60 protein-coding genes and 1 pseudogene (2 of these 61 running past the window's edge) are annotated in these 57,671 nt (G+C 42.2%); 44 read left to right on the top strand and 17 right to left on the bottom strand.

Annotation, left to right across the window (positions count from 1 at the left end; translation table 11 throughout):
• From ACP69X_RS03275 to ACP69X_RS03255, 5 genes are all read right to left on the bottom strand, one after another.
• On the bottom strand, positions 1-1,008 hold the 5' portion of the coding sequence (locus ACP69X_RS03275) for an ATP-grasp domain-containing protein (protein WP_058838506.1). Its footprint begins 414 nt before the window's first position; 1,008 of the gene's 1,422 nt are visible here — the first part of the coding sequence; the start codon lies at positions 1,006-1,008; its stop codon lies beyond the left edge, outside the window.
• 15 nt (positions 1,009-1,023) lie between these two features.
• The gene (locus ACP69X_RS03270) at positions 1,024-1,785 is read right to left on the bottom strand and encodes a glucose 1-dehydrogenase (RefSeq protein ID WP_058838507.1); all 762 of its coding nucleotides are present in this window, start codon (positions 1,783-1,785) and stop codon (positions 1,024-1,026) included.
• Complete coding sequence (locus tag ACP69X_RS03265) at positions 1,782-2,489, bottom strand: cupin domain-containing protein (RefSeq protein WP_039182276.1); 708 nt, start codon at positions 2,487-2,489, stop codon at positions 1,782-1,784. The genes ACP69X_RS03270 and ACP69X_RS03265 overlap by 4 nt, the downstream gene beginning before the upstream one ends.
• Before the next feature lie 2 nt (positions 2,490-2,491).
• Complete coding sequence (locus ACP69X_RS03260; RefSeq protein WP_024423797.1) at positions 2,492-3,094, bottom strand: bacilysin biosynthesis protein BacA; 603 nt, start codon at positions 3,092-3,094, stop codon at positions 2,492-2,494.
• Positions 3,095-3,244: 150 nt separating this feature from the next.
• Entirely contained in the window at positions 3,245-4,477 is a 1,233-nt protein-coding gene (locus ACP69X_RS03255) for an MFS transporter (RefSeq protein WP_426052416.1), read from the bottom strand.
• Positions 4,478-4,622: 145 nt separating this feature from the next.
• On the opposite strand from ACP69X_RS03255, the gene ACP69X_RS03250 reads away from it, so the two are divergent.
• Positions 4,623-5,102: an Lrp/AsnC family transcriptional regulator gene (locus ACP69X_RS03250; RefSeq protein WP_041087746.1), complete on the top strand. Its 480-nt coding sequence runs from the start codon at positions 4,623-4,625 to the stop codon at positions 5,100-5,102.
• A 14-nt stretch (positions 5,103-5,116) separates the two neighbouring features.
• On the opposite strand, the gene ACP69X_RS03245 is transcribed toward ACP69X_RS03250, so the two are convergent.
• Positions 5,117-6,277: an MFS transporter gene (locus tag ACP69X_RS03245; RefSeq protein ID WP_073978839.1), complete on the bottom strand. Its 1,161-nt coding sequence runs from the start codon at positions 6,275-6,277 to the stop codon at positions 5,117-5,119.
• Positions 6,278-6,344: 67 nt separating this feature from the next.
• Positions 6,345-7,115 (bottom strand): hydrogen peroxide-dependent heme synthase, encoded by a 771-nt coding sequence (hemQ, locus tag ACP69X_RS03240; protein WP_426052415.1) that lies wholly within the window; start codon positions 7,113-7,115, stop codon positions 6,345-6,347.
• Between the two features lie 240 nt (positions 7,116-7,355).
• Between hemQ and pta the strand changes: the two genes are divergently transcribed.
• The 13 genes from pta (at position 7,356) to ACP69X_RS03175 (ending at position 17,823) form a co-directional block, all read left to right on the top strand.
• Positions 7,356-8,327, top strand: a complete 972-nt coding sequence (gene pta / locus ACP69X_RS03235) for a phosphate acetyltransferase (protein ID WP_024423792.1) — start codon at positions 7,356-7,358, stop codon at positions 8,325-8,327.
• A gap of 129 nt (positions 8,328-8,456) precedes the next feature.
• The gene (locus ACP69X_RS03230) at positions 8,457-9,308 is read left to right on the top strand and encodes a MurR/RpiR family transcriptional regulator (RefSeq protein ID WP_338527943.1); all 852 of its coding nucleotides are present in this window, start codon (positions 8,457-8,459) and stop codon (positions 9,306-9,308) included.
• 150 nt (positions 9,309-9,458) lie between these two features.
• On the top strand, positions 9,459-10,130 hold the full coding sequence (locus tag ACP69X_RS03225) for an RraA family protein (RefSeq protein ID WP_305960526.1): 672 nt from the start codon (positions 9,459-9,461) through the stop codon (positions 10,128-10,130).
• 13 nt (positions 10,131-10,143) lie between these two features.
• Positions 10,144-11,019: an NAD(P)-dependent oxidoreductase gene (locus ACP69X_RS03220; protein ID WP_041087755.1), complete on the top strand. Its 876-nt coding sequence runs from the start codon at positions 10,144-10,146 to the stop codon at positions 11,017-11,019.
• A 46-nt stretch (positions 11,020-11,065) separates the two neighbouring features.
• A complete protein-coding gene (locus ACP69X_RS03215) occupies positions 11,066-12,400 on the top strand; it encodes a TRAP transporter large permease subunit (protein WP_039182254.1) in 1,335 nt (444 codons plus the stop codon).
• A gap of 13 nt (positions 12,401-12,413) precedes the next feature.
• Positions 12,414-12,680 (top strand): hypothetical protein, encoded by a 267-nt coding sequence (locus ACP69X_RS03210; RefSeq protein ID WP_041087759.1) that lies wholly within the window; start codon positions 12,414-12,416, stop codon positions 12,678-12,680.
• A gap of 175 nt (positions 12,681-12,855) precedes the next feature.
• Entirely contained in the window at positions 12,856-13,254 is a 399-nt protein-coding gene (locus ACP69X_RS03205) for a YwqH-like family protein (RefSeq protein WP_041088604.1), read from the top strand.
• A 4-nt stretch (positions 13,255-13,258) separates the two neighbouring features.
• Complete coding sequence (locus ACP69X_RS03200; RefSeq protein ID WP_426052414.1) at positions 13,259-13,537, top strand: YwqI/YxiC family protein; 279 nt, start codon at positions 13,259-13,261, stop codon at positions 13,535-13,537.
• 11 nt (positions 13,538-13,548) lie between these two features.
• Complete coding sequence (locus tag ACP69X_RS03195; RefSeq protein WP_426052413.1) at positions 13,549-15,249, top strand: T7SS effector LXG polymorphic toxin; 1,701 nt, start codon at positions 13,549-13,551, stop codon at positions 15,247-15,249.
• 16 nt (positions 15,250-15,265) lie between these two features.
• Positions 15,266-15,607, top strand: coding sequence for a hypothetical protein (locus tag ACP69X_RS03190; RefSeq protein ID WP_073978847.1), 342 nt, complete (start codon positions 15,266-15,268; stop codon positions 15,605-15,607).
• Positions 15,608-15,722: 115 nt separating this feature from the next.
• The gene (locus ACP69X_RS03185) at positions 15,723-15,992 is read left to right on the top strand and encodes a hypothetical protein (protein WP_411264125.1); all 270 of its coding nucleotides are present in this window, start codon (positions 15,723-15,725) and stop codon (positions 15,990-15,992) included.
• A 354-nt stretch (positions 15,993-16,346) separates the two neighbouring features.
• On the top strand, positions 16,347-16,742 hold the full coding sequence (locus ACP69X_RS03180; protein ID WP_041087768.1) for an SMI1/KNR4 family protein: 396 nt from the start codon (positions 16,347-16,349) through the stop codon (positions 16,740-16,742).
• A 235-nt stretch (positions 16,743-16,977) separates the two neighbouring features.
• A complete protein-coding gene (locus tag ACP69X_RS03175) occupies positions 16,978-17,823 on the top strand; it encodes a lipoate--protein ligase family protein (RefSeq protein ID WP_426052412.1) in 846 nt (281 codons plus the stop codon).
• A gap of 71 nt (positions 17,824-17,894) precedes the next feature.
• Here the strand turns inward: ACP69X_RS03175 and ACP69X_RS03170 are convergent, their stop codons facing one another.
• Entirely contained in the window at positions 17,895-18,740 is an 846-nt protein-coding gene (locus ACP69X_RS03170; RefSeq protein ID WP_073978849.1) for a hypothetical protein, read from the bottom strand.
• A 470-nt stretch (positions 18,741-19,210) separates the two neighbouring features.
• Between ACP69X_RS03170 and ACP69X_RS03165 the strand changes: the two are divergent.
• From ACP69X_RS03165 to ACP69X_RS03155, 3 genes and pseudogenes are all read left to right on the top strand, one after another.
• Positions 19,211-19,492 (top strand): annotated as a pseudogene (locus tag ACP69X_RS03165) (tetratricopeptide repeat protein); the annotation flags it as partial.
• Between the two features lie 103 nt (positions 19,493-19,595).
• Complete coding sequence (locus ACP69X_RS03160) at positions 19,596-21,872, top strand: glycosyltransferase (RefSeq protein ID WP_305960523.1); 2,277 nt, start codon at positions 19,596-19,598, stop codon at positions 21,870-21,872.
• Positions 21,869-22,102: a DUF5970 family protein gene (locus ACP69X_RS03155; RefSeq protein ID WP_041087773.1), complete on the top strand. Its 234-nt coding sequence runs from the start codon at positions 21,869-21,871 to the stop codon at positions 22,100-22,102. Before ACP69X_RS03160 ends, ACP69X_RS03155 begins: the two co-directional genes overlap by 4 nt.
• 32 nt (positions 22,103-22,134) lie before the next feature.
• On the opposite strand, the gene ACP69X_RS03150 is transcribed toward ACP69X_RS03155, so the two are convergent.
• Positions 22,135-22,944, bottom strand: coding sequence for an RsfA family transcriptional regulator (locus tag ACP69X_RS03150; RefSeq protein ID WP_034281253.1), 810 nt, complete (start codon positions 22,942-22,944; stop codon positions 22,135-22,137).
• Positions 22,945-23,186: 242 nt separating this feature from the next.
• On the opposite strand from ACP69X_RS03150, the gene ACP69X_RS03145 reads away from it, so the two are divergent.
• The 4 genes from ACP69X_RS03145 (at position 23,187) to ACP69X_RS03130 (ending at position 26,448) form a co-directional block, all read left to right on the top strand.
• A complete protein-coding gene (locus ACP69X_RS03145; RefSeq protein WP_003215259.1) occupies positions 23,187-23,408 on the top strand; it encodes a DUF1450 domain-containing protein in 222 nt (73 codons plus the stop codon).
• Positions 23,409-23,578: 170 nt separating this feature from the next.
• Positions 23,579-24,880: an HD domain-containing protein gene (locus ACP69X_RS03140; protein WP_007497716.1), complete on the top strand. Its 1,302-nt coding sequence runs from the start codon at positions 23,579-23,581 to the stop codon at positions 24,878-24,880.
• Between the two features lie 30 nt (positions 24,881-24,910).
• Entirely contained in the window at positions 24,911-25,411 is a 501-nt protein-coding gene (locus ACP69X_RS03135; protein ID WP_041087778.1) for a YwgA family protein, read from the top strand.
• 224 nt (positions 25,412-25,635) lie between these two features.
• Positions 25,636-26,448, top strand: coding sequence for a zinc-dependent metalloprotease (locus tag ACP69X_RS03130; RefSeq protein ID WP_073978853.1), 813 nt, complete (start codon positions 25,636-25,638; stop codon positions 26,446-26,448).
• A 51-nt stretch (positions 26,449-26,499) separates the two neighbouring features.
• Here ACP69X_RS03130 and ACP69X_RS03125 read toward each other — a convergent pair whose 3' ends face one another.
• Entirely contained in the window at positions 26,500-26,685 is a 186-nt protein-coding gene (locus ACP69X_RS03125; protein WP_003214939.1) for a 2-hydroxymuconate tautomerase, read from the bottom strand.
• Positions 26,686-26,798: 113 nt separating this feature from the next.
• Between ACP69X_RS03125 and ACP69X_RS03120 the strand changes: the two genes are divergently transcribed.
• Together ACP69X_RS03120 and ACP69X_RS03115 are read left to right on the top strand one after the other, a co-directional pair.
• On the top strand, positions 26,799-27,455 hold the full coding sequence (locus tag ACP69X_RS03120; protein ID WP_241768934.1) for a site-2 protease family protein: 657 nt from the start codon (positions 26,799-26,801) through the stop codon (positions 27,453-27,455).
• Between the two features lie 12 nt (positions 27,456-27,467).
• Positions 27,468-27,986, top strand: a complete 519-nt coding sequence (locus tag ACP69X_RS03115) for a YwhD family protein (protein WP_039182196.1) — start codon at positions 27,468-27,470, stop codon at positions 27,984-27,986.
• 125 nt (positions 27,987-28,111) lie between these two features.
• On the opposite strand, the gene ACP69X_RS03110 is transcribed toward ACP69X_RS03115, so the two are convergent.
• The gene (locus ACP69X_RS03110; protein WP_041087785.1) at positions 28,112-30,181 is read right to left on the bottom strand and encodes a transglycosylase domain-containing protein; all 2,070 of its coding nucleotides are present in this window, start codon (positions 30,179-30,181) and stop codon (positions 28,112-28,114) included.
• Positions 30,182-30,405: 224 nt separating this feature from the next.
• Here ACP69X_RS03110 and speE point away from each other — a divergent pair, with 224 nt between their 5' ends.
• From speE to argS, 5 genes are all read left to right on the top strand, one after another.
• Entirely contained in the window at positions 30,406-31,236 is an 831-nt protein-coding gene (speE, locus tag ACP69X_RS03105) for a spermidine synthase (protein WP_003214614.1), read from the top strand.
• Between the two features lie 69 nt (positions 31,237-31,305).
• The gene (gene speB, locus ACP69X_RS03100; protein ID WP_039182190.1) at positions 31,306-32,178 is read left to right on the top strand and encodes an agmatinase; all 873 of its coding nucleotides are present in this window, start codon (positions 31,306-31,308) and stop codon (positions 32,176-32,178) included.
• A gap of 78 nt (positions 32,179-32,256) precedes the next feature.
• Entirely contained in the window at positions 32,257-32,604 is a 348-nt protein-coding gene (locus ACP69X_RS03095; RefSeq protein ID WP_426052411.1) for a hypothetical protein, read from the top strand.
• 124 nt (positions 32,605-32,728) lie between these two features.
• Complete coding sequence (locus ACP69X_RS03090; RefSeq protein ID WP_003215400.1) at positions 32,729-33,151, top strand: DUF1934 domain-containing protein; 423 nt, start codon at positions 32,729-32,731, stop codon at positions 33,149-33,151.
• Positions 33,148-34,821: an arginine--tRNA ligase gene (gene argS / locus ACP69X_RS03085; RefSeq protein ID WP_073978857.1), complete on the top strand. Its 1,674-nt coding sequence runs from the start codon at positions 33,148-33,150 to the stop codon at positions 34,819-34,821. Before ACP69X_RS03090 ends, argS begins: the two co-directional genes overlap by 4 nt.
• Positions 34,822-34,861: 40 nt before the next feature.
• On the opposite strand, the gene ACP69X_RS03080 is transcribed toward argS, so the two are convergent.
• Together ACP69X_RS03080 and ACP69X_RS03075 are read right to left on the bottom strand one after the other, a co-directional pair.
• Positions 34,862-35,179, bottom strand: coding sequence for a hypothetical protein (locus ACP69X_RS03080; RefSeq protein WP_041087791.1), 318 nt, complete (start codon positions 35,177-35,179; stop codon positions 34,862-34,864).
• A gap of 508 nt (positions 35,180-35,687) precedes the next feature.
• The gene (locus tag ACP69X_RS03075) at positions 35,688-36,659 is read right to left on the bottom strand and encodes a S66 family peptidase (protein WP_426052410.1); all 972 of its coding nucleotides are present in this window, start codon (positions 36,657-36,659) and stop codon (positions 35,688-35,690) included.
• Positions 36,660-36,796: 137 nt separating this feature from the next.
• Here ACP69X_RS03075 and cls (ACP69X_RS03070) point away from each other — a divergent pair, with 137 nt between their 5' ends.
• From cls (ACP69X_RS03070) to ACP69X_RS03055, 4 genes are all read left to right on the top strand, one after another.
• A complete protein-coding gene (gene cls, locus ACP69X_RS03070; RefSeq protein WP_370333265.1) occupies positions 36,797-38,314 on the top strand; it encodes a cardiolipin synthase in 1,518 nt (505 codons plus the stop codon).
• Positions 38,315-38,419: 105 nt separating this feature from the next.
• A complete protein-coding gene (locus ACP69X_RS03065) occupies positions 38,420-40,135 on the top strand; it encodes an ABC transporter ATP-binding protein (protein ID WP_047202612.1) in 1,716 nt (571 codons plus the stop codon).
• A gap of 152 nt (positions 40,136-40,287) precedes the next feature.
• Entirely contained in the window at positions 40,288-40,530 is a 243-nt protein-coding gene (locus tag ACP69X_RS03060) for a hypothetical protein (protein ID WP_039182177.1), read from the top strand.
• A gap of 87 nt (positions 40,531-40,617) precedes the next feature.
• A complete protein-coding gene (locus ACP69X_RS03055) occupies positions 40,618-41,616 on the top strand; it encodes a S66 family peptidase (RefSeq protein WP_426052409.1) in 999 nt (332 codons plus the stop codon).
• A gap of 26 nt (positions 41,617-41,642) precedes the next feature.
• Here ACP69X_RS03055 and ACP69X_RS03050 read toward each other — a convergent pair whose 3' ends face one another.
• From ACP69X_RS03050 to cls (ACP69X_RS03040), 3 genes are all read right to left on the bottom strand, one after another.
• Positions 41,643-41,897 (bottom strand): hypothetical protein, encoded by a 255-nt coding sequence (locus ACP69X_RS03050; RefSeq protein ID WP_039182170.1) that lies wholly within the window; start codon positions 41,895-41,897, stop codon positions 41,643-41,645.
• 73 nt (positions 41,898-41,970) lie between these two features.
• Positions 41,971-42,933 (bottom strand): UV DNA damage repair endonuclease UvsE, encoded by a 963-nt coding sequence (gene uvsE, locus ACP69X_RS03045; protein WP_426052408.1) that lies wholly within the window; start codon positions 42,931-42,933, stop codon positions 41,971-41,973.
• 12 nt (positions 42,934-42,945) lie between these two features.
• Positions 42,946-44,142, bottom strand: a complete 1,197-nt coding sequence (gene cls / locus ACP69X_RS03040; RefSeq protein WP_041087801.1) for a cardiolipin synthase — start codon at positions 44,140-44,142, stop codon at positions 42,946-42,948.
• A gap of 143 nt (positions 44,143-44,285) precedes the next feature.
• Here cls (ACP69X_RS03040) and ACP69X_RS03035 point away from each other — a divergent pair, with 143 nt between their 5' ends.
• From ACP69X_RS03035 to pyrG, 8 genes are all read left to right on the top strand, one after another.
• Positions 44,286-46,397: a (Fe-S)-binding protein gene (locus tag ACP69X_RS03035; protein WP_426052407.1), complete on the top strand. Its 2,112-nt coding sequence runs from the start codon at positions 44,286-44,288 to the stop codon at positions 46,395-46,397.
• Positions 46,398-46,500: 103 nt separating this feature from the next.
• The gene (locus ACP69X_RS03030) at positions 46,501-47,694 is read left to right on the top strand and encodes an acetyl-CoA C-acetyltransferase (RefSeq protein WP_426052406.1); all 1,194 of its coding nucleotides are present in this window, start codon (positions 46,501-46,503) and stop codon (positions 47,692-47,694) included.
• Positions 47,694-48,557 carry a 3-hydroxybutyryl-CoA dehydrogenase gene (locus ACP69X_RS03025; RefSeq protein ID WP_075612071.1) on the top strand — a complete coding sequence of 288 codons (864 nt, stop codon included), beginning with the start codon at positions 47,694-47,696 and terminating at the stop codon, positions 48,555-48,557. Before ACP69X_RS03030 ends, ACP69X_RS03025 begins: the two co-directional genes overlap by 1 nt.
• Before the next feature lie 11 nt (positions 48,558-48,568).
• Positions 48,569-49,681 carry an acyl-CoA dehydrogenase family protein gene (locus tag ACP69X_RS03020; protein ID WP_426052405.1) on the top strand — a complete coding sequence of 371 codons (1,113 nt, stop codon included), beginning with the start codon at positions 48,569-48,571 and terminating at the stop codon, positions 49,679-49,681.
• 16 nt (positions 49,682-49,697) lie between these two features.
• Positions 49,698-50,840, top strand: a complete 1,143-nt coding sequence (locus ACP69X_RS03015; RefSeq protein ID WP_073978862.1) for an acyl-CoA dehydrogenase — start codon at positions 49,698-49,700, stop codon at positions 50,838-50,840.
• Positions 50,841-50,966: 126 nt separating this feature from the next.
• Positions 50,967-51,164, top strand: a complete 198-nt coding sequence (locus tag ACP69X_RS03010) for a hypothetical protein (RefSeq protein WP_041087813.1) — start codon at positions 50,967-50,969, stop codon at positions 51,162-51,164.
• Between the two features lie 248 nt (positions 51,165-51,412).
• The gene (gene rpoE, locus ACP69X_RS03005; protein ID WP_064498795.1) at positions 51,413-51,952 is read left to right on the top strand and encodes a DNA-directed RNA polymerase subunit delta; all 540 of its coding nucleotides are present in this window, start codon (positions 51,413-51,415) and stop codon (positions 51,950-51,952) included.
• A gap of 239 nt (positions 51,953-52,191) precedes the next feature.
• Positions 52,192-53,799 (top strand): glutamine hydrolyzing CTP synthase, encoded by a 1,608-nt coding sequence (pyrG, locus tag ACP69X_RS03000; protein WP_039182151.1) that lies wholly within the window; start codon positions 52,192-52,194, stop codon positions 53,797-53,799.
• A gap of 40 nt (positions 53,800-53,839) precedes the next feature.
• On the opposite strand, the gene ACP69X_RS02995 is transcribed toward pyrG, so the two are convergent.
• The gene (locus ACP69X_RS02995; protein WP_039182149.1) at positions 53,840-54,370 is read right to left on the bottom strand and encodes a DUF2529 domain-containing protein; all 531 of its coding nucleotides are present in this window, start codon (positions 54,368-54,370) and stop codon (positions 53,840-53,842) included.
• A 180-nt stretch (positions 54,371-54,550) separates the two neighbouring features.
• Between ACP69X_RS02995 and ACP69X_RS02990 the strand changes: the two genes are divergently transcribed.
• From ACP69X_RS02990 to ACP69X_RS02975, 4 genes are all read left to right on the top strand, one after another.
• The gene (locus ACP69X_RS02990; RefSeq protein WP_003214681.1) at positions 54,551-54,925 is read left to right on the top strand and encodes a response regulator; all 375 of its coding nucleotides are present in this window, start codon (positions 54,551-54,553) and stop codon (positions 54,923-54,925) included.
• A 178-nt stretch (positions 54,926-55,103) separates the two neighbouring features.
• A complete protein-coding gene (locus ACP69X_RS02985) occupies positions 55,104-55,961 on the top strand; it encodes a class II fructose-bisphosphate aldolase (protein WP_024423748.1) in 858 nt (285 codons plus the stop codon).
• Between the two features lie 111 nt (positions 55,962-56,072).
• Complete coding sequence (gene fsa / locus ACP69X_RS02980; RefSeq protein WP_024426351.1) at positions 56,073-56,711, top strand: fructose-6-phosphate aldolase; 639 nt, start codon at positions 56,073-56,075, stop codon at positions 56,709-56,711.
• A 247-nt stretch (positions 56,712-56,958) separates the two neighbouring features.
• Positions 56,959-57,671: the 5' portion of a UDP-N-acetylglucosamine 1-carboxyvinyltransferase gene (locus ACP69X_RS02975; protein ID WP_041087823.1), read on the top strand. The gene runs 577 nt beyond the window's last position; 713 of the gene's 1,290 nt are visible here — the first part of the coding sequence; it begins with the start codon at positions 56,959-56,961; its stop codon lies off the right edge, out of view.

Raw genomic sequence — 57,671 nt, 5'->3', positions numbered from 1 at the left:
CGGAATCATATTCCAGCCAGCAAATCTAGCTGCGGATTCGATCAGTCCTGTTTCTCGATTTTTCATGAGCTTGATCTCTGTATGGGTCGCACAGTTTTCAAGTCCCAGCCCTTCATTTGCCTTCTTAGCTGCCTCAATGATGATTTGCTGTGCTTCATTGTCTAGGATCGAGGGAGTAATATGAGCCGTTTCTGTAAAACCGATTTGAGGGGTCTTGTCATGTATGACAAAAGGGATATATTCTCCCTCCACGACGAACCCTTCTACACTGACATAATCAGAATAGCCACCCTCTTGATACCAATCCTCGTAAGCCCCCTCTAAGTACGTTTCAGCGACAAATGGTGCTTCATATGTCACAGCGTTTGGGACGGGAATGGTTTGCAAATAGGACTGTACGTTTAAAAAGAGATCATCACTGCCGGCTCTGTCATGAAAAAGGGTCACGCCAATCGAGCTTGCTAAATATGTAGGCTTTAAAATAAGCGGTGTCCCGATATGTTCAATAGCTTGCTGGAAATCAGCTAAAGTGGTGACAGGCTGAGTTTTCACCGCTTTGACACCAGCAGCGTTGAATGCAGCTCTCATTTGGCTTTTATCACGCGCCATTTCAGCTGCTTTTACCCCAGCGCCGCGCAGCCCCAGCCGTTCGGCGGCTTTTGCCATTGGTGCAATGAATAATTCATTATTGGTGGTGATGGCATCAGCTTTGAAAAAGGAAGCCACACGGACTAGGTCATCCACCACCTCTTCCTCTGATTTCAAATAATCATCATGTGCCCAGTAAATAGAATCAGGGTGTTCAAAAGAAGGGTGTGTCTCAAAATAATCGCGATCTTTGATGACGGCAATGGAGTATTTTTCTATTAGCTCAGCGTGTCCCTTTGTAATGGCAAAGGGTCTCGGGATATAAGAAACGATATGATAAGGTGCCGCCACGCTTTCATAAAACATATGGGGCGGGCACCCTCCTAAGTCAGCAATGACAAGTACGGTTTTTTTACTCAATGAAAGCACTCCTTTTTATCTAGCGGTGTATCCGCCATCTGCTGTGACAACACTTCCAGTCATATAGCTGGATAGATCAGAGGCGAGAAACAGCATCACGCCCGCAATTTCTTCAGGTTTTCCGAGACGAAGCAAGGGATTCACCTTTGCTTTTTCCTTTTTGACAACCTCAAGACTTTCTGAATGATTGTCTAAAAAGGATTTTTCATTTAATGGCGTATCAATGATGCCTGGGGCGATACAATTCACCCTGATTTGATGAGCGGCATAGTCAATCGCCATCGATTTGGTGAGCTGGATGACACCGCCCTTTGTTGCGTTGTATGCAGGAATGTCAGGCCAGCCAACGAGACCTCCGACAGATCCAGTATTAATAATACTTCCGCTTTTCTTCTCAAGCATATGCGGCAATGTATGCTTACTCATGAGAAATACACCCGTCAGGTTGACCTGTAGAATGTGGTTCCAATCCTCCAATGTCATCTCGTGAATAGGTGAGACAATTTCGATGCCTGCATTGTTAATCAACACATCAATTGTCCCGAATTGGTTCAGCACGGATTGAACGGTTTTTTGACAGTCAGCCTCATTTGTAATATCTGTTTTGAAAAACGCAGCATGTTCATGAGGCAATGATTCAACAAGTTGTTTACCGCTATCTTCATTGATATCAGCCACAGCTACTTTTGCTCCGTGTTCAAGGAAAAGCTTGACGGCGGCAAGCCCAATCCCAGACGCACCTCCTGTAATCAGGACGACTTTTCCGGCAATGTTCATTTCTTCACCTTAGACGCTTTTGGCTTTAAGCGGTTATAGCGTGGAGGGAAGAAGAGATTAATAGACTTTGATGCTTCTGGCTTTGGATTAATGGCGCCGTGATCTTCTTTTGGATCACAGAAGTAGGTCGTGCCAAATTCCATCTTCTCTGTAAAGCCTTCAATCGTCATATCGTATCCACCGCTAATGCAAATCCCAATTTGTTCATTACGGTGCTTATGAAAAGGCATTTCCCCGCCATTCCCCGGAATGTTGGCAATCATAAGCTCCATCCAGTCCTCCACAAAAAAGGTCACTTCCATGCCAGGAAGCAAATCACGCGTTTTGAAAATGTCTAAGAAATAAGTAGGAGGAGCCGTATATTCCTCGCCATCTTTTAATCTCTTAATATCAATGGCGATCACTTCTTCATCTGTCAAATTCGATGCGCCGTGAGGAACGAATGGTGGTGCAATATAGGCTGATTCTAATGGGGTGAGCACTTGGGTCGATTGGCCGACCGTCATTTGAAGCTCGCCTTTTAATACGATGCCGATTTGTGCTTCCGGATGCTCGTGAGGTTCGATGATCGTGTGAGGAGGGACGTATGAAATTAACACTTCCGTATCGCCTCTGACAGTAGAATATTGGATGACACCATTATCCCATTCTCGTTTTTTCGCTTGAGGAAAATATAATTCTTGCACCTTTTGTTCAGTTGTCATGTTTACATCTCTCCTTTTCCGAATATAGACCAGCTCATAGGAATGCTTTTAAATGTTCGAATGAAGGTGAGGCCGTATGTAGCTCTAGCCACCTCATTGGTTAAAGCGAAATCAAATTCGCCGTCTCTTACTTTTTGTGCGGCTGTACTTGTGGAATTGACAAGCTCAAATTCAGCATTTTGATGGATAAAATATTGAATCAAATTCACAGGTGCAGGATGAGAAACAATTTTTAAATGATGAAGCATTTGTTCTTGAAAGGGGAAATCTGGTCTGACAGCCAAACCATACATGGGCGTGTCACATCTGAATATTTGTAAAAGCTGCAGGTCAGGTCTCATGTAGAAATGTTTGATTCCTTCGTATGCGTGTGGAACGAGAGTGTATTGGAGTGCGTTAGAGAGAGTATGTTCAATGCAAGTTTCGAATGTGTCGTAAAGGGATAGTTTCGTATGAGTGCCGAGTGTAGTGGTGGAATGAGAGATGAAATGTTTTGCTGCATATTCACTGCTTGTCCCCTTAGGGCCTAATGTATTGACTGTAAACATCTTAGGTGAAACGATGGGCTCTTCTTTGAAATGAAAAACATCATTCTTTAAGATCATGTTTACCATCCAATCTTTTTCAAATTTTTACTAGATTATAAAAAATAAAATTGGTAATTGTCAACAAAATTTATAAAAAAATGTATTTTATGATGATATTAAAAATTGATCTAAAAAACTGCACATATCGAGATGTGCAGTGAAATGAGCTCACGTTTCAAAGGTATTTTTATGTTTCTGCTGTAAGGTTTTTTCACGTTTATAGCTGATGAAGCTAATGAGAAAACCAACGAGCGTAATGAGTGCACATACAAGTCCTACCGTATGATAGCCGAAATGGACATAAACAGGTCCCATCAAAGCGGACCCAAGCATAACGGCTAGATTGGAAGCAAGGCTGTAAAAAGCCATCACTTTGCCTCGGTGGGTTTGGGAGCAGTCGCTCAGGACGGTGCTCAAAAGCGTGACGGATAAACTTTGCATGGCACCCCAAATAAATAAAGCGAAAATGAGCAATGTCCATGAGAACGGTGCATAAGGAAGTAAGGCAAGAACGAGCGCAATCCCGCCCAGCACAAAGAAAAGAGACCGTGTTTTGCCAAACCAATCTGCTAATTTCCCGGTAAATATACTCATGGAAAAACCAACGCCATAAGCCATGATCAGAAGTCCAGCTGTTGATTGCCCTCCGGAAAACAAACTTTGCAGGTAAGCTCCTAAAAATGAGTACATGCCATAAAATCCAAGCATGTTACAAAATGTCACGGTCAAATAGGCAGGGACACGGTCGATTTTCAAAGCCCCCCATAAAGAACCTGATTTCTCCCTAGCTTGAGGTGCCTTCGGATGAGCTGTGGCGACTTGTTTTCGAGATTCAAGGATGACGAGCAGCAGGACAACGAGACTCATCATGGCGAAAATCCAAAATGTCCAGCGCCAGTTCAAACTTTGACCGATAAAAGCGCCAATGGGCACACCAAGGACAAGAGAAAGAGACCAGCTCGATACAATGAGTCCCATCACTTTGCCGCGATATTCATATGGAACCCGGTCGCCCACAAGAGCATAGGCTGTTGGCACAAATACACCAGTCGCCAGCCCAGAAATAGCACGGCCGGCAAAAAACACGGCCAAATTTGGGGCAGCAGCACACATCACAGTGCCAATCAAAAAGAAAGACAGCCCAATAATCAAACACAACTCTCTTGAATACCGGTCCCCTAAAGGAACAAGAAGCGGAGCTCCAACCAGCACAGCTAACCCATAAATGCTGATGGAAAGAGCGAGAACATCAAGAGAGTGCTGAAAGGAGTTTGATAAATCGGGCAGCAGTGGTGAAATCACCAGTTCCTCCGATCCCGCCGCAAAAACGCCAAGTGTGAGTGCGATGGCAAGTGTGATGGGAAATGTTTTAGAAACCTGGCTGTCTAAAGATTCTTTCATCAAGTGATCCCTCCATACTTGCTTTTTCATTCAATTCCGTTAAAATAAATTCTACCATTATTTAGTTTTATTTTACATTTCGCATCATAAGTATTATCATCAAATACTTTTCAAATGGAACGATTTTTGGATAGGAGAGGTACGAATGAAAATCACCGATGTAGATGTGCATATTTTAAATGAATTGAGAGAAGATGCCCGCTTATCCATGAGGGAATTGTCTAAACGAGTGAATTTATCAGCACCTGCTGTAGCAGAAAGAGTGCGTAAATTAGAGGACGCAGGGATTATCGAAGGGTATTCTGTTCAGGTCAATTATAAAAAATTAGGTCTTCTGATTGACTGCCTGCTGGAAGTTACGGTGTTAAATGGGGAGTATCAGCGTTTTGTGGCTTTTATGAACGAGCACCCACGCGCTTTTTTTGCTTATCGAGTGGCAGGACAGTCTTGCTTTTTCATTAAGCTGTCAGTTTCTTCTCTTGAAGAAATTGAAGCCTTTATTCAAGAAGTGTCTGGATTCACAAAAACCGTCTCCCATATTGTCTTGTCAGAGCACTCTTTTTCTCATCCCATTCAAGAACGCTTGAAACAAATAGAAGAGCCAGAAATGACCGTGGTGAAATAAAAAAAGGACCTATGTCAGGTCCTTTTTATTCGTTTATCTGACTGATAGCTCATAAACGTAATGATAAGGCCAATAAATGTCACAGCTGCAGCAAATAACGGAACAAGCTGTAAATGTGTGATGTCGATAGCAAGACCGCCAAGCGCTGCACCGCCGGCATTCCCAATATTAAAGGCAGAATGGCTGAGCGTCGATGCGAGTGTCGGTGCTTCATGTGCCATGTTCATCGTGCGGTATTGCAAGGTAGGAACAAGAATAAATGAAATGATTCCCCAAACAAAAATGGTCAGCACGGCAGGCACTTTGAATTCGGAAGTGACTGTAAACAATAACAGGACAGCAATGAGTAGGATCAGTGTCACCATAATACTCGGCATCAGCTTCCAGTCAGCAAGCTTTCCGCCAACTAAATTCCCGATGGTGACCCCAAGTCCAAATAGGACAAGGATGAGCGTTACCCCATTTTCCTGAAAGCCAGTGACTTGCAGCAGGATTGGGCTGATATACGTAAATGCTGTAAATACACCAGCAAAACCAAAGATGGTCATCGCAAAGGAAACGAGTACCTGTGGTTTTTTCAAGACGGATACTTCATTTCGAATATCTAATATTTCTTCCTTTGATTGATTCGGAACTAAGCTGATGATACCGATTAAGGAAATGAGACCAATGACGGCAATGACTAAAAAAGACATACGCCAGCCGAATTGATTTCCGATAAAGGTACCGAACGGCACACCGAGTACATTGGCTACTGTCAGTCCTGTAAACATGAAGCTGATCGCACTTGCGCTTTTCTCTTTAGGCACAAGCCGTGCAGCCATAATAGCTCCGACGCCAAAGAACGTTCCATGAGCAAATGACGTTAAGATACGGGCTGCCATTAATAGACCATAAGAGGTCGAGGCAGCGGCAGCAGCATTTCCCGCCACGAAAAGAATCATTAACAGAATGAGGAGACGTTTTCTCGACATTTTCCCAGTCGATAACGTTAATATAGGTCCGCCAACTGCGACACCAAGTGCGTATCCAGTAATCAGCTGTCCTGAAGCAGAAATTGATACATGAAGATCGTTTGCGACATTTGGCAAAAGTCCCATGATGACAAATTCAGTCATGCCAATCGAAAACGCACCGAGTGTTAATGCAAAAATAGCAATGGGGAAGCGTTTCATGATGTGATCACCTTTCTAAACAAATACATAAAAAAGCTTCGGAGAGATCCGAAGCCTTAAGAGTTTATCATACATGGAAATAAGACGCCAGCTGCTCGTTTGCTAAACGGTTTCCAACAAAGAAGGAACCGAATTCGCCGTAGCGTGCACTGACTTCATCAAAGCGCATTTCATAAACCAATTTTTTAAATTGAAGCACATCATCAGAGAAAAGGGTAACGCCCCACTCATAATCATCAAAACCAACAGAACCTGTAATGATCTGTTTTACTTTTCCAGCATAGCTTCTGCCAATTAAGCCATGGCTTCTCATAAGAGATTTACGATCATCCATGGAAAGCATGTACCAGTTGTCATTGCCAGAACGTCTTTTATCCATTGGATAGAAGCACACGTATTGAGAAGAAGGAAGCTCTGGATATAGGCGCGCACGTACATGCGGGTTCTCGTAAGGATCGCCGCCATCGCCGCCTCCTGCTAAGTAGTTGCTGAGCTCAACAACTGAAACATACGAATAAGCCGGAATCGTAAATTCTGCTAGTCGTGTTTTGTTGAATTCAAGTTCAATTTCACCTAGTTCTTCCATTGTCGGACGTAAAATCATGAGCATAATATCTGCTTTTTGGCCGACAATACTATAGATTGTTTGGCTTCCAGCTTTATCTTGCTCAGCTGTTTTCCATTTTTCCAATAGACCTGTGAACTCATGAATAATGGCTTGGCGCTCATCACTTGTCAGCAGCTTCCAAGCTGTCCAGTCGATCGTTCTAAAATCATGCAGCGCATACCAGCCATCTAGTGTTTGAGCTGCTTCATTTGTTGTATGTTGTTCGCTCATTTCTTTCACTCCTATTAACAGTTTTCCATCTGTTCCAACTATAACATAGTTTGTCCAAATGGAGATGTGATCAAAACTTGAACGAAGAAAACAGCTTTTATCAAAATTGATTAAATTAGTTTGAAAAATAAGAATTTAATTTGTAAGCGCTATAATATAAGTTGGTAGTTTGAATTTAGGTAGAAGAAGAGTATGCTTAAAAGAGAACGCTTTTTTTGTAAAATCAAGGAGGGTATTGTAGTGGCAGATATTTTTTCAACAGTTCAGGAAAAGGTTGCAGGTAAAGGAGTAAAGATCGTTTTTCCTGAGGGAATGGACGAACGCATTCTAACAGCCGTTCAAAAACTAGCAGATGGCAAAGTATTGCAGCCAATTGTGGTAGGTAAAAAACAAGAAGTTGAAGCAAAAGCAAAAGAATTAGGTCTTACACTTGATGGTGTTGACGTGTATGATCCTCATACATATGAAGGTTTTGAAGAGCTTGTACAAGCTTTCGTAGAAAGACGTAAAGGCAAAGCAACTGAAGAGCAAGCAAGAAAAGCATTACTAGATGAAAACTACTTCGGTACAATGCTTGTGTATAAAGGTCTTGCAGACGGACTTGTGAGCGGTGCGGCACACTCAACCGCTGACACAGTGCGTCCAGCACTTCAAATCATTAAAACAAAAGAAGGCGTAAAGAAAACATCTGGCGTCTTCATCATGGCTCGCGGCGAAGAGCAGTACGTGTTTGCTGATTGTGCAATCAACATTGCTCCAGACAGCCAAGATCTAGCTGAAATTGCGATTGAAAGTGCAAACACAGCAAAAATGTTTGATATCGAACCACGTGTGGCAATGCTTAGCTTCTCTACAAAAGGCTCAGCAAAATCAGACGAAACAGAAAAAGTATCTGAAGCAGTTCGCATTGCAAAAGAAAAGGCACCTGAGCTTGTACTTGATGGAGAATTCCAATTTGATGCAGCTTTCGTTCCTTCAGTAGCAGCGAAAAAAGCGCCAGATTCCGTCATCAAAGGCGATGCCAGCGTATTTGTTTTCCCTAGCCTCGAAGCTGGAAACATTGGCTACAAAATTGCACAGCGTTTAGGTAATTTTGAAGCTGTAGGTCCAATCCTGCAAGGCTTAAACCAACCAGTAAACGATCTTTCAAGAGGCTGTAATGCCGAAGACGTTTACAACCTTGCGCTTATCACAGCAGCTCAAGCACTATAATGATCTCGACAAAGACAGCCAGTACGATAGATTCGTGCTGGCTGTTTTTTTGATGACAAATGTGTACAATATAGGGGGAAAAGAAAAATTTGATCGTAAATAAAGCCGATAGAATAGGCAGGTGCTATAATGGACGATTTCATACATAAGCTTCAGCATAAGGTCGCGGGATTAACAGAGGCACAAAGGAGAATTGCAGATTATATCGTGCACAATCCGATGGAGGTCGCGTTTTTAACTGTAGATAAATTGGCTTCAAAAGTTGGGACGAGTACAGCTACCATCATGAGATTCTCTGCTGCTGTAGGGTATTCCGGTTTCTCTGAGCTTCAAAAAGAGCTTCAATCAAACATGAAGCATAAAGCTGCCCCTCAAACGAGACTTGAAGCGAACCTCAAGCATTCAAACAAAAGTAAGCTTCTGCATAACCATGTAGAGCTGCAATTTCAAAATATCCAGTATGCTTTAGACAATATCACGGAAGAAACCTTTCAGCATATTGTTGAAAAAATAGCCAGCTCCCGCCAGGTTCTGTGTACAAGTGTACGAAGTGGAAGACCTGTTGGCGAGTATCTGTCATTTGGAATCAATCGGCTATTGGGGAACTGTCAATATATTGATGCGGACAAAAGCGACTGGGTGGATGATCTCGTTCATTTTCAAGCTGATGATTTCATTATAGCGGTCAGCTATCCTCGCTATGCAAAGCGTATAAAGGACTTGCTGGAGGCAGCGAAGTCATATGGGGTGGAAGTGCTTTTAATTACAGACAGCTACAGCTCTCCACTAACTAAGTATGCACAATATGTATTACCATGTTCCTCAGCAAGTGTGGGCTCTCATAACTCTGTCGTATCTGCTATCTTTATCGTAGATTATATTTTAAGTGCCTTAGCCATTAATGACCCTGAAAGGACAAAACCACGTTTAGATCAAATTAATCATATGTTAACGAAAATGAGTTATCACACAACACATTAGTCGTGTGGTGACTCATTTTTTTCATTTAATTTTTTTGAAAGCGCTTTACTAAATGAAATCGAGATGGTATGATCGTGTCACGAAAGTAATATATATTACTTTAATAAAATTAAATGTAATGAATATAACTCAAAGGGGATGATGGAAACAATGAGTACTGTTCAATTCGTGTCAAATGATCTAATAGATCGAGCAAGAAAGCTTAACTCGACCTTGCTGTCAGACGTGATGGGATGCACCGGAGCGATGGATCATCAAATTAAACCTGTTGCAAGAGGCATGAATATAGTAGGGACAGCTTTTACCGTTAGCTTACGGCCAGGGGATAATTTATTTCTTCATCAAGCGATCTACTCTGCTAAAGAAGGAGATGTACTGATTGTTGATGGAAAAGACCATAAAGGTCATGCATATTTAGGGGAATTGATGGCACATTCAGCAAAGGCTGTAGGAATAGAAGGAATCGTGATTGACGGGCTTGTTCGCGACAAACTCTCTTTAGAGGAGCTGGCTTTTCCAATATACAGTAAGGGGTTTATGCCAAACGGACCTTTTAAAGATGGTCCTGGGGAATTGAATCAAACCATCTCGTGCGGCGGTGTCAAAGTAGCACCAGGTGATTTAGTCATTGCTGACGATGATGGAGTCGTCATCGTTCCAAAGGAAAAGGCGGAACACCTGCTGACACTAGCGGAAGAGAAACAAGCGTATGAAAATCAGAGATTAAAAACAATTCAACAATATATGGACGAAGGAAAGCAAGACATCAGTCTCTTAGCACCGGCATGGCTGGCAGGCAAATTGAAAAAATTTCAGGAATAGGGGAGAATCGGTGATGAAAATAGGGTTTATCGGTTATGGAGAAGCAGCATATGAGCTATCAACGGGATTGAAAACAGAAGGATTAGATCAATTTTACGCGTATGATGTACTATTACAAAATGAGAAATTAGCTGGCGCGTTGAAAGAGAAAGCATCGCAGACAGGAGTTCAATTAACCAGCAGTATCAGCGAAGTCATTGAGAAATCTGATATTGTCATTGCAGCTGTGCCAGCGAATAAAACCTTAGAAGTGGCACAATCTGTAACGGGAAGTTTGAAAAAGAATCAACTATATGTAGATGTGTCAGCATCAACACCAGACATCAAAAAGCAAGTGGCCAATGAAATTGAAAAGCAAAAAGCTCTATTCGTAGATGCTGCCATGCTAGGGCCTCTTCCAGTCAACAAACACAAGGTTCCGATCACGGCAAGCGGCAGTGGAACTGACCAATTCATGAAAGTAATGAATGCTTATGGCATGAATATCACAAAAATCAGTGACCAGCCAGGAGATGCTTCTGCCTTAAAGCTGATCAGAAGCGTTTATATGAAGGGGATCGTTGGTCTCATGATTGAATTTTTGGAAATTTCCAAAAAATATAATGTGGAACAACAAGTGATTTCTTCATTAAGCGATACAATGGATAGCAAAAGTTTTGAAGAGACCATGAACCGTCTTGTGACAGGGAGTGCATTACATGCAAAACGACGAGCGATCGAGCTTCTTGGCTCTATTGAAATGTTAGATGAAGCAGAGGTTGATGCCAGCATGTCTCGAGCAGCGCAACAGAAGCTAGAGAGATTAGCAGACTTTCAATTCGTTGAACGGTTTAATGGGAAAAAGCCAGCCAGCTGGGAAGAAGTCATTGACGTGATGCAGCAGGGGTAATAAATTGTAAGCGTTTTATTTAACAAAGGGGAGGCGAAAAAGCGATATGGGTTTTATTGCGTTGATTGTATTCATAGCTGTCATCATTATATGGAATGTCGTCGTGAAACGGAATATGGGAGAAGCCATGCTATTAGGCTTTATTGCAACCACATTATTTGGCGGATTGGATGCATTAAGACTTTTCTGGGATGGATTAAAATTCGCATCCACATATGAGGTGCTCTATGCAGCTGTCGCATTTGTATTCATGGCTTATTTAATTGAAAAGCTGGAATTAATTCATGCACTCTTGCGAATCTTAAATTCGGTTGTAGGTAAACTTCCTGGTGGAGCGGCTTATATGAGTACGTTAGGCTCAGCAGTCTTAGGTGCTCTTTCAGGGTCAAATTCTGCGAACACAGCTGCCACTGGCTCTATCACGGCCTCTTGGATGATTAAATCAGGCTGGAGCCGAACCCATACAGCGACTATTTTAGCAGGGAATGGCGGACTTGGAGCAGCACTGCCTCCGAACTCTTCCATGTTTATCATGCTGGGGTTTGCACCAATTGCAGCCCTTGTATCTGAAGGAGATTTATATATTGCGCTTCTAATAGGAGGACTGTATCAAGTCGTATACCGATTTATTTTGGTGTATATTCTGGTGAAAAAGAATAAAATTCAGGCCATGCCGCCAGATGATATTCTTCCTTTTAGGGAAGCTGTGAAACAAGGGTGGAAGTCGATCTTTATTTTTTTCGGTGCCTTGATTCCTATCATTATCACAATAGGTCCGTTGGCAAACTACTTAAAAAGTAATCCAAACATCGGACCAGAGGCAATGGATCAAATTTCTTTAATTACGTGGATTCCAATTCTCATGATGTTGATTAGTTTAACGATTGGAAGGAAAAAGGCGTCTGCACTTGATTGGTCTCAGTTTTTCAAGTCGGCCATTCCTAAATTTACAACGATTGGTGCCTTGATGCTGTTTGCTGTTGCGGCAAGCCAGGTGCTTGCTGAATTAGGATTGGCAGAAGATTTGACGCAAATCACATCAGTACTTACCATTCCGAAATGGCTCATGGTGCTCATTGTGGGAATTCTTGTCACGCTGGTGGCTGGACCATTATCTTCAACAGCCACATTAACAGCTGTTGGTCTTGTCTCATTTTCAGCTTTAGTCTCAGTCGGAGTGGATCCAGTTGTGGCTGTTGTCGCCATTCTTGCTTTTTCATCGACAGAAGGTGCCTCCCCGCCGGCATCAGGATCAATCTTCATTGCTTCTGGTCTTGCAGGAGCCAAACCTGAGAAAACCTTTATACCACTGATTCTCTACTATATGCTGCCGATCGTGGGAATTGGCTGGCTCATCGGAATGGGAATACTTCCAGTATAGAAAGGAGAAACACATGAGAGCATTAATGGAATTATTATTTAAAGTGCTGCTTGTCCTGTTCTTAACGTCAGGAGCCCTGTTGGTATTCGGTCAAATACTAGGGATTGTCTTGCAAAAGGGAGATATGATTATTGCGAGTACGAATCTATTCAAAAACCCAACACTGGTGTTAAGTGCCTTTTTTAGTCTTGTTGGTTTCTCTCTCAATTATATTCCTGAAAAGAAAGACACCTCATTTAGCGATCATCCATCAGCATCAGCGAGTGATTCGCTCAAATAAGCAATAAACAGCTGGATTCAGAAAATGAATTCAGCTTTTTTGCGCGCGAGAAATAGGTATTAAAACCCAATACGTACGATTCATTTTTTGGTCAATTCACTTTCAATCATATGCCTCTTGTTCTAGTAAATGGTAACATAACGGAGGACTATTTAAGGGATAGAGGTGTTTGACCATATCTGGAGCAATCATCGGTTATAAAACAGCCTTGTATTCATTAAAGGCAGATATATCTATAAAAAAAGAACAAATCATCGAACTCAACATGTGCCGCAAAGAAATTAAAGAGGCAAAATCAACCCTGTCAGATGCCAGCAAGAAAATCACTCATCCAGATCTGACATCACAAACATGGTTTGGCCATTTGGCAGACACGTTTGATGACATTCGAGACGAAATGGCTTCCGCCAGTCAGGAGATAAAAGGTATACAGCTAACCAATCTATTAAATCGAATTGATGAGAAAATTAGTGATGTCACATCGGAGATCCATTCGTTAGAACATGAAATTCATTCGGTTGAAAGAAAAATAGAGAAAGAAAAGCAGAAACAACTGGAAGAAAAAAGAGGGTAGTCACATGACAAGAGAAATTAAAATAGATGCCAGTCAGGTCAAACGAGTATTACAGCATGCAAAACAATCAGGCGCTCAAATGAATGCAGCCCTTCCAACAACCATCAAAGGAAGAAATCAGCTTGTGACGGCAGACTTATTAGAAAAAATCAATCAACAGCTGAACGAATTAAGTAACTCCTATATAGGCATCCTTCAGAAACAGCTTGTACAAACAGAACAAGCGGTGAACACCATGATTGAAAAGGACAAGGCGCTTGCTTCCATTAGTAAAAGAAAATAAAGGAGAACGCAATGAAAACCCTTGACGCCTTTGCGCTAATAAATGGAATAGATCAAACGCTGAATGCGTTAAATCAGCAGTCACAGCAAATCAGCTCCATAGAGAAACAAATCCATCACATCATCTCACTCGATGGCGCACTAAAGGGAGAGGCAGGACAAGCCATCCGCGCCTTCTATACAGAATGCCATATTCCCTTCCTGCAATTCTTTCAGGTCGTCATTGAGGAATATAGTGCTGCATTAAAAAACATAAAGCAGGCTCTTCACGCACTAGAATCAAACGAGCACGGCTTTATCTCACAAGCGTTTATCGAAGATGATCTTGATCAAGGCTTAAAAAAAGCTGAACGTACGATTTCTGAAATCGTATCAGAGGTAAACCACGCCATCGGCAGAGTTGGTCATATTGTTCACTTGCCAAGTGTAGACGAATCAGCTTTTCAGCAAAACTATCAAAAGGCATGGCTTGAGACCTCAAAAACCATTGGTCTGCTTCATGCATTTGACAGGGAGCAGAAAAATGCTTTACATGAAACCAAAAGCTCCCTTCAAACAATGAAGCAATACATAGATACCTTAAGTACCATGTTCACCGGCCCTAAAATCGACATCACGAGCTATCAAAAGGGATCTATTTTCAAAGATGGAAAAGAAGAAAAAGTGAACAGTACCATCAGTGGATTGAACGACAAAATAGACAACCCAAAAGACAATCCAATGATCATCATGCTGAAGAAACTAAAAGAGAAACAACAAGCGAATGTGGAGACGGTTGTTCGGAATGACACCCATAAAAACATCAGTAAACAAATCACAGCAAACGATTCGTCACTTACGACATTGCAAAGGGAAGCCGTGAACGGGAAAAACAAGATTCATAGAGACATCAGGGTCATAAATGGTAAACTATTCAACGTAAAAGGCATTAAAAAGTTAAAAGAATTCGACATCGCAGATGAAGTCGTCACAGACCCATCGGATATTGATTTTATTGGCGGAAGATACACCGTTTACGCCAATAAACAAATCATCCGAACGTATATCGCAAACGGCGAAATAAGAATAGAAGAAGTCGACAAAATTCCAGAAAGCCGCAGCCGTGGCAATGCTAAACGCATATTAGACGGTGAAGTCGTCTCAACCACCGAAAACATCATCCTAGAATACAGCGGCATCTACGACGGCTACCGAGCCGTTACTGGCAAAGACCCAGAAACCAGCCAAAACATCAGCAGCACAGACCGAGCCCTATCCGCAGCCTCTATCATCCCAATCACGAAAATAGTGAAGGTTGGGAAATATGTTTTTAGGTTGGATCAAGGGAAGAATGTGAAGAGGGTTAAAACACCTGCTTACGGAAAACAATCCGTACCTAAAGGACCTTACCGTGAAGTAAATGGTTTCCCAGCAAAAGTAAAATCAGGAGCTCAAGAAAAACATATTCCAGAAACACCAAATTACAAGCAAGAAGTAGCAAATGGAAAAAAGAAAAGCATTTTTTACGGAGATAATAAAAAGGCACAAGAATTGCTGGATAAATATGCTGGTAAAGGCGAATTTTTAAAAAATGGAAGAGAAGTTATAGATTTTGGTCAAAAGATAGGAAAAACATATGATATGAAAACTGATAAATATATAGAGACAACCAGAGGCACAATACATTATTCAAAAGATGGTGCTCATATAGTCCCTGCAAAACCATTAGAATAGAAAAAAGGTGAATTTTATGGAATATAACTCTTTAATAAAAACATTAGATGAACATGGGGGGGAAGAACTGAGATTAGAATGGGAAAGTGGACTAAAGATTATAGGTAAACCAGAAACGCTTTACGAAACAGATAATGGTTTAGATGATGATGATATCAATTACTATGAATATTATGCCGTTGCTTTTAGAGTTCAGAACATAATGTCATTTCCAAATAAAGATAGCAGAGTATATGATTGGTTGAAACAAGAAGGAAGATCTTTAGTGGAAATATCCCTTTATGATGATCCACCCAATGTAGTGTATTTAGCAAACGGTCATAAATTATGGGGTTCAGCCCTAGACGAAAAACAATAGACATTTTTAAATTAAAACCAAAGCCTTTTGTAAGAGGGGCTTTTCTATATTCACATTATAAAGATTGGAGCTTCAGCTTTGTTTGTGAACAAAACGCCGAAAAAAGGAGCGTTCAATGAACAAAAAACAACACCTAACGAAACAAATCCAATCGGTCATCAACATTCTAGAAAAAGAATATTCACAAGAGATCAATCAAGGTGTTCTCCAATTAATATACAAAAGATATAAGGATGCACAAAGGATCATTCAGAACAATGAAGATTTCCAAAAGATTTTTATCATTGGCGGGGTGAGAGCTTATTTGGATAGTTATAATGACTATCTAAACCCCTTTCTAGATGAATTACATAAAGCAGAGAGTTTGCTTAAAGAAATGCTGTAATAGATAGGACGGCTGTCTGTAGTACTGGAATCAAGACTTGTATTGGACAGCAAAACAGAGAACGGAATGCCTATGGAACATAAACAACACAATACAACATCCAACTGGCTATTAAGTATCAGTATTCTGATTGTCTAGGAACAGCTTTGATGAGAGGAGTTTCTTCCTCAGATGCTGATTATCGCGGTTTCCCTATTAATTGGCTAGTTCTGCACGGACATCATGCTTTTGAATTTCTATTGTGGGGTTTTATACTCGATGTGGTCATGTTCTATTTTCTTTTAAAGATGCTCCTTCGTTTGTATAAAAGGGTCATGAAAAAATCAGCTGCTTAACATAGAGGAGGCACTTAAAATGCTCAATTTACCTCAAATCCTAAATTTGCAAGTGAACAAACCAGCAAGTGACATACATATCAATGAGGCAGAATCCCAGTTAAACATGGTGCTGCCCCATGCTTATAAGGAATTGTTGAAACAGACAAATGGATGTTCTGTTGGAGGCGATGTTCTGCTATACGGAACTGAGGACATAATGGAACGCAATGCAACGTGGGAAGTCCATCATTATGCCAGCGGCTATGTAGCCATTGGAGACGATGGCGGCGGGCGAGTACTTCTCATGCGGCTGGCAGAAGAGGAGAAAAAAGTGTGGATCGTCGATGCTGGTGTGATGGACCCTCAGCATGCGGAATTGGTCGCTGAAGACTTGTTGAGCTGGGTAAATGAGGGCTGTTTCATAGAGGTTTAGTCTAATAAGGAGATGATCGATTTGCCGTGGAATACATTGATCGCTGCATGCCTCATGGTTGGGGTTCCTGTCGTTTTAATTGCAGCTATTTATTTCATCTCAAAAAGAAGAACAAGAAAACCAAAGCATCCAGTTGAAAAGTTCTGTGACGTTCCTTGTCATAGAGCTTTTTTCTCTCTCATTCTCCCTCCATGTTATAATAAACACAGTTTATGAACGAGAGGATATGCAGGACATGAAAAATGAACCTATTGAGTTATTGACACAGCCGACATGGCGAATCATAGATCAATCGAGCCTAGGTCTCTATGTAGACCCAAAGCAATCCTTTGCGATGGATGATACGCTTTGCGCGTCGGTGGGGAAGGGACTCTCACCAGCGACAGCCCGTTCTTGGGTGCATCACAATACGATTGTGCTTGGTATTCAGGATACAAGACTTCCATTCCTCCAAGATGGCGTAAAGCTGCTTGAGGAAGAGGGCTATCGCGTAATTGTGCGCAATTCAGGTGGTCTTGCTGTGGTGCTGGATGAAGGTGTACTGAATGTGTCTTTAATCTTTGCTGAACAAAAGAAGGGCATTGATATTGACCGCGGGTATGATGCGATGGTGGAATTGATCCGCCGGATGCTGTCGATGTATGAGGTGGACATTGAAGCCTATGAAATTGTTGGCTCATATTGTCCAGGCAGCTACGATTTAAGTATCAACGGAAAGAAATTTGCAGGCATTTCTCAGCGTAGATTACGCGGTGGGGTCGCTGTGCAAATTTATTTGTGTGCTGATGGAAGCGGTCGAAAACGAGCTGATTTGATTCGCCGTTTTTATGAGGTAGCCTTAAAGGATAAACGACATGAGGTGAAAGCGATATTCCCTGATATACAGCCTGATACGATGGCATCCCTATCAGAATTAACTGGAGAACCAATTGACTGTGCGCTTCTCATGCGTCTTTTACTAGAAGAACTCCAAAGGCTGAGCGATCAACTGACAGCTTCAGGACTGACCACCGAGGAACAGCTAGAGTTTGAGAAAAACATGACGCGGATGATTGAGCGGAATGAAAAGGTGTTTTCGTGAAGGAGAAGTAAATTTTTTAAATATATTTTAGATCGACAAAACAATCGAGTCATTTTGTCGATCTATCTCTATTATTTTAATTCAACTTTATAGCCAATATAAATGTTAGGATCAAAAGTGTATATTCCAGGTTGATTAAATGTTAATGCAGAGATTCGGAAAGCATACTTCTGTTTAACAGGATTCCATGATCCATTTGGATAATAAGCTGGGTAAACTTTGAAATTAGGGTACGTTGTGTTAATCCAGGTCATACTAGAATTTGGACGTATACTTCGTTTCAATGTATATAAACTTAATGAATTTCGACCGCTGTCAGGACCATCAGTTCTAACTTCTATTATGTAGCTATTATTCGGAATTGAACTGTCATTGGATAGGTCGAAATATTGTAGCGAGCTAGTTTTATTAAATGACGTAATCGAAGCTTGATTAAGCGTAATCCTTTTTTCCATAACCGAGGAGGCCGGAATAGGGTATAAAACAGGCATACCTACAGTAACATTTAATTCATAGGGAAATTGATTTTTTTTATCATCAGAAGGTTCAATGTAAATTAAATAATCTCCTACTGTATCCGTTGGGAATTCAACTTGAGCTGTTCCTTCTTCATTAATCGTGCTTCTTCCTATTCCTCTACTTTCTGAAATGATTTCACTATTAGGATTAGTAATTTTGACATCAAATGTTTTAGAAGAGCGAAGGGTTAGTTTTTCTGTCTTATTCATGCCAAGAGAGACTTTATACAATCGTCGATCCTCTGCATGTGTAATAATTGTCATAGCTTCATCTGGTGAATAAAAAGCATTACTTCTTTTTAATTCAATTGAATTACTTGGCTCATCTGCTGCTTGTGCGTTAAAGGAGATAGTACTTAATAAAATAATGGTCACTAACCCAAATAATATTTTCCTCAATATTTAACAACTCCCTTTTAATTATTAATATGTATATCGGTATTTTTTGTTATAAATTAACATTATTTCAAATAAATTAATTTTTTAGTTTATTAGTTGCAGATGATTAAAAAGGAGAAGTTGTGATGAAGTCCCAAAAAATCAGTTACCTTTATTTACTATGACTTCCTTTCCTCATGGAGCCGGCAAGGCCAATGCCGGTATTTATCTTTTTATGTTCGTAATTTTGGTTAAAGTGTGATGCTATTTATGGACACATTCACCTGCAAATTTAAAGCTGTTTTCGAAAAAAATTATTCGATATAATAGAAATATAAAAAAGAGAGAAGAAACGATGGATAATCCAAAAATTTGAAATAGTCTAAGGAAAAAGTATTTAAAGATCCAGTACGCCGTTATTTTCATGCGAGACATATATAATATTGGATTTAATAGGATTTTAGCTCCTTCGATGAATTAAATAGCTAGGAGAAGAACTAGCAGACGCTTTACTAGGATTAGGAAGTACATACAGAACCTTAGGGGAATATGAAAAGTCAAAACAGATATTCCTGCATGCGATGGAAGCTTATCCGCATAATAAAGCCATTCAAACGTTTTATGCCATGACTTTGTATAATTTGAAGGAACATAGCAAAGCGATGGAAATATTACTGAACTGTTTAACTGAGACGACAAACGATCCTGCTATTTTGAGTTATCGAAAAGCGATTGATTTTTATTCAAATCAGTTAGATAGCTTGTGGAAATGATTTATATAGAAATGGAGGGGCAATGTAATGGAAGAATCCCCTCCTTTGTTATGAAATTTTATATGTAATAGTCATTTATGGCGTAAGAAAGAAGGAAAATGTATTGTCATTCATCACCACGTATTACCCGCTGTTTATGCTTTGTGTTTTGTCTTTGTTGTATGTGATGTATCGTATTCAGCCGATGGCCTCTACGATTAAAAAAATCATCATTGTGCTCTGTGTGTTAACAAATGCCGCATATATTTGCTGGCGTCTTTTCTTTACACTGCCGCATGAAGGTACATTTAATATGATAATGGGCATCTTGCTTGTTGCCTGTGAATGTATTGGATTTTTACAACTGCTTGTGTTTTATACACTTGTTTGGAAGCCTTCAAATCGGAAACAAGTCATGATCAGTGATCTTGAAAGGCTGCCAACAGTTGATATTTTCATAGCTACATATAATGAACCAATTGAAGTGCTAAAACGCACGGTTGCAGGTTGTTTGAATCTGTCTTATCCAAAAGGCAGCGTCCATATTTATTTATGTGATGATGGCAAGAGGGAGTCTGTAGAGCAGCTTGCTTCTGAGTTTGGTGTTCATTATCTGACAAGAACAGATAACAAGTTTGCTAAGGCGGGGAATTTAAACCATGCGATGTCTCAAACGAACGGGGAGCTGATTCTCACACTTGATGCTGATATGGTCCCGCTTCCTGCCTTTTTAGAAAAGACAGTGCCTTACTTTCATGATGGAGCGACTGCATTTGTTCAAGTTCCACAGGCGTTTTATAACGAAGATCCTTTCCAATATAATATGTTCTCGAAGGATCGAATTCCAAATGAGCAGGACTTCTTCATGCAAACCCTCCAAGCTGGTAAAGATCGATTCAATGCGGTCATGTATGTCGGGAGTAATACTGTATTTAGAAGAACAGCATTAGAGGAAATTGGCGGATTTGCTACTGGGGTAATTACAGAAGACATGGCGACAGGAATGCTTCTCCAAGGGAAGTTCAAATCTGTGTCTGTCGGAGAGGTATTAGCTGTCGGTCTGGCACCTGAAAGCTGGCTTGATCTGTTAAAGCAGCGAGACCGGTGGTCGAGAGGGAACATTCAGTGCGCCCGTAAGTTTAATCCATTGAAGGTTCGCGGCTTAACGCTTATGCAGCGCGTTCTTTATTTAGATGGCATTGTGTATTGGTTTAACGGTTTGTTTAAAATGATTTACATTCTTACACCGATATTGTTTTTATTATTTGGTATTCAAAGTTTCTGGGCCGATTTTCAGTCCATTTTCATGTTTTGGCTGCCGGCGTTCTTTAGTTCGTATTTAGCGTTTAAACTGGTGTCGAATCAAAAAAGAAGTATGTTTTGGAGTCATATTTACGAAAGCTCTATGGCATTCCATCTGGCTGGCGTGGCTTTAAGTGAGCTGTTTTTGAAGAAGAGGGTTGAATTTCTTGTCACACCGAAGGGAATTCAAACGGACAAGAGACATTTTCATTTGAAAACGATGATTCCTCATTTGATCTTCTTGCTCCTCTCATTGCTAGTCCTTGTGAAAATAGGATACGATATGAAGGTAAATGGGACGATGAATGCTGATCTCACGTTGATTAATATTTTTTGGGTACTTTATAACGGTGCAGGCCTGTTCATGGCACTCATTGTGGCGTTTGATCGTCCGCGTTATCGAAAATCAGAGCGGTTTGTCATTGAAAAAGAGGGGCAGCTCCGTTCTGATCATCAAGATGAGTCGATTGCTTGTTTTCTACTAGATATGAGTGATTCAGGTGCGCGTCTATCCATTCCAATGGATCAAGCTTCTTCTCTAAATCAAGGACAAATGCATTTATTCTTTTCAGAGAATGAAAGTGTGGCATGTGATGTGGTCTGGAGTCATCCGGAGGGAGACAAGCTGATGGTTGGTGTGGCTTTTACTGACACAGAAAAATCACAGTACCTATCACTGATCCGCTTCTTATTCACACGAGAGCACGTATCGATAACGGATCGTGAGAAAAAATCCTATGCTGTTCGGACATTTCTCCGCTTTGTAAGAGAAACGGAGAAAGTACCAAAGGCTATTCGGCGCAAATGGATGAGAAGACCATTGCAAGGTGTGGCAGGCACGCTAGTCTATGAGGACCGGTTAAAAGAGAAGGTGCCGGTGAACATACATGATATTAGTTTATCTGGGTGTAAAATCGAGTCTGAAGCTTCAATTGAATTACATGACAAAGTGCTAATCACCATTGATACAGAATCTCTGACAGAGCAGCCGGCGATTGTGGTTTGGACATCACAAAAACGCGGCCGCACAATAGCCGGACTCAAGTTTGTTCAGCCTGAAATCAAGCAGATAGAAGAAAGAGAGGGAGTGGTTTCTTGAAATCCAAAAATGGCGGTTACCTCTATTTACTATGGCTTCCTGTCATCATGGGAGCCGGCTACGGCATTTCGCTTTTAGTGCCATTTCTTCAGCCTGTACTGACACTTGGCATCGCAGGTCTTTATATTTTTATGTTTGGTGATTTTCAAGTAAGGCAGGTCAAGTATATTTTTATGTTCGTGTTTTTGATCAATGTCCTTTTTAGTGCGATGCTATTTTTGGGCATTTAAAAAAGTGCTCCCGAGGCGGGGAGCACTTTTTGTTATTCTGCCATTTTTTCGAGGTTGCCGTTCCGGTCCATTTTAAAGGTTGGTGCGGCACTATCGTCTTCTTCAAACAAAACTAGTTTTCTTGCACGGTTCATGATTTTGACGAGTGTTTCATAATCTTCTTGAATCGTGAGCTGATCCTTTTCAAGCTTTTTCACTTCAGCTTCTAGCTGCGAGACTTTATGAGAAAGCTCATTGTTTTCTCGTTTTAAGCGGCTGTTTTCCATACGTAAGGCAGTGGATTGCTGACCATCGCCTTCATAACGGCGTAAGAAATCAATGATATCGTCGATGGTTAATTCTTGATGCTGCCTAAATGGATTTGCTTCCGGCTTTTTCTCTGCGGTATTTGGGGCAGGAGAAGCCTGTGACAATAAATGTGATAAACTAGCTAACTCTTCATTGTAGCTTTGATCCACAAACTGAAGCTGTTCGGCAGTTTCAGCAGCTGGTGCAAATGTTTCTTCCTTTGCTGGCTCCAATTCCTGTGAGAATTCCTCCTGAGTGACCGTTTCTTCTACTTGCGGCTGATAAAGTAATCGTTTTTTCGCAGGTTGGCCATTGCCGAGTGCGCGCATCCGTTGTTTTCGCTGTTTTTTGGCAAGTGCCAACGCTTTTTCATATTGATGCCTCACGACAGCATTCCATCTAAATCCGCATGCTGCGGAGGTGCGGTTCAGCTTGTCTCCTACTTCTTCAAACGCATTTAGCTGCGTACTGCCCTCTCTGACGTGACGTAAGACGGTTTCTGCCAGGAGGAGATCATTTTCCTCTGACCAAGCATCTTGTCTTTGTTTTGACATGTGTTTAAACCCCCATATGATTTGATGGTATTAGATTAGCCAAGTTCAAGAAGGTTTATACAAGTTTGCTAAAAGGATAGTGGAAAATACTAGCTTTTATGTAAGCGCGTCATTGGGACGGCAAAGCGTCTTGCAAGTCCAGCCGCTTCGATGTACAATGTTGGGTGGTATATTATTCACGATTGGCTGTCCAACTGTTTCATATAGAATGAAGTATCATCATTGAAAGGAAGCGTAAGACCATGGCTAATGAGTTTCGCGTATGTGACGATTGTGATGCGACGAACCTAAAGACGTTATTGCCTCGACTCAAATCGGTTGACCCTGATGCAAAAATTGAGATTGGCTGTCAATCCTATTGTGGTCCAGGACGAAAAAAGGCTTTTGCGTTTGTGAACAATCGCCCATTATCCGCACCAACAGAAGATGAATTACTCGAAAAGGTTCAAAAAAAAGTCAAATAAATGTCACTGAATGTGTTCAGTCGACCTAAAAAGAGGTCCGTCCCTGTCAGGTCGGGCTTTTTACGTCCGTGCAATCTTTGAGAACACATTCACCAGCAAATTCAAGGATGTTTTCGGGAAAAGTTACCCGATATAATAGAAACACGTCTTAAAAAAAGAGGGACGAAACGATGGCGTATCCAAAAGGTAAATTATCTGAGGAAAAGGTATTTAAAGATCCTGTGCACCGTTATGTTCACGTAAGGGACGCATTAATATGGGATTTAATAGGAACAAGAGAATTTCAACGCCTGAGACGAATTAAACAGCTAGGAACTACTTATTTGACGTTTCATGGTGCAGAACACAGTCGATTCAATCATTCACTCGGTGTATACGAGATTGTGAGACGAATTGTGGATGATGTGTTTAAAGGGCGGCCTGAATGGGATGAAGGAGAGCGTGAGCTTGTCCTTAGTGCTGCTTTGCTTCATGACCTCGGACATGGTCCATTTTCTCATTCCTTTGAGAAGGTCTTCCACTTAGACCATGAATCGTTTACAAGAGATATTATTTTAGGGCAGACGGAAGTCAATGAAGTGCTCCGCCGGGTGAGTGATGATTTCCCGAAGCATGTGGCTGAAGTCATTGCCAAAACGTATCAAAACAAACAGGTGGTCAGTTTGATCTCAAGTCAAATCGATGCCGACCGAATGGACTATTTGCAGCGTGATGCCTACTATACAGGCGTCAGCTACGGCCACTTTGATATGGAACGTATTTTACGTGTGATGCGTCCGAGAGAAGATCAGATTGTGATGAAGCAGAGCGGAATGCATGCGGTAGAAGATTATATTATGAGCCGCTATCAAATGTACTGGCAAGTCTATTTCCACCCGGTGACACGCAGTGCGGAAGTCATTTTAACAAAAATCCTTCATCGTGCAAAAGAGCTGCATGAAACGGGTTATATTTTTACACATGCCCCAGTTCATTTTTACTCAATATTTGAGGGGAATGTCACCACAGAGGACTATATTAAGCTGGATGAATCCATTGTCTTATTTTATTTTCAGGCGTGGGAAGATGAAGAAGATCACGTGCTGGCCGATTTGTGCCGCCGTTTTATGAACCGCCGATTATTCCAATATACAGAGTTTAATCCAAATGAAGAAATGACGAAATATTTCAAGCTGACCGCCTTGTTTAAGGAGGCAGGAATTGATCCTGACTACTATTTAGTGGTCGACTCGTCTTCTGACTTGCCCTATGACTTTTATAGACCTGGAGAGGAAGAAGAGAGGCTGCCAATTCACCTTTTGACGCAAAGCGGTCATATTAAAGAACTGTCGAGACAGTCAGATATTGTTGACGCCATTTCCGGTAAACGAAGAACCGATCATAAACTTTATTTCCCGATGGACTTAATTGTAGATATGTCGGAAAAAGCTGAAGAAAAGAAGGCGATCATGAAGCTGCTTGGTTTGGGATAAAGAAGTACTGAAAAAGGAGATGTCGGGAATTTGTTGAAAGAGCATGCAAAGTTGATGAAGGTATTCTCTGAATCAGGGGAAATCGTTGGACGGAAGAAGCTGCAAAAGATGATTTACATAGCAAAAAAGCTAGATTTGCCTTTTTACGAGAAATACGATTTTCATTTTTATGGCCCCTATTCAGAGGAGTTAACGCTCAGAATTGAAGAGCTGTGCAACCTTGGATTCTTGGACGAAATGAAGGAAAAAAAGGGCGGATACTATCAATATCGCTATTCGCTGACGGACAATGGGAAAGAGTTTCTCGATCAATGTGAAGTGGACATGCCTGACCTCAAAGCGCTGACGCAGCAGATGAACGAGCAATCTTCCCGTTTCCTAGAGCTTGTCTCAACGATTTTATATTTTGATGACCTGCCAGAAGATGAGATAAAGGAAAAGGTCTTCACCATTAAAAGCAAGCAGCGTTATACGGACGAAGAATTTGAGGCTGCCCTTGCTTATATTGATCAGTTGAAGAAATTGAACTAGTTGAACAGAAGCCCGAATTTCAGGGCTTTTTTTGTTTTATAAGACCCAGACCAAAAGCGCTATTTTTCGATAAAATGTGTTTCAAAATATCCGAAAAATTAGTGAAAATGACGTAATTCGACTTTCTTCCTGTGCATCTAATTCCCTGTTTTTGACTGAAGAGAAGGAAAATGGTGAATTTTCAGTGAATATATAACTTTGTGAAAAACAAAGGAGGGATAGGAATGAAAAAGCGTTCAGTCTTTTTGTCATTTTTATTGGTAGGTAGTTTGTTACCGGGAGTAAGTTCAGCTTCAGCACCAGTAGCGAGTGCGGGTCATGGGCATGATCATGGTCATGCGCCGTTCGAAACCCATATTGGTGAGGGGTTGCCAAAGGCAAACAATTTTAAAGATTTGACGACAGCACCTCCAATTGAACGAGATGTGACAACAAAGGTATTAGATGAGTCTGGTAAGCAGGTAGGCTCGAGAACCTTTAAGGCTAATACAGGAGATTCTATTTCAACAAAAGCAAGTACAGGCAGTCAGAAGGTCACTGTCTATGCGGTTGCTGATGCGCAGTATCGTGCGAAATATAGTGACTGGCAAACACGGATTGTCAACATCATCGAGCAAGCAGATGTCACGTTTAACCGTGATCATGATGTGGACTTTGTCGTACAAGCAGTAGGATCTTGGACGTCTTCGGGATCAAATTCATCACAAATTCTTTCCAACCTTGCGCGCAGCTTTGATGGCAGAGGATACGACTTTGTCACTGGATTTACAGCAAATCCAAACTTTGATGCTGGCGGAATCGCTTATGTCTACAATAGTGCACCAAGCGGAAGTGCATTCGCCGTGAACCTTGACCAAGGAACAGCGAATACAGCAAAAGCGGCTACACATGAATACGGCCATAACTTTGGCTTACCGCATGACCCTCAAGGAAGCGGCATTGTCTGCTTAATGAATTATGATTATTCCTACACAGTTGACTACTTTGATGCGGCTCATAAAAATCAAGTGAACCGTAATAAAGCTTGGTACAGATAAGAAAGAGGACAAAAGGACAAACACAATAGAGTGTTTGTCCTTTTTATATGCTTACAGATCGCTCATTCGCTTTCCTGCTACGGCATAGTGTTCTTTTTTCATCTCTTCAATAATGACAGATACTTTTTCTGCACCTGCGCCTGTTGTTTCCACAACGGCATCAGTGACTTTCTCCACAAGCGCTCTTTTCTGCTCGTCTGTTCTTCCTTCAAGCATTTGAACGGTGACAATCGGCATGGCGAAAACCTCCTTTTTCCTTTAATGCTACGCTTCCCTTTAGTTTAAGGGACTTCTTATAGTATACTGAATGAAGTAAATCATTGTATAGAAAGAAAGAGGGATTCATGCCTTTGAACCAATTTCTTGTTTATCCATTAGAACTTATTCCATATGTCGCCATTACGCTTGTTGTTGCATTTACGATGCACGAGCTGGCGCATGCATATGTTGCGTACCGTTTCGGAGACCCGACGGCTAAGAATCAAGGGAGACTGACGTTAAATCCACTGAAGCATCTCGATATTTTCGGGACGATTTTGATCTTTGTGGCCGGGTTTGGTTGGGCGAGACCTGTACCAGTGAATCGTTACCATTTTAAAAAACCGCGTTTAGCAGGGATTTGTGTCTCCATTGCTGGGCCATTAAGTAACTTAGTGCTGGCGTTTTTGGGCTTTCTTGTGTATGTGCTTCTTCAGAAGTTTGGCGGAGAATGGATCATGCGCTTTGAGCCGGGAGTCGATAATTTCTTCTTAATCTTTATTAACTTAAACGTCATCTTGTTCCTATTTAACTTATTACCGCTTCCGCCGCTGGATGGGTATCGAATTATTGAGGACGTCGTCAGTCCTGGTATTCGTGCGAAAATGACGCAATTTGAACAATATGGGATCATTATTTTTCTCATATTCGTGATCACACCGCTGGGTCAGTTTGTGTTTGGTCCATTGATCGGAATGCGGGATCAAATCATATACTGGTTTAATCTTATTTTGAAGCCGCTGCTTTAGGAGGTTTAATGAATGGAAGGTAAAAAGAAGAAACCAATTGGTTTTAACATCATTAAAAAAACAGATGCAACCGACGGACATGGAGGCTTTGGGGCAGGTGCACTCAGCCTTGATAATATCTCGCCAGTCATCATTGATGTAGAGGAAAAAGAAGCTGTCATTGATATTGGTGCCATGCATGCAAGAAGTGCCGTCGAAAAAGGAATTAAATTTTTGAAAACAAAAGAAGAGGTACCGAACGGAAAGCCTTATTGGCTCGTATGGGTGACGATTGACCGCAGAGAAGAAGGCCCTTATTATGCAGGTGTGACGGCTTGTGAAATGACCGTTGACCGTTCGATTCGCCGCGGGTATAAGTCACTTCCAGAGCATGTGAATTTAATGGATAAATCGATGAAGCGAAAAATCGTCGTGAGTCATATGGATGACGTATCCAAAAAGGTGCTGGCTGATTTCTTAAAGGGTCACAATGAAGCACTATGGGACGCATCGACAGATGAATTAAAAGAAGGATTGGCTGTCCCTGAATAATTGTGAAATTTTTGTGAAGAATGGCGGATCACTACCAAATCCATCCGTTTTTTGAGTAAACTGGTGTTAAAGCTAGGACATGGAGAATCCCGAGATGCAGATCTCGGGGTTTTTCATGTCTTTTTTTAACGTTTCAGCCACTTTTCCCACCATTTCTTTGGCTTTTGATCTTGAACTGGTTCCTGCTCAGAGGCTTTGTCCTCAGCACCATAGCAGACACCTGTCGGCTCTGTTCCTTCTATAAAATAGGTGAATACCTTTGATTCACATCCTGGTCCTGCGAGATCGCCAGTTTTTGGATTGATATATACCCCTTTGACACCGTCAGGCGGCATGAAGGAGGAGGCTGGCTGCTTCGAGAGGGCGGATTCCATAAAGGAAGCCCATATTTTTTTCGCATAGGCCGTTTCTTCGACTGAGTCAATGGTGCGGCCTTTATCATAGCCAGTCCATACACCTGTGACAAGCTGGGGAGAGAATCCGATCATCCAGCTGTCGGCTCCTGTTGTCCCGGATTTCCCTCCGTATGTTCGTGTAAGGTCCTTTATAATGGTGCGGCCAGTGACACTTGTATAGCCGTTTAATTGATCGTTGAACATTCCTGACATCATATCGGTAGTGACAAAGGCTGCTTTTTCATCGAGGATTTGTTCTCGTTTTTGTTTCTCTTCAAAAAGCACATTGCCTTTTGCGTCGGTTACTTTCGTAATAAAGGTTGGTTTGACTCGTTTTCCGCCATTGACGAGCATGGCGTAAGCATTGGTCATTTCAATGGGTTTCACAGGAGACGTGCCTAGAGCAAGAGATGGTACTTGGTCTAGTTTCTCCTTGATTCCAAATGTCTTGCCAGCACGTACAAGCTGCTCCATTCCTAAAAATAGATGGGTCTTTACAGCGTAAATATTATCAGACAGCGCTAAAGCTTGTAGCATTGTAATGCCGTCATTGGCGTAATAGCCGTGATAATTGCTTGGTGAATAAGCCGCACCGCTGCCTTGATCATCCAGTTCAAACACCGTTTCCTCACTGCGCATGACGGTTGCGGGTGTAAACCCGTTTTGCAAGGCAATGTAATAAAGAAGGGGTTTCATGGTTGAACCGGGCTGCCTTTTTGCTTGTGTCACCCGATTGAATGGACTTTTCTCATAATCTCTCCCACCTATGAGGGCAAGTACATGCCCTGTTTGAGGATGGATGGCGGCAAAGCCAATTTGGATATCTGATTTGGAAGCCATCGTGTTTTTTAACGTCTTTTCCGCGATTTTCTGTAATTTTGGATTAAGGGTCGTTTGGATATGAAGTCCATAGGTTTCGATCTGTTCCTCTGATAACCCCAAGCTTTGTTTCAGCTCTCGAATCACATCGTCATAAAAATACGGGGCTTGCTTTGCTTGCATCTGCTTCTTCTGCAAAGGGCGATAGGACAGCTTTTCTTTTACAGCGTCATCGGCTGCTTTTTTCGTAATCATGCCATCCTCTTGCATTTGTCTCAAAATCATATTCTTTCTTGCGCCGGCTTTCTCCTCATTCACATAAGGGGAATAGAGAGAAGGCCCCTTTGGGATACCGGCAAGCAGGGCAGATTCAGCGAGGGTTAAGTCCTTTGCTTTTTTCCCGAAATACAGACGTGACGCTGCTTCCACACCGTACGCTCCGTGACCATAATAAATGGTGTTCAAGTATCCTTCTAAAATCTCATCTTTTGTATAGTTTTGCTCTAAACGAATCGTGTAAAAGGCTTCATTCCACTTCCGCTTCCACGTTTTATCATGATCTAAATACAGATTTCGTGCATATTGCTGGGTGATCGTGCTGGCACCTTGTACCTTTGCCATGGCACGAATATCGGCCACCGCAGCACCCGCCATCCGTTTCACATCAAAGCCATGATGCTCATAAAAGGTTTTATCCTCAACAGCGACAACTGCCTGTCTCATATGAAGAGACATATCCTTTAATGGCACCCAATATCTCTTTTCTCCAAAACTGGATTCTCCAAGCTTTGACCCGTCAGCTGCATAAATGGTCGTGGATTGGGGAACTTGAACAGAAGGGGCACCTTGCCATTTAGCTATTAATAGAATCGTCAAAAAGACAGTGCCTGCAAATAGAAAAGCGAGCAAGCCGATAAAAAAACAGGCTCGAATCGTTTTCACGGTCATGCGGATTTTTTTATTACTCATGATTGTGTCCATGCAAAGCCCCCATTTTGACGGTTTTTTATCAGTATGGAACAAAGAAAACCGTTTTAAACAAACGATTGCAGGAGCGCTTTAAAAAATGAAGAGAACTCATGCGGTTCTTTACAATTTGATATGAATCCACTATACTTTTTTCTTGGACAATCGATATAGTCAAAGCCGATAAAAGGCGCTAACAATAGATGTTTGTTTATTATTGGATGAGAGGAAGATGAACAATGAGCGAACTTTGGTATACAGAGAAGCAAACGAAGAATTTTGGTATTACATTGAAGGTGAACAAAACCCTTCACACAGAACAAACAGACTTTCAGCATTTAGAAATGGTGGAAACAGAAGAGTTTGGCAATATGCTGTTTTTAGACGGCATGGTGATGACATCTGAGAAAGATGAGTTTGTATACCACGAAATGGTGGCTCATGTTCCTCTTTTCACTCATCCAAACCCGGAAAATGTTCTTGTCGTAGGCGGAGGAGACGGCGGTGTTATTCGTGAGATTCTCAAACACCCAAGTGTGAAAAAAGCGACACTTGTTGATATTGACGGAAAGGTTATCGAATACTCGAAAAAATTCCTTCCTTCTATTGCTGGGAAATTAGACGATCCTCGTGTAGATGTCAAAGTCGGAGACGGTTTTATGCACATTGCTGAAGCTGACAACGAGTATGATGTGATCATGGTGGACTCAACTGAGCCAGTTGGACCAGCTGTGAACCTATTCTCTAAAGGATTTTACGCAGGAATCTCAAAGGCACTCAAAGAAGACGGTATTTTCGTTGCACAAACGGACAACCCTTGGTTCACACCTGAGCTGATTACAAATGTACAGCGTGATGTAAAAGAAATTTTCCCAATTACGAAGCTTTACACAGCGAATATTCCAACGTATCCAAGCGGTCTTTGGACATTCACCATCGGTTCTAAAAAATATGATCCACTTGCTGTAGAAGACAGCCGTTTCTTTGATATTGATACGAAATATTACACAAAAGAATTGCACAAAGCGGCATTCGTTCTGCCGAAGTTTGTGAGCGACTTAATCAAATAAATCAAGCGAAATGGAAATGCGCAAATGACGGTTTGCGCATTTTTTGAAGCGTAAAAGGAGGAATCTTGCATGAGATTCGACGAGGCTTATTCAGGAAAAGTGTTTATTGGAAGTCATCCGACATGGGAAGATGCAAAGGTCATTTTATACGGCATGCCGATGGACTGGACAGTTAGCTACCGCCCAGGTTCACGTTTCGGTCCGAACCGCATTCGTGAAGTATCGATCGGTTTAGAGGAATACAGCCCTTATTTAGATCGTGAGCTGCACGAGGTGCCATTCTTCGATGCGGGTGACATCCCACTTCCTTTTGGGAATGCACAAAAGAGCTTAGATTTAATTGAAGAGTATGTCGACAGCATTTTAGAAAAAGGGAAGTTTCCATTAGGAATGGGCGGCGAGCATCTTGTGTCTTGGCCGGTTTTCCGTGCGATGTATAAGAAATACCCTGATTTGGCCATCATCCATATGGACGCACATACAGATCTTCGTGAGGAATATGAGGGTGAGCCACTTTCACATTCAACACCGATCCGTAAAGTTGCAGGACTTATTGGAGCTGAAAATGTATTCTCTTTCGGCATCCGTTCTGGAATGAAAGAAGAATTTGAATGGGCAAAAGAAGCGGGTATGCACATTTCTAAATTTGAAGTACTGGAGCCATTGAAGCAAGTATTGCCAAAGCTAAAAGGGCGTCCAGTATATGTGACGATCGATATAGATGTACTTGACCCAGCTCATGCACCTGGTACAGGAACGGTAGATGCTGGCGGTATTACATCAAAAGAGCTGCTTGCATCCATTCATGCGATTGCAGGATCTGACGTCCAAGTCGTCGGGGCAGACCTTGTCGAGGTAGCACCTGTATACGATCACTCTGACCAAACAGCGAATACAGCGAGTAAGCTTTTACGCGAAATGCTGCTTGGTTTTGTGAAATAATCAGTTGATAGAGGAGCTTGTCATCTCATGTGGACAAGCTCTTTTTTTACATTGGTCAAAAAATAAAGGAGGCAGCTCATGTTTTCTTCAATATTGATGGTGTCCCTCGCTTTATGCGTATTAGCGGCAGGCTTTCTCACACTGAAACGAGAGCTCGCAGCTGATCCGCCTGTTTTTGCTTCTAAAAAGGAAGCAAAGGAGGAGTTAGTTGGTTTATTTCAGGATCGGGGCTTTTTCTATCTTACGGCCATTGCGTTATTCATGCAGGTGGTATTTAAGAAGAATCTAATCGCACCATTTGATTTTTTTCAGGCATTTTTGGCAAGTTCAGGCATACAGGCTCTTTTTTACTTAATGAAAAGAAAAGACTTAGGTGTAAAGGCTGGACTTGTCGTATTGGTCAGTTGTATTTTTCTTTTTTTCTAAAGGGATGGCTGAAGATGAAAAACGAAGTTTAATCACCGTGAAGAAGAGAAATGATGGTATGATAGGCGATCATGATTATGGTATACTATTTTAGTTAAACGGGTCTTAGCAAAGGAAGTGCAAAATGACACAAAACCAAATTTCAATTCATGTAAAGTCAGTGATGAAACCAGAGACGGAGCCGGCTGAAACGATCGAATTCCGCACGACTGGAACGTACCAAGAGAAGAATGACAAAACGTATCTCACTTACCATGAAGAACATGAAATGGGTCAAGTAAAAACCGTTGTGAAAATGAGTGAAAAGGAAATTTTTGTGATGAGATCAGGGGCTATTCAAATGAAGCAGCGCTTTCTCATTGGAGAAACGACCGTCACACATTACACGATGCCATTCGGTACACTTCAGTTAGATGTGCACACACATGGCATTGATCTCGATGTGGACAAGGGGCTGCTGCACATTACGTACGATATGCTGACAGGAGAAGATCAAAAGCATTTACATACATTATCGATTTCGTATAAGGAGGATTTACGTTCATGAATATCGCAGAACAGGTCAAAGATGCGTTAAAAGAAGAAATCATAGCGGCAGTCGTCAAAGCAGGACTTGCCGATGAAAGCCAGGTGCCAGATGTCCTTTTAGAAGTGCCGAAAGACAAAACTCACGGTGATTACTCTACCAACATGGCGATGCAGCTTGCCCGCATTGCGAAAAAAGCACCTCGTCAAATCGCAGAGGACATCGTCAATGCGTTTGATAAAGGGAAAGCTTCCATTGAAAAACTGGATATCGCAGGTCCAGGGTTCATTAACTTTTATATGAACAATCAGTATTTAACAAAGCTCATTCCAGCTGTTCTTGAGGCAAAAGAAGCTTATGGCGAAACGAATACAGGCGGCGGTCAAAAGGTGCAAGTCGAATTCGTCTCAGCCAACCCAACAGGTGACCTTCACCTTGGACATGCCCGCGGTGCAGCTGTAGGAGATTCCCTTTGCAACATCCTTGATAAAGCAGGGTTCGATGTGAGCCGTGAATACTATATCAACGATGCAGGGAATCAAATCAATAACCTCGCTTTATCTGTAGAAGTACGTTATTTTGAGGCACTCGGTCTTGAAAAAGAAATGCCTGAAGACGGCTATAGAGGAGAAGACATCAAAGGCATCGGACAAAAGCTTGCGGATGAATTTGGTGACCGTTTCGTTCATGAACCGGAAGAAGAGCGTATGAAGTTCTTCCGTGAATACGGCTTGAAATACGAATTAGAGAAATTACGTGTAGACCTTGAGAATTTCCGTGTTCCATTTGATGTATGGTATTCAGAAACCTCTTTATATGAAAACGGAAAAATCGAGCCAGCGCTGGAAACACTTCGTGAAAAAGGCTATGTCTTTGAAGAAGACGGCGCAACATGGCTGCGTTCAACTGATTTTGGTGATGACAAGGACCGTGTGCTGATTAAAAAAGACGGCAGCTTCACTTACCTGCTTCCAGACATCGCATATCATAAAGACAAATTGGACAGAGGCTTTGACCAGCTCATTAACATTTGGGGAGCGGACCATCACGGCTATATCCCTCGAATGAAAGCGGCGATCCAAGCACTTGGATATCCAGCTGGCAAGCTTGAAGTAGAAATTATCCAGCTTGTGCATCTTTACAAAAACGGTGAAAAGATGAAGATGAGTAAGCGTACAGGAAAAGCTGTCACAATGCGTGATCTCATTGAAGAAGTCGGCTTAGATGCGACTCGTTATTTCTTTGCGATGAGAAGTGCGGCGACACATATGGACTTTGACCTAGACCTAGCCATTTCTACGTCTAACGAAAACCCTGTGTACTATGCACAATATGCGCATGCGAGAATTTGCAGCATGCTGCGTCAAGGAGAAGAAAAAGGCTACGAACCAAACCTTGAAAAAGCCGATTTCTCTCATATTCAATCGGAAAAAGAATACGATCTTCTGAAAATCATTGGCAGCTTCCCAGAAGTTGTAGCAGAAGCAGCTGAAAAGCGTATTCCGCACCGCGTGACGAACTATATTTACGACCTTGCATCAGCCCTTCACAGCTTCTACAATGCCGAGAAGGTCATCGATGTAGAAAACGAAACAAAAACAACAGCACGTCTTTCACTCATGAAAGCAACACAAATCACGCTCGCTAATGCATTAAAACTAATTGGTGTATCGGCTCCGGAAAAGATGTAAGAACACGCAGAAACCCACTCGGAACAGGAGTGGGTTTTTGTCATTCAACGTTTATATCATTTTTATTTCTCTGGAAAATCTCAATTTCATAATTCTCTAATGCTTGTTTAGGAAGTTTCTTTTCTAATACAGACTGCAAACCTGCTATATCTTTTGAAGTATTGATGCCGATGGAAATTGTGGGATCTGTCTTAACGATTTGATAATGTAACAAGCCATGCTCTTTCCATAACGAGTCTAATACTTGTGTCACCTTTTGATCTAATTCTTCTTCAGAAAGAGTGAGACGATTTGGAGTGGAACTTAATCCAAGAATACAAAGAGTAATAAAAAACAAACCAATCAAACGTTTTTTCATTATATCTCCTTAAATAGTTAATATATTCCTTTAATAGATTATAGCATCCAATTAGGTTTGTTTAAATAACTTAACAGAAACATGCTCATAGAAGGCAGTGTTCTAGATTTATTTAATGGAACAACATGTCATTCACTCAAAATATGTCAAAACCCGCTATCCTCAAGAGACAGCGGGTTTTGAAAATTATCCAAGCGTATTAATAATGTTAGAAATAGAATCAAATAATTGGCTAAGTACATCAGAGAACATAGAGTGCAGCCTCCCTTCGTTAAGCATGTAGTATGTGTGCGTCAAATGGAATTATCCAAGTGTGTTAATAATGTTAGAGATAGAATCGAATAATTGGCTAAGTACATCAGAAAACATATTTTTGCCTCCTCTCTTTTCTTTTTACATCTACTTAACGAAGGGAATGAAGGGTTGGATCACTTTTTCTAAAAAAATTTAAAAAAAGATGATGGCATAGAAAAAAGCACCGCCTATTCGGGTGCTTTTTTGCCTTTAGTTATGAATGAATGCGTAGCTTTATGTCTCCATTTGTACACGCTAGCTGAACGTTTCCGCCAATCGGGAAGGTGAAGACGGGCTGTGTATGTCCGATATCGACATCGTAAATCACTGGGATGTGTTTGAGCATTGGGTGCTTATCTAGAATGAACCTCAAATGTTCCTCTGTCATCTTGGATTTCTTCTGAAAGCGCCCGATGATCAATCCTTTGATTGATTGTGCATGCTGCAAGAGGGAGGTAAGGTCTCTGGCGAACATTTCAGGGAACACCAGCTCATCATCCTCGACAAATAAGATCGCATCCTTTACATTCGGCATAAACGATGTCCCTTGCAGTAAGTTCAGTGTACAAAGATTTCCGCCATACAAGGTGCCTTCAGCTGTTCCTTCCTGATAAATCCCCCATGTTGTCGGATGAAACTGTCTGTTCGCTTGATCGAGATACCACGCATCATCACTCCATTTTGTCGATGGAATTACATCAAACGGTTCGCCGCCGTTCATCAAGCAAGCTTGAAGCATGGCAGTCTGCTCCTCCTGCCCCTGCTCCATTTGAAAGCTGGAGAAATGGGGGCCTGAGTATGTCACCATTTCACATTTGGCTGTTATGGCGCTTGCAAGTGCAGTGATGTCACTATAGCCGCAGAGGACTTTAGGATGCTGACGGATCAAGTCGTAATCAATATAAGGCAAAAGTTCATTGCAGTTGAAGCCTCCGATGGCTGTCAAAATACCATCGACATCATTATCTCTGAACGCCTCATGCAGATCAGACAAGCGGTGTTCAATAGACGATGAGGAATGAAGGTCACATTCAAACACGTGCTGTCCTAAAGAGACAGTGAAGCCTAAAGCCTCTAAACGTTTTTTCGCTTGAGCAATTCCTTCTTCTGATAAAATGCTGGCACTTCGGCTTGGGGCAATAACACGTATATGGCTCCCTTTTTTAAGAGGTGAGGGGGTATGCATAAACAGATCTTCCTTTCCATCACATATTTCTCTATTATATCGGATCAAATAGCGCAAGTCTGTAAAGGCTAGGAGAAAGGAATGGGTCGTGCGTTTCATACAAGCTGTGCAAAGGGTATGGAAGAGAAAAAGACAGAATGAGGGCGGAGAATGTGAAAAAAAGAAGACTGGAATTTTTATTTTTATATTTTATGATATTCGGGGCATATGTGGTGTATTGGTGGACTGTGCCGGCGTGGAGCGTTCAGCTGTACGCAGCGATTTATATCGCCATTATTTTATTTAGTATCGTCTCACTCATGCTGGAGAACCGTACATCACAGCACACGTTGTTATGGATATATGTGCTGGTTTTTTTCCCGATCATCGGCTATATGTTCTATCTGTTCTCAGGACAGCTCTATGTAAAAGGTCATTTATTCAAATCAAAGAGAATGTATAACCGAGAAAAATTAAGAAGAATATCTGAGCTTGAGAGCAAGCCGGATGAATCACGTTTAACTGATAATCAGCGTGGTTTTTTTCAATACACAGAAAAAGCTACAGGCATGCATGTGAATACAAATAGTGATATGGACATTTTAAAAAATGGAGAGGAGACGTTTCCCCGAATTTTTGAAGAGTTAAAAAAGGCAAAATCATTCATTCATATTGAATATTACATGTTTAAATCTGATTTCCTCGGCCACCGGATGATGGAGATTTTGATTGAAAAAGTGAAAGAAGGGGTAGAGGTCCGCTTCATATATGATGCGGCGGGCAGCATTCGTTTCTCACGAAAAGATATTAAACGCTTGAAGCAGGCAGGGGTTAAGGTCGCTCCTTTTCTACCTTTAAAATATGGATTCTTTAATCAAAAATTCAATTTCCGAAATCACCGAAAAATCGTCATTATTGATGGAAAGACAGGGTTTGTTGGAGGATTAAATGTTGGCAAGGAATACGTAGGACGGGATGAAAAGATCGGCTTTTGGCGTGATACGCATGCCATGTTAAAGGGTGAGGCTGTTCAGACCCTTCACTCCGTTTTTATGCTCGACTGGGAATACGTATCAGATGAAGTATTAATTGATGATCCGAAGTATCATACGCCGCATCCTGTCACCGGAGAGGATGTCATTCAGGTTGTACCAACTGGACCTGATATGAAAGAAAGTATGAGTGATTTATATGATGCCCTCATATCTAATGCGAAACAATTTGTCTGGATTGCCACACCTTACTTTGTACCAAACGAATCAATTCGCACTGCGCTCAAAATCGCTGCCACAAGAGGGGTGGATGTGCGGGTGATGGTACCTGAGATCAATGACGGATTTCTCACGCAATATGCCACACGATCCTATTTTTCTGAGCTTCTAAAAGAGGGCATCAAGGTGTATCACTATCAAAAAGGGTTCATGCATCAAAAGGTGATGATAGCAGATGGAGAACTCGCCTCTGTCGGCACCGCAAATGTTGATATGAGAAGCTTTCAGCTCAATTTTGAGGTCAATGTCTTTACAGCTGCGAAAAAGCCAATTGAGCAATTGATGGCCCACTATGAGGAAGATATGAAGGAATGTGAGCAAATGGGTCCTGTTCATTTTTATAAAAGAGGCTTAAAAGAGCGGTTGAAGGAATCATTTGCTCGATTGTTTTCTGGCGTATTATGAGGATTTCCAGTCAAAGAAATCATTTCCTGATCTAGTATTTTGCAGAGGATTCCTCTATAATTGAAAATGATTATCAATTATAGAGGAAATGAGGTCCTTTTACATATGCTAAAACGCTTTTTCGCCTATTACAGGCCCTATCGCGGTCTGTTCTTTTTAGATTTCTTTTGCGCTGTCGCAGTTGGATTAATGGAACTTGGTTTCCCGCTGATCGTGAACTACTTCATTGATACGTTATTACCAACAGGGAACTGGACAGTCATTGCCTGGACCGCACTTGCTCTGTTTATCATTTATGCCCTCAGCTCAGTGATGCAATTTATTGTGTCGTACTGGGGACACATGCTTGGCATCAATATTGAAACAGATATGAGGAAGAAGCTGTTTGATCATTTTCAGCGTCTCTCATTTAAGTTTTTTGATAACAACAAAACGGGTAAGCTTATGTCTCGGATGACAAATGACCTCATGTACATTGGTGAGGTGGCTCATCACGGACCTGAGGATTTGTTTATTGCGATTATGACGATTCTTGGCGCCTTTGCTGTCATGCTAATGATTAACTGGCAGCTTGCCATTTTAACCTTCTTGATCATGCCCGTCATCATTTGGCTTGCCCTTCATTTTAATAAAAAGATGACACAGGCGATTACACAGCTGAACAATGACATTGGAGACTTTCATGCAAGGGTTGAAAACAATATCGGCGGTATTCGTCTTGTTCAAGCCTTTGCCAACGAACATTTCGAGAAAAAGCGTTTTGCTGAAAACAACAACCGCTTTCGGAAAGCGAAGCTTCTTTCATATAAAATCATGTCGGTTAACGGCTCAATCAGTTACATTCTGACACGTCTTGTGACACTGTTTGTCCTTCTGGCAGGGACATGGTTTGTTCTGCAGGGTCAATTAACGGCAGGTGGATTTATCGCGTTTGTTCTGATTACAAACGTCTTATTCAGACCGATTGATAAGATTAACACAGTGATTGAAATGTATCCAAAAGGCATTGCTGGCTTTAAAAGCTATGTCGACTTACTTGAAACAGAGCCAGATGTGAAGGATACAGAGGGAGCTCGTGATGTATTCGGGCTGAAAGGTGAAATTGAATATCGAAACGTGACATTTGGCTACGATGAGCACAGTCATGTGTTAAAGGATATCGATTTGAAGATCAAACAAGGAGAAACCGTTGCGTTTGTCGGGCCCTCAGGAGCCGGAAAATCGACGATCTGCAGTTTGCTGCCGCGTTTTTATGATGTGGATGAAGGGGAAATTACGATTGATGGCGTGAGTACAAAATCGATGACCCTCTCTTCTTTAAGACAGCAGATCGGCATTGTGCAGCAGGATGTCTTTTTATTCTCAGGCACCATTCGAGAAAACATCGCATACGGCAACCTAGAAGCCAGCGATGCAGAGATTTGGGAGGCTGTACGTCGTGCGCATTTAGAGGAACTCGTTCAGCGTTTCCCAGAAGGATTAAATACTGTTATAGGCGAGCGCGGCGTCAAATTGTCAGGCGGTCAAAAGCAGCGCCTGTCGATTGCACGGATGTTCCTAAAAAATCCTTCAATTCTAATTTTAGATGAAGCTACATCAGCACTTGATACAGAAACAGAAAAAGCTATACAGGATGCACTAAGCGAACTGGCTGTCGGCAGGACGACACTCGTTATTGCCCACCGCCTGGCAACAATTAAACACGCCGACCGTATCATCGTCGTAACAGAGGAAGGCATCCAAGAACAAGGCCGCCATCAAGAACTCATCCAAATGGGCGGGGTGTACAGCAGACTGCATGAAGCGCAGTTTGGTCATTGATAGTAAGGCGTAAATGAGTTCAGCTATTGAGCTGGACTCATTTTTTTACATGTGATCATAAAAAAGTGGTTCGTCCTGCAATTATTTAAATCACCATTTAAATGGAATTCTGATATAATTTAAGGAAATTAGATCCAAAAGGAGAGGGTTGTTTGAGCGAAACAGCAAAAACATTCATGCTGAAAAGCATTCACTACGTGACTCTTGTTGGTTTATTTATATTGATCATTCCAGCTGGAATCAACCCAGTATTTTTTTATATCGGGATTATTTTATTTGGCATTCACCTTTTTGTAAACGTTATAGACAGTTCTTTAAGCAAAGTCAAAATATCGATAGCATTGATTATTAGTTTTACGCTCATATTACTTGGCCTTTTTAAAATATTTTTTTGAAAAGATTTTCATTCGTTCAGTAGCTCTTTTGATAAAGGGCTTTTTTTGTTAGGATAGAAAAAATGCGTGTAGGAAGGATCTGATGGAATGAAGGGGCTTCGGCGATTACAAAAGGGCGATAAGATCGGTATTTTTTCACCTTCAAGTCCTGCATCAGCGACCTCGCCTCTTAGGTATCAGCGGGCGAAGAAGTGGCTTGAGCAAAAGGGATTTATTGTGATCCCTGGATCATTAACAGGGAAAGAGGATCACTACCGTTCCGGTACAATTCAAGAACGAGCTGATGAGCTGAATGAGCTGATGGCTAAAGAGGACTTGGCGTGCATCATGTCAATGATTGGCGGGACGAATTCAAATAGCTTGCTGCCTTATCTTGATTTTGAGCTGCTGAATCAACATCCAAAAATCATGATCGGTTATTCAGATGCGACAGCGATTCTACTAGCGGCGTACGAAAAAACGGGCCTGCCTGTTTTCTACGGGCCTGCGCTTGTTCCTTCTTTTGGCGAGTTTGAACCGTTTGTCGATTATACATATCAGTCATTTGAGGACATCTTGATGTTTCCTCAAAGCATTCCTTATCAGATTGAAAAACCGCCTTTTTGGACAGATGAACGAATCAATTGGGAAGAAAAGACGCATGACAAAAAGCAGCGTCCGAATGATTGGCTGTGCGTCATAGAGGGACAGGCAGAAGGCAGATTGATCGGAGGGAACCTGAATGCGATGTACGGCATTTGGGGAAGTGAGTTCATGCCAGCCATCCAAAACGGAGACATCCTCCTCATTGAAGATTGCATGAAAACCGCTTCTGTTGTAGAAAAGAATTTCTCTTTATTGAAAGTAAATGGAGTGTTTGAACGGGTGTCAGGGATTCTTTTAGGAAAACATGAGCTGTTTGATGATGAAGGGACGGGCAAAGAGCCTTACGAGATTTTGCTTGAGGTGCTCGGAGAGACGAAGAGACCACTCATCGCTGATTTTGACTGTGCCCATACGCACCCAATGCTTACGATGCCAATTGGGGCACAAGTGAAAATGGATGCAGCTTCTAAACAAGTTTGGCTGACAGAAGAGTGGATATAAAAAAGAGCGGCCCGAGGCTGCTCTTTTTATGAAACCTTTTCTTTCTCAAACGGCTGTAGAAGGTCTTGCGCTTTTTTCCCCTCTACGACAATTAAATAATCAGATTCTAAATGAGTGAGTCTGAAGGTTTCAAGCTCTACGATGTTCTTAATGCTGCACATTGTTTTTTTAGAATACACATATATACGATGCTGAGCCTGCTGGCACTTTTCATAAAGAGAAATAAGCTTATGTAAATTCAACGCTTTTGCAGCGATTCGGATTGAATAGATTTGAGACATCTTCATATCCTCCTGTTAATTACTTTCTCACAATAGCTTTGTTACCCCCATTTGCACAAAGGTAAACCTTTCTCTATGATTTCCACTCAATGGTTCCTCCGCCCGTCCGCCGATTGCCCCTTATCGCAGACAGCTCTTCGACTAGACGGAGCAGAGCCTGATCCTTTAATTTTGCTTCAATCATAAAATCTACATCACGGCCATACGGTTTTAATGCTTGAAAAAGCGGTAAGACAAAGGCCATTTCTACACCATCTGCATGACTGCGTATGGCTTTTTCTGATTTAGGTGAAGACAAGTGGATTTTGGGCGGAATGCCAGTCTTTGTCCAAGTGTCGAACATTCTTGGAAGGATGTCATCGAGTGCGGCATCGTCATCTTTATTTGCCACGTGATGATGGTAATCAAAAACAAATGGAATGTCATGCTTTTCACATACATCAAGCGTTTCGAGCGACGTATATGTTTTGTCATCGTTCTCAAGTGTCATTCTTGCTTTGATATGAGCCGGAAGCTGTTTGATATTTTCATCAAAGCGTTGAAGAGCCGATTCTTTATCGCCGTACGCCCCGCCTACATGAATATTCACGTAACCTTCCTTTTCGAGCTTCATTGCCTCAAGCATCTGATAATGGTACGTCATATCGATGACGGCATTTTCTGTAATTGAAGGTTTTGGGCTGGTAAACAAGGTGAATTGATTGGGGTGAAAGCTTACCCGTAAGTTGTGCCGTTTCACCAACTTGCCAATCTCAAGAAATTCTTTGTGAAAAGGTGTCACGAAGTCCCAGCGCACCTCGGGATGGGTCGCGAGTGGGACGATCGAGCTTGAAAAACGGTACAGCGGGATATCATGAGCAATGGCGAAATAAAGCGTTCTTAATGTATTCACGAGATTGGCTTTCGTTGTTCGCAATAAAGCCTCTTTTCTTTCTTCCTTAGAGAGCTTGCTGTATCTAGCAAAGGTCAGCGACTTGGCAGGAGAAGCTTCCCACAAGGTGACAGCATTGGATACATAACCAAATCGATAACGCATAGGTCATCTCCTTTATAAAAAATACGAGAACATGGCGGCAACCCACTCAAGCGGCCGTGTGAAAAGGGTACGCTTTGACAATGTTTCTTCTGTCAGGATCTCAGATACTTCCATATGCTCCCGAATCTTTTCCTCTACGTGTGCAGTAAAGTCGGGATCATCAATAGCTACATCTACTTCTTCGTTTAAAAACAAGCTTCGTTTATCAAAATTCGCGGTACTGATCATACAGCGGCTGTGATCAATCAATATGGCTTTCGAATGATAAAACCCTTTATAAAAACGATAAACAAGACATCCAGAGGCAATGAGATCCTTCAAATAATGAAAACCAGCCTCTTTGACAAGTGGATGATCCGCTTTCATTGGAATGATAATTTCAACTGTGACGCCCCGCTTTCGTGCATCAAGCAGCGCCTTCAGAAGAGGGGCTGATGGAATAAAATAAGGCGTACAGATGATGATCTGTTTCTTTGCTTGCTCAATATCTTGGAGAAATAAAGCTTCTAAAGAAAAACCGGCAGTCGCGCGTGTTGTGCATTGTAATGTTCCCGGTTCCAATGCAGGGAAAACCTCATATTGCAGCTGATGAATGCCAGACGACCGGTACAAATCATTCAGAAACACATGCTGGAGATCTGCGACAACCTGTCCAGTCATCCGCAAATGATAATCCTTCCAAATGCCAAAGCGGCCTTTTTTCCCAACATATTCATCGCCTATATTAAATCCGCCAATATAGCCAATCTTCCCATCAATCACCGTAATTTTACGGTGATTTCTCATATTTAACCGGTAAATCAAAAAAGGAAAACGAGGCTTATTTAAAAAGTAAAATTGAATGCCGCTTCTTTCTAGCATGTCAATCGACTTTTGATCAAACGGATAGGAGCCTAATCGGTCGGTCAGCAAAAAGACGGAAACGCCTTGCTCCGCTTTGGCTTTCAATGCTTGGAACACCCTTTGACCAATCTTGTCGTTCTTTACAATAAAGAACATCATATGAATAGAAGAAGAGGCCTGCTGTATATCCGTAAGCAGCTGATCGAAAAATGGTTCGCCATCATGATAAAAGGTGGCATCGCCGCTTGTTTGGTCAAAAGACCGTTCAAATGCGTGCGTAGAAAAATATTTCTTTCCCATATAAAGGTCTAACATGACGAGCAAAACGATGGCAATGAGTACGAGTAGGATGATCAATGCGATCATGAAACTTCCTCCTTTTTTGCATATTTCAATAGTGTACCCAAACGCGTAAAAAATATTGACTGAATACTCATTCATTATTTATGATAGAGGTACAACATGGAAACGGAACAAAGTGGGTTTTGGGGAATGAAAGGGGGAGCAAGATGAATAGCCTTTTAATCATCAACTTGATCGCATTTGCGGCGGTGACCGCTTACGCTGTGTATTTGTTTGTTTATCTCATTCGAACACGAGCGGCGTATATTCGTCTTGGTAAAAAAGAAGAGTTTCAACAAGACATGAAGAAACGCTTAGAGCGTGTTTGGGTCAATGTATTTGGGCAAAAGAAGCTGTTAAAGGACAAGAAGAGCGGCATCATTCACGTGCTGTTTTTCTACGGATTTATCCTTGTGCAGTTCGGAGCCCTTGATTTTATTTTGAAGGGGCTTATTCCAGACAGCGGGCTTCCTTTAGGTCCGGTGTACGGTGTCTTTACGTTTTTCCAAGAGGTGGTCACACTTCTCATTTTAGTGGCCGTTGTATGGGCTTTTCATAGAAGATACGTGGAGAAGCTTGTGCGTTTAAAACGAGGCTTCAAATCGGGTCTAGTGCTTTTATTTATTGGCGGCTTAATGCTGACAGTTTTACTAGGGAACGGCATGAACATCATCTGGCATGGGCACTCTCTATCACCAACTGAGCCAATCGCTTCTGGTATTGCTTTCTTGCTGGACGGAATTTCACCTCTTGCGGCTACGATTGTTTTTTATGCCGCATGGTGGGTGCATCTTCTTATTTTGCTGACATTCTTAGTATATGTTCCTCAGTCAAAGCACGCTCATCTGATTGCAGGGCCTGTGAACGTATTTGTCAGCAGATTAGACCCGCCAGGCAAGCTGCAAAAAATCGATTTTGAAGATGAGACACAAGAGACCTTCGGTGTGGGAAAAATTGAAGACTTCCGTCAGTCTCAGCTGATCGATCTATATGCCTGTGTGGAATGCGGGCGCTGCACGAATATGTGCCCGGCAACAGGGACAGGGAAGATGCTGTCTCCAATGGATTTGATTTTAAGGTTAAGAGATCATTTAACCAATAAAGGGGCCGCCATTACATCGAAAACACCTTGGGTACCGCAGCTTGCCTTCAAGCAGACAACAGGAAATCAGCTGGCACTGCAGGCGAGAGGAGCAGGTGCGGAAGAGTCGGCTGCCAGCTCTATATATCATCCTTCTCTTATTGGAGAGGTCATTACAGAAGAAGAAATCTGGGCATGTACGACGTGCCGAAACTGTGAAGATCAATGCCCTGTCATGAATGAACACGTTGATAAGATTATTGATATGCGCAGATATCTTGTGCTGACCGAAGGGAAAATGGACGCAGATGCTCAGCGTGCCATGACAAGCATTGAGCGCCAAGGAAACCCGTGGGGATTGAACCGGAAAGAAAGAGAAAATTGGCGTGAACTGAGAGAAGATGTGCATGTGCCGACAGTGAAAGAGCTGAAAAAAGCAGAGCAAACCTTTGATTATTTATTCTGGGTTGGTTCAATGGGGGCATATGACAATCGAAGCCAAAAGATTGCACTGGCCTTTGCAAAACTCCTCAATGAAGCAGGGGTATCCTTTGCGATCCTAGGCAATAAAGAGAAAAACTCAGGCGATACTCCGAGAAGACTCGGAAACGAATTTTTATTCCAAGAGCTTGCTGCAAAAAACATTGAAGAATTTCAGAAAAACGGCGTCACAAAGATCGTCACGATTGATCCACACGCCTACAACTTATTTAAAAATGAATATCCAGACTTTGGACTTGAGGCAGAAGTGTACCATCATACAGAATTACTGGCAGAGTTAGTGAAAGAAGGGAAAATAACGCCTGTACATGAAGTGAACGAGGTGATTACTTTCCACGACTCATGCTACTTAGGCAGATATAACGAAGTGTACGACCCGCCAAGAGACATTTTAAAAGCCATTCCAGGTGTGACGCTGAAAGAAATGGAACGCAACCGTGAAACTGGTATGTGCTGCGGAGCAGGCGGGGGCTTAATGTGGATGGAAGAAGAGACGGGTACCCGGATTAACACTGCACGAACGGAGCAGGCGCTACAGGTCCAGCCGTCCATCATCAGCTCAGGGTGTCCTTATTGCTTAACGATGCTGGGAGATGGGACGAAGGCGAAGGAAGTAGAGGAGCAGGTAGGCACATTTGATGTCGCCGAACTTCTTGAAAAATCAGTGTTTGGTGAGCCTGGAAAGCAGGTGTCGTAAACATGACAGGCCGATGAATAGAATGTTCATCGGCTTATCCATGGCGCTGTTACATCAGCTGCCTAGATGATATGTAAGCGGTAACAATTAGGGAGGGACATACATGAGTACGACGGTCATTGTATCTGGAGCAAGAACACCATTTGGAAAACTAGGCGGTGCTCTCAGTGGTTTGACTGCCGCAGAGCTAGGCGGTATAGCGATCAAGGCTGCACTGGAAAGAGTTTCGGGTTCTCATGAAATAGATGAGGTCATTATGGGAAGTGTTTTACAAGCAGGGCAAGGGCAGATTCCTTCAAGGCAAGCAGCAAGATATGCTGATCTTCCTTGGTCTGTTCCAACACAAACCATCAATAAAGTCTGTGCATCGGGCATGCGCAGTGTGAGCACGGCAGATCAAATCATTCGAGCCGGTGATGCTGAGGTCATCGCGGCGGGCGGTATGGAATCCATGTCTCACGCTCCTTATCTGCTAAAAAAAGCGCGATGGGGCTACAAAATGGGAGACGGTGCAGTACAAGATGCGATGATTTTAGATGGCTTAACCTGTTCGTTTACAGGCGTTCATATGGGTGAGTATGGAAGTATGGCTGCAAAGGAGCTGGGCATCACGCGGGAAGAGCAGGATCTGTGGGCACTCAGAAGTCATGAACGGGCCATCGAAGCGCAAAAAAGTGGCTTTTTTCAACATGAAATCACCCCCGTCACTGTCAAAACAAAAACGGGAAAACGGCTGATCACAGAAGATGAATCTCCGCGGCGTGATACCTCATATGAACGGCTGTCAAAGCTCATGCCTGTTTTTGACCAGAAGGGTACCATCACCGCTGGAAATGCACCAGGTGTCAATGATGGTGCAGGTACGCTTCTTTTAATGAAAGACACGTATGCTGCACGGCATGGCGTAAAGCCAATGGCAGTCATTCTCGGTCATACTCAGGTTGCTGTAGAGGCGAAGGATTTCCCGAAAACACCAGCCCTTGCCATCGAGAAGCTTTTAAAGAAAACAGGAAAGCGCCTAGAGGATATCGATTTGTTTGAAATCAATGAGGCCTTTTCAGCTGTGGCTCTGGCATGTGAAAAAATGACCGGGATCGACCGGCGGAAAATAAATATCAACGGAGGGGCTGTCGCACTCGGACATCCGATTGGGGCAAGCGGAACACGTATCGTATTGACATTGATTCATGCATTAAGACAAAGAGGCGGTGGCATTGGCATTGCGGCAATTTGCAGTGGAGGCGGTCAAGGAGATGCGATCATGATAAAGGTAGATGAAAAGGGAGGCGTTTTTTGATGAGTATAGAAGAGACCGTTATGGTCGTTGGAGCCGGTCAAATGGGATCAGGCATTGCCCAAGTGTTTGCACAGTCAGGCTATACAGTCCTGCTCCATGATGCATCAGAAAAGCAGATTCATCGAGCCATTTCCTCCATGACCAAACAACTGACGAAGCGGGCAGAAAAAGGAAAATTGGCACATCAGGCAGTTCGAGATATCACGCAGCGGCTTGCCGTATCCACAGATTTAAAAGACGTCCAGCAGGCTCATTTAGTGATTGAAGCTGCTTCTGAACAAATGAGTGTCAAAAAACAAATCTTTGAAACACTTGATCAATTTGCAGAGGCGGAGGCCATATTTGCGACAAATACGTCTTCCTTGTCGATCACAGAATTAGCAGCTGTGACGAGCAGACCGGAGAAAGTGATTGGCATGCATTTTATGAATCCGGTTCCTGTCATGAAACTGGTTGAAGTCATTCGAGCGCTGCAAACGAGTGATGACACATATCAATTTGTTTATGAAACAGCGAATACATTAAACAAAACCCCAATTGAAGTGGAAGACTTCCCAGGGTTCGTCTCAAATCGCATATTGATGCCAATGATCAATGAAGCCATCTACACCCTATATGAAGGTGTGGCAGATGCAGAAAGCATTGATGGCGTGATGACACTTGGGATGAATCACCCAATGGGGCCGCTTCGTCTAGCTGATTTCATCGGACTGGATACATGTTTATTTATTATGAATACCCTTCACGAGGGACTTGGAGACAGCAAATATCGACCTTGTCCTCTTTTGAAAAAATACGTGAATGCAGGCTGGCTTGGCAAAAAGACAAAGAGAGGTTTTTACACATACCACGACCACTCATAGGGGGAGTCAAGATGGATGCTTTGCTTACGGATAAACAGCGTCTCTGGAGAGAACAGACAGCAGAATTTGCACGCCAGCGTATATTCCCTGAAGTTGAAGCCATGGAACAAGGCCGGTTTCCAAAAAACCTTTTAAGTGAAATGGGACGGCAAGGCTATCTAGGGATTCCAATACCAGCTTCGTACCAAGGCTTAGGAGCAGATTTTACAACGTATATCATCGCAATCCATGAATTATCGAAAGTGAGTGCGACCATCGGTGTCATTGTGTCCGTTCATACATCTGTTGTGACGATGCCTATTTTGACTTTTGGAACGAAGGAACAAAAAGAATCCTATGTCCCGCTGCTTGCATCAGGAGAGAAGCTGGGCGCCTTTTGTCTGACTGAACCAAAGGCCGGATCAGATGCCTCCAGTATTCAGTTGAGAGCAGAGCGGATGGGCGGTGATTATGTATTAAATGGGACGAAAATCTTTATCACAAGCGGCGGAGAAGCAGAGCTATATCTTGTCTTTGCGGTGACCGATCCGGCTTCTGCGAGAAAAAATATATCGGCGTTCATTGTCGAGAAAGATACGCCGGGATTTACGATTGGAAAAGATGAGAAAAAGATGGGACTGCACGGTTCAAAAACAGTCACGCTTCATTTTGATAGCGTGCGGATTCCAAAGCATCAGCTGCTTGGTGCAGAAGGAGAAGGCTTTCAAATTGCCATGTCTAGCTTAAATGCAGGAAGAATCGGAATTGCGGCTCAAAGCCTTGGTATTGCAGAAGCCGCTTTAACCGAGGCAGTCAGCTATTTAAAGCGACATCCAGCAGGTCTTGAAACGACCATTCGACTGGGCGATTTGGCAGCGAAGCTTGAGGCAGCCAAACTGCTCGTCTATCAAGCGGCTTCTTTCAAAGAGGCCAATCGTCCCGTCACAAAGGAAGCATCAATGGCAAAGCTATTTGCGTCAAAAACGGCGGTGGAGATCAGTACAGAAGTGATCCATTTGCTAGGCATGGTTGGTTATACGAATCGCTATCAAGCAGAACGTTACTTTCGTGATGCGAAAATTTGTGAAATCTATGAAGGAACAAGTGAAATTCAAAGGCTGGTCATCTGTAAACAGCTAATATGAAACGAGGTGGCTCACGATGCAGTTCCAATTAAGTGACGAACATGAAATGATTCAAAAAATGGTGAGAGACTTTGCGAAAAATGAAGTGGAGCCAACAGCAGCAGAGCGAGACGAAACAGAGACATATGATCCATCTATTTTTCGCAAAATGGCGGAGCTCGGTTTAACGGGTATCCCTTGGCCGGAAGACGTGGGTGGAATCGGCAGTGATTATTTAGCCTACGTCATAGCAGTTGAGGAGCTTTCAAGAGTATGCGCCTCTACAGGCGTCACCCTGTCCGCCCATACCTCTCTTGCTTCATGGCCAATCTATACATTTGGAACAGATGAACAAAAAGAGACCTATTTAAAGCCGCTTGCAGAAGGGCGGAAGATAGGAGCATATGCGCTCACAGAAAGCGGTTCTGGTTCAGATGCTGGCGGTATGAAGACAACGGCCGTCAAGGCAGGCAGTGAATATGTCCTGAACGGGGCGAAAATCTTTATTACAAATGGAGGCATTGCAGATTATTATATTGTGTTTGCCGTAACAGACCAAGGAGCTTCATCTCGAAATACAACTGCTTTTATTGTAGAAAAAGAGACACATGGTTTTTCTGTTGGAAAAAAGGAAAGCAAACTGGGCATACGCTCATCGCCAACAACTGAAATTCGATTTGAAGATTGCCGGATTCATGAAAGGAACCGGCTCGGTCAAGAAGGAGAAGGATTCAAAATAGCCATGATGACGCTCGATGGCGGAAGGAACGGCATTGCTGCACAGGCGGTTGGGATTGCTCAAGGCGCTCTTGATGCGGCGGTTGATTATGCTAAGGAGCGTAAACAATTTGGCAAGCCAATCATTCAGCAGCAAGGAATCGCCTTTAAGCTGGCTGATATGGCCACAGCGATTGAAGCATCAAGGCTGCTTACTTACCAGGCGGCATGGCTGGAAACGAAAGGCCTCCCGTATGGAAAGGAATCAGCCATGTCCAAGCTTTTCGCTGGTGATACAGCAATGAAGGTGACGACAGAAGCGGTTCAAATCTTCGGCGGGTACGGCTACACAAAGGATTACCCAGTCGAACGATACATGCGTGATGCGAAAATCACTCAAATTTATGAAGGAACACAGGAAATCCAGCGTCTGGTCATCTCAAGGAAACTGCTAGATATGTAGAAAACAAGCAAAGACCGCCTGACCGTGAGGTGGTCTGTTTTGGTTAGTATGTAATGTAATTTCTAATCATAATCCATAAGTATGTGGTATTATGTTAAAAATGGGAAAAATATGGGGGTTGTGATATTGAACTCAACATTTATAGGCATTACAGCAATCGTCACAATGGTTATCTGGATTATGGTTTCCGCAGAGCTTACAAAGTCTCCAAAAAAGAAGGAAGAAAAAAACAACAGCCGCAGAAAACTCATCGTACTCATGTCAGCGGGAATGTTATTCACGATTTTTCTCGTTCTCTCATCCATTCAGAACATCCAGTTTTAAAATAGACGTGAACAACTGAAAGACAAAAAGTATGCCGTATACAAGAACCGGTCCATTTTCATACAGATGATGGACCTCTTGGCGCTACTCGTGAGAAAAAATCAAAAATTAACATCAATAAAGGTGGCATAAACTCCCCTAATTTGTTTATAATGAGAGGTATGGTTTGTCGTAAGAATAAGGTATAAATACTTATTATTTCACTGATAAATGGATACATACATGTAATAGAAAGGGAGTGTCTGACCTTGAGTTTGAAAGAATACTCACAGGAACAGCTCAAACAAATGTCTTTAGTTGAACTTGCTTATGAAATTTTCAGAGACAGCAAAACACCCATTACGTTTTCCGAGTTAATAGATGAAATTGTCCGTTTGCAAGGAATACAAAAATCCGATCTTGATGATCGACTTGCACAATTTTATACAGACTTAAATATAGATGGCCGCTTTATTTCGTTAGGTGATCAGAGATGGGGACTTCGCAGCTGGTATCCAGTTGATCAAATCGAAGAAGAAGTTCAGCCAGCTGTGAAAACAAAAGCGAAAAAGAAAAAATCAAAAGCAGCTGTCGTTGAAGACGACTTCGATGAAATCGAAGAGGAAGAAGAAATTGACGAGCTTGAAGAAGACCTTGATCTTGTAGAAGACGACGATGATCTCGACCTAGACGATGATGAAGAAATCGATGAAGATATTGAAGACTTCGACGAAGATGATGATGAAGATGATGACGGCTTAACGGAGATTGATGAAGACGATTTAGACGATGATGAGGAAGAGAAATAACCCTCTCATACCGGTCCTCAAAACAGGACAAAACCGTCTTGACTTTCGTGAGCGAACTATGTAGTATGTATTTTGGGCTCTCTAAAAAAGAGTACGTAAAGATACGTTCATTTACGCTCCCTTTCATTTATTTGAAAGGGAGCTTTCTTATTTTTCAAGAGATTTAGGGATACACTCTAAAAAGGATGAAGCTGTGCATGTGTAGACATGCAAGGGTAAAAAAGAGAGGAGCATACGAAATGACAAAGTATATTTTTGTAACAGGAGGAGTTGTTTCCTCACTTGGGAAAGGAATCACGGCTGCTTCATTAGGCCGCCTTCTGAAAAATAGAGGGATGGATGTCACCATTCAAAAATTCGATCCATACATCAACGTAGACCCGGGGACAATGAGTCCATACCAGCACGGTGAGGTTTTTGTCACAGATGATGGTGCTGAAACAGACCTTGACTTAGGTCACTACGAGCGTTTCATTGATATTAACTTAAATAAGTACAGCAACGTCACAACTGGTAAAATCTACTCTACTGTTCTGAAGAAAGAGCGCCGCGGTGACTACTTAGGTGGAACAGTACAGGTCATTCCCCACATTACAAATGAAATCAAAGACCGCGTGTACCGTGCCGGAAAAGAAACGGGTGCAGATGTGGTTATTACAGAAATCGGCGGGACAGTAGGAGATATCGAATCCCTTCCATTCCTTGAAGCCATTCGTCAAATGAAGAGTGACATCGGCCGTGAAAACGTGATGTACATTCATTGTACCCTCGTTCCTTACATCCGTGCAGCGGGTGAATTGAAAACAAAACCAACACAGCATAGTGTAAAAGAACTTCGCAGTCTTGGTATTCAGCCAAATGTCATCGTGGTCAGAACGGAAATGCCATTGGCACAAGATATGAAGGACAAAATTGCACTATTTTGTGATATTGATACAAAAGCTGTTATCGAATGTCAGGATGCAGACACGCTTTACTCCATTCCGCTTGATTTACAAAAACAAGGGCTGGACAAGCTAGTATGTGAACATATGAAACTTGACTGCCAAGATGCGGACATGACGGAGTGGACAGCACTTGTTGATAAAGTACAAAACCTTTCAAAACAAGTCACAATTGGTCTTGTAGGGAAATATGTTGAGCTGCAAGATGCTTATATTTCTGTCGTTGAATCACTTCGTCATGCTGGTTATGCGTTTGATGCAGATGTTCAAATTAAATGGATCAATGCAGAAGAAGTGACAGCAGAGAATATCGCTGATTTCGTACAAGATGTTGACGGAATTATTGTTCCTGGAGGCTTCGGAGACCGCGGAGTAGAAGGGAAAATCATTGCTACACAATTTGCCCGTGAAAACAAAGTGCCATTCTTCGGAATCTGCTTAGGAATGCAAGTGGCATCTATCGAATACGCAAGAAACGTATTAGGCCTTGAAGGAGCTCATTCAGCGGAAATTGATCCTGAAACAGCATTCCCAATCATTGACCTTCTTCCAGAACAGAAGGATGTAGATGATCTAGGCGGAACACTTCGTCTCGGTCTATATCCTTGTAAATTAAATGAAGACTCAAAAGCATTTGCTGCATACAATGACGAAGTGGTCTACGAACGCCACCGTCATCGCTACGAATTTAATAACGAATACAGACAGCAAATGGAAGCAGCAGGCTTCGTCTTCTCTGGTACAAGCCCAGACGGACGTCTTGTTGAAATTATCGAGCTCAAGGATCACCCTTGGTTCCTTGCTTCTCAGTTCCACCCAGAATTCGTTTCAAGACCGACAAGACCACAGCCATTATTTAGAGATTTCGTTGGTGCTTCACTACAAGCATCTGAATCAAAATAAAACAAAAAACTGCCGAGAATATCACTTCTCGGCAGTTTTTTTATTCATATTCCTCCACGATCTCCTTCACAGTAAACGATAGGGCGTGGTAGACGTATAAGCAGGTCATTAAAGCAGGAAAACCAAACCTTGTCCCATCTTCAGCGGGCACAAGCGGTTTCTTGAGCTGAAAATCAATGTGGACATCACAATGCTCTTCAATCGTGGACGGCTCCTTTTGTGCCGGCCCTACACCAACAACGGGCGTACCTTGTTCGTGCAGCTCTTTAACAAGAGATTGAATTTCCTGATCTTCTGGGTCTGAATAAAATAGCAGCACCCTGTCACTTGGTTGAAGTAAGCTGCGCTCCTTTTGATCGAGCGGCAGCACTTTCGCACCGGGAAACGGCTCGTTGCTCTCAGATGCCTCTAGGGCGACAGCAGCCAGTTCATTTTTTCCGTGAAAATAAACGGCATGTCCACTGACAACAGCCTGTGCAAGAAGGCGTGCACCGTCCTCAATCGCTTCAGCCTGCTTTTCTCCAATACGTGAAAAAATACCTGATAACTGGGTCGTAAAAATTTTTAACAAGACTCATTTCCTCCTTCGGTCAGATCATTTTATAATAGAATATAAAGAGAATATTAGGAAAAATGCTCAGAAAATGTCGTAAAGTAAACAATTATAATTAAAGGAAATGTGAAAATCAAACAGAATTATTTAACAACAGCTCTTTTTATGGCGAAAAATGAAAGCAATGGGGTGTAACAGATGAATGAGAAAATATTAATTGTCGATGATCAGTACGGTATTAGAATATTATTGAATGAAGTGTTTCATAAAGAAGGCTATCAAACCTTTCAAGCTGCCAATGGACTTCAGGCATTAGATATTGTGAAAAACCATAGACCGAACCTTGTCCTGCTTGATATGAAAATTCCCGGAATGGATGGTATCGAAATTTTAAAACGGATGAAATTAATTGATGAAGACATCCGTGTCATCATTATGACAGCTTATGGCGAATTAGATATGATCCAAGAATCCAAAGAACTCGGTGCATTGACGCATTTCGCTAAGCCTTTTGATATTGATGAAATCCGAGATGCTGTCAAAGAATACCTGCCGCTTGAAACAAATGGCTAGATGGAAATGATTGAATCGAGTCATTCTGTTGCCGATTTGTCGAATAATTGGTATTCTAGAAAGGAAGAAGAAAGCGATCTGACTTTGAAAGTTTACATATGGCGAGAAATTCTGGTCATGCTAGGGTGGAGAGCTTTTTTTAGCAAGCAAATTAGCTACATAGGGAGGATTTTTCATCATGCCTTTAGTTTCAATGACAGAAATGTTGAAAGACGCAAAGGAAAAAGGTTACGCTGTTGGACAGTTTAACTTAAATAACTTAGAATTCACGCAAGCGATTTTACAAGCTGCTGAAGAAGAGAAATCTCCTGTTATCTTGGGAGTATCTGAAGGAGCAGGACGCTACATGGGCGGCTTCAAAACAGTTGTCGCAATGGTTAAAGCGTTAATCGAAGAATATAATGTAACAGTTCCTGTTGCGATTCATTTAGATCACGGTTCAAGCTTTGAATCTTGTGCAAAAGCGATTCATGCAGGATTTACTTCTGTCATGATCGATGCTTCTCACCACCCATTCGATGAAAATGTGGAAACAACTGCGAAAGTCGTTGAACTTGCACATTTCCATGGTGTGTCTGTAGAAGCTGAACTTGGAACTGTTGGTGGGCAAGAAGATGACGTCATCGCTGAGGGCGTTATTTATGCTGATCCAAAAGAGTGCCAAGAGCTTGTAGAACGCACTGGTATTGACTGCCTTGCACCTGCATTAGGTTCAGTACATGGTCCATACAAAGGTGAACCAAACCTTGGTTTCGCTGAAATGGAAGAAATCGGAAAAACAACTGGCCTTCCACTTGTTCTTCACGGCGGAACAGGTATCCCAACTGCTGACATCAAGCGTGCAATTTCACTTGGTACAGCAAAAATCAATGTAAACACTGAAAACCAAATTGCTTCTGCGAAAGCAGTACGCGAAACACTTGCTGCAAAAACAGAAGAGTATGATCCACGTAAATATCTTGGACCAGCTCGTGACGCAATTAAAGCGACTGTTATCGGCAAAATGCGCGAATTTGGTTCTTCTAACCAAGCATAATTTGATGAGAACCGAAAGCCGCCTGAGTCACAGGCGGTTTTCTCCATATCTTGAGAAAGCGCAATCAAATTTACATTTCAGATAATTTATTGATAGGAGAGTGGCACAGTTATGTTATTTTTCGTAGATACAGCGAATATTGAAGACATCAAAGAGGCGCACGAGCTTGGCATTTTAGCAGGCGTCACAACAAACCCTAGTTTAGTAGCGAAAGAAAAGGACGTATCATTCCACGACCGCCTTCGCGAAATCACTGACGTGGTATCAGGTTCTGTCAGTGCAGAAGTGATTTCCCTAAAAGCAGAGGAAATGATTGAAGAAGGAAAAGAGCTTGCTGCTATCGCACCAAATATCACGGTCAAAATTCCAATGACTACAGATGGCCTTAAAGCTGTCAAAGCATTAACAGACCTTGGAATTAAAACAAACGTTACATTGATTTTTAGTGCAAACCAGGCACTTCTTGCAGCTAGAGCTGGTGCGACGTATGTCTCTCCATTCCTCGGCCGCTTAGATGACATTGGCCAAAATGGTCTTGATCTCATCAGCGAAGTAAAAACTATTTTTGATGTTCATGGATTAGATACACAAATCATTGCTGCATCTATTCGTCACCCGCAGCATGTGACAGAAGCTGCGCTTAGAGGTGCTCATATCGGCACAATGCCGCTGAAAGTCATCAAGCAGCTGACGAAACACCCATTAACGGATGCAGGCATTGAGCAATTTTTAGCAGATTGGAATAAATAATTGATTGCGGCAGGCGGGTTCGTCTCTCGTTTGCCGCAGTTTCCCTAATAAACGCTAAGAAATGTTTTGTGCAAAGAAGAGAACATCACAGCCTCGCAAAGCTTCGATTATTTTTCTTCCGACAAATTTCGTTTAACCTGTATTCTTTCTCTTGATATTGGCTAAATTTTGGACAAGACCTTTTAAAGCGCGACATCCACAAACAGTATAACTCCAACAGTGATCTTCTTTAAGAAGGGAGACAAATATGGAAAAGTTAAACATTGCCGGCGGTGATCCCTTGCGCGGGACCGTACATATTAGTGGTGCGAAAAATAGTGCTGTGGCACTGATTCCCGCCACGATTCTCGCTGATTCTCCAGTAACCATTGAAGGCCTTCCGCATATATCAGATATCGACACATTACGAGATCTGTTAGAAGAAATTGGCGGGAAGGTCACTTTTGAAAAAGGTGAAATGGTTGTTAATCCTGCTTCCATGATCAGTATGCCGCTTCCTAATGGAAAAGTGAAAAAACTGCGTGCATCCTATTATTTAATGGGAGCCATGCTGGGAAGATTTAAGCAGGCTGTCATCGGACTGCCAGGAGGATGCCACTTAGGACCTAGGCCGATCGATCAGCATATCAAAGGCTTTGAAGCACTTGGAGCCGAGGTGACAAACGAGCAGGGTGCGATTTATTTGCGCGCTGAAAAATTAGTCGGAGCCCGGATTTATCTTGATGTTGTCAGTGTAGGTGCGACGATCAACATCATGCTGGCAGCCGTACTGGCTGAAGGAAAAACAGTGATTGAAAATGCTGCAAAGGAACCCGAAATTATTGATGTAGCGACACTGCTTGCAAGCATGGGAGCCAAAATTAAAGGTGCGGGTACCGATGTCATTCGAATCGAAGGTGTAGAATCCCTTCATGGCTGTAAGCATTCAATCATCCCTGACCGCATCGAAGCAGGAACATT

The sequence above is a fragment of the Bacillus sp. DC4300-2b2 genome, assembly GCF_049895685.1.
Taxonomy (GTDB): domain Bacteria; phylum Bacillota; class Bacilli; order Bacillales; family Bacillaceae; genus Bacillus; species Bacillus safensis.
Note: the sequence above shows the minus strand (reverse complement) of the source record. Positions and strands in the feature narration are given on the sequence as shown.

Excerpts from the sequence above, each read along its gene's own strand:
- ACP69X_RS03270 (WP_058838507.1), bottom strand. The coding sequence starts at position 1,785 with ATGAACATTGCCGGAAAAGTCGTCCTGATTACAGGAGGTGCGTCTGGG.
- ACP69X_RS03265 (WP_039182276.1), bottom strand. The coding sequence starts at position 2,489 with ATGACAACTGAACAAAAGGTGCAAGAATTATATTTTCCTCAAGCGAAA.
- ACP69X_RS03260 (WP_024423797.1), bottom strand. The coding sequence starts at position 3,094 with ATGATCTTAAAGAATGATGTTTTTCATTTCAAAGAAGAGCCCATCGTT.
- ACP69X_RS03255 (WP_426052416.1), bottom strand. The coding sequence starts at position 4,477 with ATGAAAGAATCTTTAGACAGCCAGGTTTCTAAAACATTTCCCATCACA.
- ACP69X_RS03250 (WP_041087746.1), top strand. The coding sequence starts at position 4,623 with ATGAAAATCACCGATGTAGATGTGCATATTTTAAATGAATTGAGAGAA.
- ACP69X_RS03245 (WP_073978839.1), bottom strand. The coding sequence starts at position 6,277 with ATGAAACGCTTCCCCATTGCTATTTTTGCATTAACACTCGGTGCGTTT.
- hemQ (WP_426052415.1), bottom strand. The coding sequence starts at position 7,115 with ATGAGCGAACAACATACAACAAATGAAGCAGCTCAAACACTAGATGGC.
- ACP69X_RS03230 (WP_338527943.1), top strand. The coding sequence starts at position 8,457 with ATGGACGATTTCATACATAAGCTTCAGCATAAGGTCGCGGGATTAACA.
- ACP69X_RS03225 (WP_305960526.1), top strand. The coding sequence starts at position 9,459 with ATGAGTACTGTTCAATTCGTGTCAAATGATCTAATAGATCGAGCAAGA.
- ACP69X_RS03220 (WP_041087755.1), top strand. The coding sequence starts at position 10,144 with ATGAAAATAGGGTTTATCGGTTATGGAGAAGCAGCATATGAGCTATCA.
- ACP69X_RS03215 (WP_039182254.1), top strand. The coding sequence starts at position 11,066 with ATGGGTTTTATTGCGTTGATTGTATTCATAGCTGTCATCATTATATGG.
- ACP69X_RS03210 (WP_041087759.1), top strand. The coding sequence starts at position 12,414 with ATGAGAGCATTAATGGAATTATTATTTAAAGTGCTGCTTGTCCTGTTC.
- ACP69X_RS03200 (WP_426052414.1), top strand. The coding sequence starts at position 13,259 with ATGACAAGAGAAATTAAAATAGATGCCAGTCAGGTCAAACGAGTATTA.
- ACP69X_RS03195 (WP_426052413.1), top strand. The coding sequence starts at position 13,549 with ATGAAAACCCTTGACGCCTTTGCGCTAATAAATGGAATAGATCAAACG.
- ACP69X_RS03190 (WP_073978847.1), top strand. The coding sequence starts at position 15,266 with ATGGAATATAACTCTTTAATAAAAACATTAGATGAACATGGGGGGGAA.
- ACP69X_RS03185 (WP_411264125.1), top strand. The coding sequence starts at position 15,723 with ATGAACAAAAAACAACACCTAACGAAACAAATCCAATCGGTCATCAAC.
- ACP69X_RS03180 (WP_041087768.1), top strand. The coding sequence starts at position 16,347 with ATGCTCAATTTACCTCAAATCCTAAATTTGCAAGTGAACAAACCAGCA.
- ACP69X_RS03175 (WP_426052412.1), top strand. The coding sequence starts at position 16,978 with ATGAAAAATGAACCTATTGAGTTATTGACACAGCCGACATGGCGAATC.
- ACP69X_RS03150 (WP_034281253.1), bottom strand. The coding sequence starts at position 22,944 with ATGTCAAAACAAAGACAAGATGCTTGGTCAGAGGAAAATGATCTCCTC.
- ACP69X_RS03145 (WP_003215259.1), top strand. The coding sequence starts at position 23,187 with ATGGCTAATGAGTTTCGCGTATGTGACGATTGTGATGCGACGAACCTA.
- ACP69X_RS03140 (WP_007497716.1), top strand. The coding sequence starts at position 23,579 with ATGGCGTATCCAAAAGGTAAATTATCTGAGGAAAAGGTATTTAAAGAT.
- ACP69X_RS03130 (WP_073978853.1), top strand. The coding sequence starts at position 25,636 with ATGAAAAAGCGTTCAGTCTTTTTGTCATTTTTATTGGTAGGTAGTTTG.
- ACP69X_RS03125 (WP_003214939.1), bottom strand. The coding sequence starts at position 26,685 with ATGCCGATTGTCACCGTTCAAATGCTTGAAGGAAGAACAGACGAGCAG.
- ACP69X_RS03115 (WP_039182196.1), top strand. The coding sequence starts at position 27,468 with ATGGAAGGTAAAAAGAAGAAACCAATTGGTTTTAACATCATTAAAAAA.
- ACP69X_RS03110 (WP_041087785.1), bottom strand. The coding sequence starts at position 30,181 with ATGGACACAATCATGAGTAATAAAAAAATCCGCATGACCGTGAAAACG.
- speE (WP_003214614.1), top strand. The coding sequence starts at position 30,406 with ATGAGCGAACTTTGGTATACAGAGAAGCAAACGAAGAATTTTGGTATT.
- speB (WP_039182190.1), top strand. The coding sequence starts at position 31,306 with ATGAGATTCGACGAGGCTTATTCAGGAAAAGTGTTTATTGGAAGTCAT.
- ACP69X_RS03095 (WP_426052411.1), top strand. The coding sequence starts at position 32,257 with ATGTTTTCTTCAATATTGATGGTGTCCCTCGCTTTATGCGTATTAGCG.
- ACP69X_RS03090 (WP_003215400.1), top strand. The coding sequence starts at position 32,729 with ATGACACAAAACCAAATTTCAATTCATGTAAAGTCAGTGATGAAACCA.
- argS (WP_073978857.1), top strand. The coding sequence starts at position 33,148 with ATGAATATCGCAGAACAGGTCAAAGATGCGTTAAAAGAAGAAATCATA.
- ACP69X_RS03080 (WP_041087791.1), bottom strand. The coding sequence starts at position 35,179 with ATGAAAAAACGTTTGATTGGTTTGTTTTTTATTACTCTTTGTATTCTT.
- ACP69X_RS03075 (WP_426052410.1), bottom strand. The coding sequence starts at position 36,659 with ATGCATACCCCCTCACCTCTTAAAAAAGGGAGCCATATACGTGTTATT.
- cls (WP_370333265.1), top strand. The coding sequence starts at position 36,797 with ATGAGGGCGGAGAATGTGAAAAAAAGAAGACTGGAATTTTTATTTTTA.
- ACP69X_RS03065 (WP_047202612.1), top strand. The coding sequence starts at position 38,420 with ATGCTAAAACGCTTTTTCGCCTATTACAGGCCCTATCGCGGTCTGTTC.
- ACP69X_RS03055 (WP_426052409.1), top strand. The coding sequence starts at position 40,618 with ATGAAGGGGCTTCGGCGATTACAAAAGGGCGATAAGATCGGTATTTTT.
- ACP69X_RS03050 (WP_039182170.1), bottom strand. The coding sequence starts at position 41,897 with ATGTCTCAAATCTATTCAATCCGAATCGCTGCAAAAGCGTTGAATTTA.
- uvsE (WP_426052408.1), bottom strand. The coding sequence starts at position 42,933 with ATGCGTTATCGATTTGGTTATGTATCCAATGCTGTCACCTTGTGGGAA.
- cls (WP_041087801.1), bottom strand. The coding sequence starts at position 44,142 with ATGATCGCATTGATCATCCTACTCGTACTCATTGCCATCGTTTTGCTC.
- ACP69X_RS03035 (WP_426052407.1), top strand. The coding sequence starts at position 44,286 with ATGAATAGCCTTTTAATCATCAACTTGATCGCATTTGCGGCGGTGACC.
- ACP69X_RS03030 (WP_426052406.1), top strand. The coding sequence starts at position 46,501 with ATGAGTACGACGGTCATTGTATCTGGAGCAAGAACACCATTTGGAAAA.
- ACP69X_RS03025 (WP_075612071.1), top strand. The coding sequence starts at position 47,694 with ATGAGTATAGAAGAGACCGTTATGGTCGTTGGAGCCGGTCAAATGGGA.
- ACP69X_RS03020 (WP_426052405.1), top strand. The coding sequence starts at position 48,569 with ATGGATGCTTTGCTTACGGATAAACAGCGTCTCTGGAGAGAACAGACA.
- ACP69X_RS03015 (WP_073978862.1), top strand. The coding sequence starts at position 49,698 with ATGCAGTTCCAATTAAGTGACGAACATGAAATGATTCAAAAAATGGTG.
- pyrG (WP_039182151.1), top strand. The coding sequence starts at position 52,192 with ATGACAAAGTATATTTTTGTAACAGGAGGAGTTGTTTCCTCACTTGGG.
- ACP69X_RS02990 (WP_003214681.1), top strand. The coding sequence starts at position 54,551 with ATGAATGAGAAAATATTAATTGTCGATGATCAGTACGGTATTAGAATA.
- ACP69X_RS02985 (WP_024423748.1), top strand. The coding sequence starts at position 55,104 with ATGCCTTTAGTTTCAATGACAGAAATGTTGAAAGACGCAAAGGAAAAA.
- fsa (WP_024426351.1), top strand. The coding sequence starts at position 56,073 with ATGTTATTTTTCGTAGATACAGCGAATATTGAAGACATCAAAGAGGCG.